Here is a 57,671-nt window from a genome sequence, read left to right as displayed (position 1 = left end):
GTTCGTCAGGTAAGTCTGAAAACAAGTTTTCTTTGGCATAAGCAATGGCATCTTCGGAGTTGAGTTTATTGTCCAATTGATCGGAAACCAATAACAAAAGCTGCTCAGCAAGGAAATTATCCGAGATTTTCATCATCTGTGCATAGATGCTGTCAGTTGGGGCTGTTTGCAGTTTTGTCGGTTCCTCAGAAAGGTATTTTTGATTTGTTATAATTTCTATTTCTTTTCCTATTTCTTCTGACAGCAATTGGGCTGTGAACTCTGCGGAGGTAATAAAGGGAATATCCGTTTCAAAACTTTTGTCTAATGCTTCGCCTGTTAAAAAATAAGTAAACTTGTTTTCTTTATAATCCCTTCGAAAGCTTGAGGAGACATTGCCTATGGGTTCGGCGAGTTTCATGGATGCACCAAAGCGAGTAGGATAGATGGAGAAAGTAGAATCTCCTTCTTTTTTTGCGAAGCGAACGATGTCTCCATATATGGGCATTGAAGATCTTTCTGCCGCATAGTAGGCATTGTACCAGTCCCATGACCAGCCCGAACCGAAAGCACTTACCTGATCAAAATTGTCCAGCAGATACAGTTTTTTATCCTGTTTTTTCAGGAACTCTATTACTTTCGTGTTTTTCAAATCAGGGTGAAGCAAACTCGGGTCACCTGTACCCCAGAAAATAAGGGAATCTTCTTTTTCCAGATAGTTTAGCCCGTTTACCAGACTATCTCCGAGTACTGTATAGGAAGTATAAAAAGTGAATAGTTTGGTGTTGGAGGCAGGTATAAAGTACTTGTCAGAATTGATGTCTACCAAAACCTTGTCCTTGTCTGGATCGAGCAGCATAAACCCCAGATGACCTTTGTCAAAGACATCGGATTTTGTAAGAGATTTATTGATACGCTGGACAGTGCAGGAACTAAAGGCAATCAAACAGGCAAAGAGAATTTTTTTCATGGTGGATGTTTTACTCAATTTAAACAAAAAAGTCTCCTGCTGTTAAACAGGAGACTTTTGTAGTATAAACTTTTAATCAATCCACATCCCACCAAACTTTGCCATACAGGCTTTCTGCTCCTCCGAATTGTCTTTGGATGGCTTCATTGTAGTTTTCTGTATTGTTAAACTGTTCAGTTTCAATGTACATCTGCCTATTTGGAACTTCAGCTCCATCGGGTGCCGACATGTTGTTTGGGTATCCAGTTCTACGATATTCGGCCCATCCTTCATAACCATGCATAAATAAGTGAACCCAACGCTGCGTAGCGATCTGTTCTAGTGCGGTGTCGGAATTGTAGGCAATCTCAGGTTGGCTCATAAATTCATCCAACGTACTTATGTCAGCTCCCCATTGATCCATTGAAGCTTCTATGGCCATGGTGTAGTTTTCTTCAGCAGTAGCATCTCCACCTGCTATCCAGCCTAGTTTGGCAGCTTCAGCTTCAGCGAATAACACCTGAGCATAGGTCACTAGGTAAACTGGCGCATCCTGCGCCGTAATGGCATCGCCTAGAAGTGAATATTTCTCTGTATCAATATTCACAGTCTCTCCAAAAACAAGGCCAGTGTAATCCCCATCAGTTCGATTGGGATTGCCATAAACCATCAGTCTAGGATCTCCTACAGGTTTAATTTTGTCCATGAGGGTAGTGCTGATCGCCCACCATTCTCTACCCTGATTCAGTTGACCGAACCAGTAATTCTGGTTGTTGGCATCCGCTAAATGTTTGAAAACAAGGTTGTCGTCATTTGATTCTAAAACTCCTGCTTGCATGGCAGCGGCAAATTTTTCCTTGCCTAAGGTTGGGTTAACTTCAGAAAGTCTTAGTGCCATAAGCATTTTAAGCGTGTTGGCTAGCTTAAACCATTTGTTCATATCTCCACCGTAGATGATATCGTTGGTAATGTTCCCGGTGACAATCTGACTGCTTGCCTCATCCAAAACATTAAATAGATCAGTGTAGATAAATTCCTGAGTGTCATAAGCTGGAGTAAAGTTGTCTGAACCCATCAAGGCTTCAGTATAAGGAATGTCTCCCCATCTATCAGTCAGACTCCAGATATAATATGATTTTAGGATTTTTGCAACAGCCAGCTGGTTTGGTACAGGTCCTTCATTTCCGCTAAGTTCATCAGCCGAATTGAGGACAGTTTGCAGGTTCATTAGAGGTCCCTGATACCAGCCATAGAAACTAGTAGAGGATTGCGGATAAAGTGATGCATTTACGTATTGCGTCTCACTCAGATATTGGGACATAAATTCTCCTTGTGGCGAAGAGCTGAGTCCTGGTAGTGATAGCATCGCATTTGCAATCAATTGGGTGCCCGAGGCCACACTAGGCCTGTTGGGATTTATGTTGATATCGTCCTCAAAATTGTTACAGCCAACCAAAAGAAGCGCTGAAACGATCATTATATTAAGCTTTTTCATGATGTCTGTAATTAGAATGTAACGTTAAGATTGAAACCAAACGAACGTACACTTGGCAATTGACCTGATTCGTACCAGCCAATAGCTTGTGAACCAGTAGAGAGCTCAGCGGGATTGATGCCTTTAGGAGCATTTTGGAATAGCATGGCTAGATTTCTTCCTACCAACGCAACCCTTACATTTTCAACAGGAAGTTTAGCATACTGACCTTTGTTGAAGTTATAGCTCAAGCTTACTTCTCTTAATCTGATGAAGGAAGCGTCGTATAGCCAGTCTTCATAGATCCTTCTTGCCACTACGCCATAGTATGCTTTGGCATCTACGAAAGCAGTGATTTCTTCCCCCGTCTCTGCAGAGATACCTTCTACTTTTACTCCTCCACCATCTTCTAATGGATCTCTGACATTCATCCCATTTTCATTGGTAGTAGCTGAAAGTGGATCAAGACCGGTTCTTACTGCCAGCATTTTAGATCTTGAGAAAAATTGACCTCCTGCTTGGAAGTCAATCATTGCAGCGAGTTGGAAGTTTTTGTAATTCAATACGTTTTGGAAACCGCCATTAAAATCTGGCAAAACTGTGCCAAAGTCGTGGGTAGCATCTGTATAAAGCGGCAAATTATTGCTTCCAAGAAGTATTTTTCCAGTAGCCTCGTCTCTCTGATATGCTTGACCTACTAAGCTACCGAAGGGCTTACCTACATAAGAATTCAAATAGCTTGAAGTAGAAGAATAAGTAGTGCTTCCGTACTGATACACATCTATGCCTGGATATAACTCTACTACTTCATTTCTATTTCTACTTACATTGAATGATATATCCCAATTAAATCTATCTGACTGAAATGGTGTGGCAGTTATTGCCAGTTCAAGACCTTTGTTTACAATTTCGCCGGCATTGATTGTCGCAGAACCGTAACCACTTGCTCCTGATACATCCAAATTCAGAATTTGATTTTCATTTCTTTGATTGTAGTAGGTAAAGGATAGTCCAACCCGTCCTTCATAAAACTTAAAATCAACCCCAGCTTCATAAGAGTGAGCGAATGAAGGTTTGATATTGGGATTATTCAAATTGGCAGGTACTGAAAGTGTGTTTACAGTGGATGATCCAGCATAGGTGCTACCTACATTAAAGAAAGAAGTGGTACTGTAAGGGCTTAAGTCCGAACCTGCCTGTGCGTAACTCAGTCTTAGTTTACCAAGTGTCATGACATCAGATTTGATCCACTCACTGAACACCAATGAGGTAGAAATAGAAGGATACCAGTAGGAGTTATTGTCCACAGGTAGTGTACTTGAGTTGTCATTTCTTAGAGAAGCATCTACAAAGTAAGTATTGTTGTATCCCAGTGAAACCATAGCATACGCACTTTTGATTTGTTTTCTTAGTAGATAAGAATTAGTGATAGGTCTGTCTATTGAGGCATCGATATTATAGAAACCGGGTGAGGAAAGTCCTCCAACTGTTGCCATTGATAAGTAAGTATAGTTTCTATCATATATGTTTCCACCTACGTTAGCATCTAGGGATAATTTATTCCAAGTTTTGGTGTATTGAGCTAAGATCTCATAGTTCATTTCAGTGTTCTGATATTTACCAACAGAATACCCTGGAACTCCAGTCCCTCCAAATGAAGCTCTTGAATTGATGTTCTGAGTGTACATATCTGATCTTACAAAACCGCTTACTTTAAGCTCGGGGGAAATTTGGTAGGATAATCCTACATCCCCGAAGAACCTGTCCCTGTTGTCATCGCTATAGTTTTCATAGGCAAGAAAATAGGGGTTTGCCCAGTAGAGCGGATTAAAATTTGTCACTTCACCGGTAGTGGCACTCGGTCTTCTTAAATTCCAGTTAAGAAAGGTTCCGTCTTCATACTTGTAATCCTTTAGTCTATTCATATCCATAGATCGTTGGAACCACTGTCCCAAATATCTTGAACCATCCTCTGAGCCTTGGCCCGGTCTACGCCCTTCGTTTGCCGCATAGTTGACATTAGTGGTTACCTTCAGTTTTTTAGTCAAATCAATGCCCAGACTTACCCCGAGGTTGTTTCGTTTAAGTGAAGTATTGGGCTCTATACCCTGAATTCTCGTATCGTTTGCACTTATCCTAAAATTGGAGTTAGCTCCTCCTCCCGTGATGGTAACGCCATTGTTTACATTTGTTCCGGTTTGATAATAGTCTTTGATGTTATCCGGATGTGCTACGAAGGGAGTCAATTGTCCATAGGTAGGATCTTGCGGATAGAAACTCATGACATGACGAGCTAAAGTGCCATCCATTTTTGGTCCCCAGCTTTCATCTACTGACATATCTACATATTTATCACCGTTAGGGAGGGTTCTCCACGTCTGGCTGGCACCACCACCGTAGAGGTTCTGGTATGGCATTAGGTTAAATACCTTGTCCACAAAAATGGCTGAATTCAATTCCACTTTTACATCGGATCCTTTCTTGCCTTTTTTGGTAGTGATCATAATCACCCCGTATTGACCTCTGATTCCATAAAGGGCAGAAGCTGCTGGACCTTTCAATACGTTAATTGTCTCTATGTCTTCCGGGTTGACATCCTGGCCTAAATTACCGTAATCCTGCCCTGAAGCACCTGAGAAATTTGAGTTGGAAATAGGAGTACCATCTATAACCATTAAAGGCTCTCCGCCTCCTGAAATGGAGTTTACCCCTCTGATTTTTATTTTCTGGGTTCCGCCCATACTTGCTCCAGATGAGCCGGTCACTTGCACACCGGCTATTTTTCCTGAAAGCGAACCTAGTACGTTTTGTTCTTTAGTATAAGTAAGATTTTCACCTGTTACTTCCTGAGTTGAATAACCGATTGATCGCTCGTCTCTGGTGATTCCAAGGGCAGTGACTACTACCTCCCCAAGTTGGGATATGTCTTCTGATAAGGATATGTTGATTTCGGAAGAATTGCCTACAATCTTTTGTTGGGTGGTATATCCAATAAAAGAGAATACCAAAACAGATTCGGAATTGGGAACAGAGATCGAGTAGTTGCCCTCCAAGTCGGTCACGGCACCTGTATTGGTGCCTTGAACCACGATGCTCACCCCAGGAAGTGGCATGCCATCTTCTTGGGCTGTTACTTTTCCTTTGACCGTCTGCTGTGCGTAGAGTGGTATACTAGCCAGAAACCCCAAAAGAAAAAGCAAGGTCATTGCGTAGCTTTTCTTCATGTGTTTTTTTGTTTTAAAGTGTATAAATTGGTTTATCAGTTTTTTAAATGATATCTGGCAAATCCCTGCATCTTTATCCTGTTTCTAAAATTATAAAACGGGTAAAAACAGGTAGCCTCCCAGATACTTTAGAAAAGGCCATCCTTTTCTATAAGCATCTATTCAGTATAAACTGCTTCTCAATCGGCCATAAATCTTTCAAAAAACAGAAATTAGATGAAAACTGATGCCTATTTCTATCATTATCCCATAAATTAAGAATAATGTGGTGGTTATTTCAATTTTTTCACATTGATTTTTAACGAAATGTTACTATTTAATTTCAAGTCAAATAATATTTGTAATTGCTGCTTTTTGCCGTATTATATTTTGAATAGGAGTAATATTAAGCTAACTGATTGTAGGCAAGGACAAAAAAAAGACTGCCTTGAGCCAGGCAGTCTGTTTGGTAAGGCACAAGAGTGTTCCTAATTAATTCACTTTCTTGATTTCTGATATCACTTTAGGTAGGGTTTCTTTCCCGTTATCATAATTGATCTCCTTTTTGATTCTGTATTTTTCTGCCACAGCGTCGGGATGTGGACTTTGACTGATATGAGGTGCGATGATCAAAGCAACGATAGACATCAATTTGATAAGGATATTCATTGATGGTCCTGAAGTGTCTTTAAAGGGATCACCTACGGTATCGCCTGTCACAGAAGCTTTGTGCGGCTCGGATTTTTTGTAATACATCTCACCATCAATCTCTACACCTTTTTCAAAGGATTTCTTTGCATTGTCCCAGGCTCCACCTGCATTGGATTGGAACATTCCCATTAAAACTCCGGAGACTGTCACTCCGGCGAGTAACCCCCCCAGCATTTCGGCAGAAGAGACTTGCTCAAATACATCCTGAAAGCCAAAACCAATCAGCAGAGGAGTAATGAGGGCAATAGCTCCCGGCAGTAGCATTTCACGAAGAGAAGCTTTGGTAGAGATTTCTACACATTTTTCGTATTCCGGTTTGGCTTTATATTCCATAATTCCCGGGATTTCCCTGAACTGCCGTCTTACTTCATTCACCATATCCATTGCAGCCCTGCCTACTGCAGCGATTGCAAGAGAAGAGAATATAAAAGGAATCATTCCTCCAACAAACAGTGCCGCTAATACAGGTGCTTTGAAAATATCTATAGCATCTATTCCGGCTACTCCCACAAAAGCAGCAAACAAGGCAAGAGAAGTCAAAGCGGCGGAGGCTATTGCAAATCCTTTGCCCGAAGCGGCTGTAGTGTTTCCAACAGCGTCAAGAATGTCGGTTCGGTGCCTTACTTCTTCAGGTAATTGGCTCATTTCGGCGATTCCTCCCGCATTATCGGCTATAGGCCCAAAAGCATCAATTGCAAGCTGCATGGCAGTAGTAGCCATCATTCCTGCAGCCGCTATGGCTACTCCATAAAGCCCCGCAAAAGCATAGGATCCCATGATACCGCCTGCGAGCACAAGTATAGGAAGGACTGTGGATTCCATTCCTACTGCAAGACCTGCAATGATATTGGTGGCGTGCCCGGTCGCTGATTGCTGTATGATTGATTTTACGGGGCGTTTGCCCATTGCTGTGTAATATTCTGTGATGATACTCATTAGAGTTCCTACTATCAACCCAAGGATAATAGCATAGAACACATCCATATTGGTAAAGTCATAGCCTCGGATAGAAAGCGTCTCCGGGAGCATATACTTCACCACAAAAAATGAAGCAATTCCTGTAAAGACAATGGATGACCAGTTTCCCATATTCAGGGCATGCTGCACATCTCCTTTATCATTTTTGATGGTAACAAAGAACATCCCCATGATGGAGAATACGATGCCTAATCCCGCCAAGATCATAGGGAGTAGGATAGGGGCAATTCCTCCGAAATTATCCATTGATACTATCTCGCGTCCCAAAACCATCGTAGCGAGGATGGTGGCTACATAGGAGCCAAATAAATCAGCCCCCATCCCTGCCACATCTCCTACATTATCACCTACGTTATCAGCAATTGTTGCAGGATTTCTTACGTCATCCTCAGGTATTCCAGCTTCCACTTTTCCTACCAAGTCAGCGCCTACATCGGCTGCTTTGGTATAAATACCTCCTCCCACACGCGCAAAAAGTGCAATAGATTCAGCACCTAGGGAGAAGCCCGCAAGAACTTCAAGTGCCTTTTCCATCTCTACACCATTTACACCTGCACCTACGCTTTGCACGTACATATGGTAAAACAGGATAAATAATGAGCCAAGACCTAAAACGGCCAATCCTGCTACCCCAAGCCCCATGACGGAGCCTCCCGTAAAGGAGACTTTAAGGGCATGTTTCAAGCTTGTCCTTGCTGCCTGAGTGGTTCGGACATTGGCTTTGGTAGCGATATTCATACCTATATATCCAGCGAAAGCTGAAAATACGGCTCCTATTAGAAAGGAAATGGCAATTACAGGGCTGGAAGTCTCCACCGACATTCCTGACCATGCCAGAAGTATCACGGCGATGACTGCAAAATAGGAAAGCACTTTCCACTCAGCCTTTAAAAAAGCCATGGCCCCATCGGCTATATAGCCGGCGAGTTCCATCATGTTTTTATCGCCGGTTTGCTGCCGGGTTACCCAGGCAGATTTAATGGCCATTACAATCAGGCCAACCAGCCCCAATGCAGGGACGACATAAATCAAAGCTTGTTCCATAAGGTGTATCTTACTGTTAATTTTGGGTTTGTTAATTGAGCAAATATATAACTTCTCATTTACCGACCAATTGCAGATTATAATAGCTTAAATTCCTGTTTTTGAAGAATTTATTGACGATTGTGCAACAAAATCATCGTTTAGTTTAAGCCTATTGTTAGAATGCTTAAGATTTATTGAAATTTGGCAAAAAGAAAAAATGAAAGGATTGTCCAAACCGATTATATTTTTTAAAAATCCCATCTGTTTAAAGCTGCAGTGCTCTGAGAATCAAATGAGTATTATTGAACTTAGACTTACGATTCTAGTTATTTGTAAATAGTTAAATGTCAGAACTTTATATCGATTGTAGGAAGATACCTGCGGTCAAATAGTTATAAATAGTCTCAAAATCAAATTACTCTAAATTACGTTGAATTAAGCTGTCAGGAATTTTATAAGAAGGTCTAGACGAGGAATATGCGCCCAGTGTAGCCAATCAAAGCCATGTGAGGTCAGCTTTTTTAGTTAGCGTCATCCTAAATGTACAGTCACTAAACAAACATACCTAAACATATAATTTTAATAAAAAAAGGCTTTAAGGATTAATCTTTTTGACGGTAAGCACGCTTATTTTGTTGGTTTATGACCTCTTCTTGGCGAGCTCTTGAAGAGCTTTAGAGCAAGGGCGATTTTCCTGGCTTTAATATGCGAGTCCTTCAAGGTATTTTTCTATCCCTTCTGGTTGCGTATAGGGGTGATTTGGGTTGAAATGATTCCAAATCAGATTGGAGATCTTTCTAGTCAGTACCCAGGATTCATTGTCAAAATCCCAGCTTTGATCTACATTGTTCTTGGTGAAAATGGCGCAGACATAACTCCCCTCAGGGGAATTCACCAAAAACACCTCAGAACGGGATGCATTTACCATTCCCTGTTTACTTGCTACATTAATTCCCGGCGGGATACCCGAAACAGCATAATCGGTATAAAAAGTATTGGACAGTAATCTATACATCTGTTCGGAGGCAGCCTGACTGATTAAGTCCCCGTTGTTTAGGTGTACCAGAATATCAGCCATCTCCTTTGGAGTAGTCTGACCCCAGCCATATTTTTCCCAGATGAGTTCTCTCCCGGGTGTGCGGCTGTTTACCCGCGTTTCAGTGTATCCCAGTTGATCCATTACATTATTAATTTGAGTGCCGCCGCCGGCAAGTGCCTGATTCCAAAGAGAGGTGGTATTGTCTGAGTAGCTGAGCATCAGGGCAATCAAAGTACTTAAATCAGTCAACGTAGAGTCTTTGAAAAATTGCATGATGCCTGAGCCGCCATATTTGATAGAATCACGATAAACCAAAGGCTCTCTATAGTGCAGTTCTCCTTTTTCTATTTTGTCAAAGATGCCTAAGAGAATGGGGATTTTGACAATGCTCGCAGTGGGAAATAGTGTGTCGGCATTGATTTCCACAGTAGCGTCGGTCTTTAGATTTTTAATGTAAATCCCGATATTTCCTTGAAAGGACTCCGTCAACTCTTGGATAGAGGTTTCCAAATGGTAATCAGTTCCTGACTGGGCCAAAAGCCCAATCGACAAGGTAAAAGTCAAAAATAAAGTAATCAAAGATCTATATATGGTCATACGGGGGTAAGTTGAAGCATTAAAGCGATTATGCTTAATCCAACATGGCTCGTGGAATGTAGCAAAAAAGTCACGGAAGAGTAAAGGATTTATACAGGAGCTTCTTTTCTTTGGGAAGATAAAAAGATAAAAAATGGCGATAGACGATAAAACCATTGAAGAATTTCTGAAATCAGAAGTTAAGATCAACGATTACAACCCTATGCTGAAGGCACTTTGGTATGATGGGAACGGAAATTGGGTAAAAGCGCATGATCAGGTGGACAGCTTGGAAGGAAAGGAAGCTGCCAGAATCCACGCTTATTTGCATAGAAAGGAAGGAGATCTTTGGAATGCCGATTATTGGTATAGGAGATCAGGTGAGAGCAGGCCGGAGTTGAGCCTGGAGGAGGAATGGAGGGAGTTGCTGCTTAGGTACATGCAGTAGTGTCATTTTATCACAGGCTGATACAGGACCTAATGCGTGATTCCATCTGACTTTTGCTGCTGCTAGCTACCCTACGTTACATTTGTCAATGTCTGGGATTTAGGTTAAAATGCTGTTTTTCAGTAGTGCCGGGGATGAACTGAAATTTGTGTTGATAAAACCTGTTTCATAAGTCAAACAGCTATTTATCAATCAGAAAAGGGGGGTAAAATCATAGGAAGTAGATAGGAATTTGGATTTAGGGCTTAAAAATACCCTATATAGGGTATGTTTTCATCAGACATAGATGGGTACTTTTGAGCTATTAACTCATTAGCCTAATTTTATGAAATTCTTTTACCTGTCTTCCAACCCAAATGAGAAGGGATTGTATGAAATACACGACCGTGATTGCGAACATATCCCCAATTCTTATGAACGGGATTACCTAGGGCCATATAATACAGGAAAAGAAGCAATAAGGAAAGCCTTGACTATTAGAAAGGAAGTGACGCTGTGCAAGAATTGCTGCAAGATCACAGTCCATTCTATTTATTTCTGATTAGAATGGTGAACGGGTAAGAAATTGTCAGCCTTAGATAATGGAGGATTTCTGAACTTTTAAGTTTTATATTAATATGCCTGCAGTCCAGCAGTAGCTACAATTCCGTCCTGAGCTGAAGTGGCCCCGGAGATGCCGATCGCACCTACGATTATACCATCCTTGAAAATAGGCAGGCCGCCTTCAATTGCGACGACGTTTGGTAGGGTGGCAATTCGCGATCCACCTTCACCTTTCATCATATCTTCAAAGGCTTTAGTAGGACGTTTGAAATAAACGGAAGTTTTCGCTTTGCCCAAGGCAACCTCTATGCTCCCAATTTGTACTCCGTCCATTTTGCGAAGTGATATTATATGCCCACCTGCATCCAGTACCACTATTACCATGTTCCATCCTTCTGCCGTGGATTTAGCTTGTGCAGCATCAGAGATCCTGATCGCATCATCCAGTGTCAGGTAGGGTTGAAGCTGATTTTGAGCCTGGGTGAAAAATGGGATAAGCAGTAAAATAATAATTGCTAGTTTTTTCATGTTGACGTTATCTTGATAAGAGTGTATTTGCACAGTTGAATTTAATATTTTTTTGGAGGTATAAATGAAAACTGTATCTTGATAGATGTATAAATTATCAAACCCTTAACCTAAAACCTATGAATGTTATCACAAGAAGAACCACTTTGAAATCTATCGCTCTTGGAGCGGGTGCAAGCCTGATATCTCCCTTTAGTGTGCTGGCCTCGTCTAAGCTACGCAAAGATAAGCTTGGGGTGGCACTGGTTGGATTAGGATATTACAGTACTGACTTATTGGCTCCCGCACTGGAGAAAACAGAAAATTGTTACTTGGCAGGAATAGTGACGGGAACTCCTTCCAAGGCAGCGGTATGGAAAACTAAGTATAAAATCCCTCAGGAGAATATTTACAATTATGACACATTCGATTCTATAGCCGAGAATCCGAACATAGATGTGATATATATAGTTTTGCCTCCTTCTATGCATAAGGAATATGTGATTCGGGCCGCTAAAGCCGGAAAGCATGTCTGGTGTGAGAAGCCTATGGCAATGACGGTCGGGGAGTGCCAAGCTATGATTGATGCCTGCAAGGCAGCAAATGTTTCTCTATCTATTGGTTACAGGTGCCAGCATGAGCCAAACACGCAGGCGTTTCAGAAAATTGTAGCCGAGCAAAGCCTAGGGAAAGTATCAGGACTTGATTGTGCAGCAGGGTACAGAGAAAACCGTACTGATCACTGGAAACAAAAGCGAGAAATGGGTGGAGGAGTTATCTATGATATGGGGGTTTATTCAATTCAAGGGGCTAGGCTGGGATCAGGTATGGAACCTCTAGCGGTGAATTCGGCTAAAATATGGACTGAACGCCCTGATATTTACAAAGATGGACTAGGAGAGATTGTAGAAGCTGAGTTGGAATTTCCGGGAGGAGTGATCGGCACTATCAAGACTTCCTTTGCAGAAAATATAAACTTCCTGAATATCACATGTGAACAAGGAACTATTGAGATGGCACCGTTTTCAGCATATGCAGGCAACAAGGGGAGTAGTCCTTTAGGCGAAATTAACTTCCCGTTTCAGCAGCCGATGGAACAGGTATGGCAGATGGATAACGATGCCCAAACTATACTCCAAGGAAAACCACAAGCAGTACCTGGGGAGGAAGGACTTCGCGACATTCGTATAGTTCAAGCAATACTTGAATCTGCAGACAAAGGCGAAAAAGTTATGATTTAAATGAAGAGGAATCTTTTCTGGGCAATCAATAAGCCAATTTGGGGAGAGTAGAAGCGTTTTGGCAGAATTTTAAAATCAATTTTTGGAGGGAAATGTTGCTAAAAATTTAATAAAACGAGCATTTTGATGAAAACATCATTTTTCTGCACTAAAAATTAAAAATAAACGCCAAAAGACTTCTAATGGCACTATAAATGATGTTTATTGTACTCAAGTATAATTTATAACCAACCAATAAAACGATTATGAGCAGACACCAAGAAGTTAAAGATTTGGTCGATTCTTTAGAAGCAGACTTTGCAAAATTCTACGAAAACGGTAACAAAGCAGCTGGTACTAGAGTGAGAACAGGTATGCAAGCCATCAAAAATCTTGCACAGGAAATCAGAGCTGAAGTTACAGCAAAGAAAAATGAGGCTAAATAATTTTCCTTAGCCAATTTTAATCAATAAAAAAGCCTTCCGTATTTATTACGGAAGGCTTTTTTTTTATTGATTAAATGACTGTCTTAATGGATATCGGCTTCTCTACGGTATAAAACCATATCAGCAGAAATCTCGGTAAAACGCTAGCGCAGGCACTATTAAAGTCTGCCGTCATCCCCGCCTGTCAATATTCTATTCAGTAAAACAAAGAAAATATGACTACTAGCATTAGCATCATTGCAATCATATTTTCTTAGCTTAATCTAATCTTTGTGAAGCTCTTTTGTGATTTCTTCATATTTCTTTTTGGATTCATCTCCCAGCTTATCGAAGTTTTTTTCCAGCCAAGTAAGACTTTCTTGGGTAGCCTCTTCGATGTCTTCAGAGGTGTTTTTTGCACCCTTTTCTACGTTAGCTGTAGTTTTGTCCCACCAGGATTCTACATTATCCATGTGCATTTTTGCTGTCCGTTCAAAATTCTCGGATTCTGCCTTGGCGTTCTTAACGACAGTCTCATAGCGCTCTTCAATCATCTCAAGATTTTCATCCTCCACTTTCAAGTCATTGTAAACTTTCTCAGCTCTGGAATCCAAACTATCGTATCGTTCCTCAATTACACTCCAGTTGTGAACAGGAACGATTTTAACAGCACTTTCTACGCTGTCCACATAATTCTTCAGATTTTCAGTTACCTGTATTCTATCTTCTTCTGTGTAGTTTTTGGTATCACAAGAATACATTGCGACTACTGCTGCTCCGATAATTAAAGTTACTTTAGTTTTCATTTTTTAGATTGGTTTAGTTTCAAAAAGGTTTTGATGGTTATTTCTTACTTATCCCATGCAATACTCTTTCCAAGCTGTCGTTTTCACACAGCAGGTGGCTTCAATATGCTTTTATTGCCTGTAGCCACTATTTCTGATGAGTTTCTCCACTATTTTCGGGTATAGTATATTCCCCGGGTTGGTATAATTGTTACCCAATATTTCCACAAGCTGTTCATTAGGGCACAAGGCAGTAGAGGTTTGGGCCGTGTAAGTTGAGATGATTTGGCTAAAAGGGAACGTGTTTAGTCTTCAATATCTGTGTGTGAGTAAATGATCTTTGGTAACTTGTGACATGATTAAATTGATAGAATGTCCGAGGGATGCAATGCAGGGAATTCCGGAGTTTATTGATACCGCAATCAAAGCCGCATACATCAATCAACTGCTGGAAGTTGGCTTTGATACAATTGATTTTGGAAGTTTTGTGAGCCCGAAGACTATTCCCCAAATGCGTGATACCGCTGAAGTTCTCAGTTTATTGGATTTGCATCATTCCAAAAGTAAGCTGTTGGCGATAGTAGCCAATGTGCGTGGAGCTAATGATGCGATGGATTTCCCCGAGATTGATTACTTGGGTTTTCCGCTTTCTGTGTCCGAGACTTTTCAGAAGAGAAACACTAATGCGGGTATTGCCCATGCATTGCTGATGGTGGAAGAGATTCAGAATCTTTGTGAAGTAAATGGAAAAACATTGGTCACTTATCTGAGCATGGGCTTCGGTAATCCCTATGGAGATCCCTATTCACCGGAATTAGTAGCTGGATTTGTTGAGAAACTTGACCGGTTGGGTGTTAAAATAATCTCGTTATCAGATACTATTGGAGCGGCAGACGCCGAGCTGATTGGGAGTTTGCTGAGCTTACAGATCTCTGCCTTTCCACATATAGAGTTTGGCGCACATCTTCATAGTAGACCTTCCGAAGTCGCTGAAAAGGTGAGGGCAGGGGTAAAAGTAGGTTGCAGAAGATTTGACGGAGCACTTAAAGGATTTGGCGGTTGCCCAATGGCAGATGATGAACTGGTAGGCAATATAGCCACTGAGGTGATGATTGAAACCCTGGAGTCTTCTGGATTTAATTTGAAACTAAATAAAGCTGAGTTTGCTGAGGCTATGAAGCTTGCGGATTTTGTGTTTAATCCCGTAGAATAATAAAGTTGCTAGACAAGAAGTTTATATTTTTTTCCCGGAAGTGATTTTATTATTCCTTCAAACTCCAATGCCAGCAGTTTAGAGGAAAGCAGTCCGAGGGGGATCTCTGTGGCGATACTTAACGAATCAACCTCTACTTCATCTTTTTCCATCAGAATCCGAAGTATAGCCTGATCTTCGTTGTCTCGATTGTTTAGATCAACTCCTGGTCTTATCACTTTTGTTTCTCCGGGTTTACTCCAAAAAAGTGCTTCAGCTACGTCGTTTGGGCCGGTGTAAATATTTGCCTTCATTTTCTTGATGAGCAAATTGCACCCTTCACTGTATTGGGATTGTAGATTGCCAGGTACGGCAAATACATCTTTATCGTAACTGTAGGCTATTTCAGCGGTAATCAATGCACCTCCTTTTTCAGCAGCTTCCACCACGATTAAAGCATCCGACAGACTGGCTATGATTCTATTTCGTGCAGGGAAATTCCCGGGTACCATCGTACTTTCAGGTGGATATTCACTTATCAGGGCTCCCGTTTCCATGATTGATTCGGCTGTTTTCTTATGTACAGCCGGATAAATACGGCCAATAGGCGATCCCATCACCGCAATAGTGGGCAGCCCGCAGGCTAAGGCTGCCCTGTGTGCTTCTATGTCTATGCCATAGGCTAACCCGGAAATAATTGCAGGTTGATAGATGGCTAGGTCTTCTATTATCTTTCGGGTTACGGATTTTCCATAAGTAGTGGCACTTCGGGTTCCTACAATCCCTACTGTACGGTCAAGGTTCAATTTGTTTTTTCCCTGAGTGAAAATTACCACAGGGCTGTCTTCCTGCATGTTGAATCGCAGGGGGAAATCCGGGTGGAGTGAAGTCAGTATTTGAAAATGTTCTTTTTCGCAGACATTGATTAGCTCGTCTGCTTTTCGAAGCAATTCTGATTCTTGATTCCGAAGTGCAAGTAATTTCTCTCCGACTTTTGGTGTCTTGGCTACTTTACCTTTAGGAAGCTTAAAAAAATTATACGCAGATCCTGAATAGGCAATAATGGCTTTGAATATTCCAGATCCAATTTTCGGAGCCAGATGTAGTGCTAAATGATACCGTAAATCTTCATGAGCTTGATTTTGCATTGAATTCATCGCGGATATTGATTAAAAAATCTTTGATTTCCTGAAGCTTTTGCACCGCCTGCACCTTGTCAAAACCCTGTTCCTTTCCGGATTTGATCACTTCCTGAGCTCCTTGTAGTGTATATCCCTTTTCCTTTACCAGATGGTAGATGTATCTGATTTTCTGGATATCCAACTTGGTATAGCGTCGATTGCCTTTTCTGTCTTTCTTTGGGCGGATAATGTCAAATTCACCCTCCCAATACCGAATCAATGATGGTGCTACTTTGAATATCTGCGCTACTTCCCCAATGGAATAATACTTCTTTTCTATTTCTCGCTCTTTGTATGGCACGGTAAAAATTGTCTTTGACTCTAAATTAATGAAAATGCAATAGTTTTTTCAACAAGAACTTTAACTCATTACGAAAAAAACGATTATTTTATCGGTTTAGTGTTTGTAGTATCTGGACTGTGGCTAGTCCCGCTGTTTCTGTTCTTAGTCTTGCTTTTCCCAATGACACGGGTTTGAAACCCGCCTGCAATGCTTTTTTGATTTCAACGGGATCAAAATCACCCTCCGGACCAATTAGAACTAGGTATTTTCCTCTAGGGTCAGCACTATCAAACAAATGGTGATCATGATGCTCATCCACATAAGCAATGAACTTCTGATAATCTTCAAATTCACCAGAATCCAGAATTTCATCCAATTTTGAAATCGGATGAAGAATAGGAATTCGGTATTTGAGACTTTGCTTACAGGCAGAAATTATTTTTTTCTCCAGGCGATCAGTTTTAAGGTAACTTCTCTCCGAATTCATGGTTTGTAGAAGTGTAAGTTCATGAAAGCCGATTTCAGTGATTTTCTCCACCATCCACTCCATTCGATCGGGGCTTTTGGTAGGGGCGATGACAAGGTGAATGTGAAAGGATTCTTCTTCCACCTCGGTGGTGTGCACGACCTTCAGACTTGTTTTTCGGGGATTGGCTTCTAGGATCACGCATTCAAAGAGAAGTCCTGCTCCATTTGTTACAAAAACATGATCGCCTTGTTTTTTGCGAAGCACTTTATAGAGATGCCTGGATTCATCCTGATCTAACGAAATAAGAGGAGGGGTGATGTTTTCTTGAAAAAAGAGCTGCATAGGTAAATACTAAGACACAAAAAAAGCACATTTCAATGAAGAAATGTGCTTTAAACCATATAAACCTTAAAATCTATTAACCTTTAGAAACCTCCATGCTGACACTCTTGCCTTTGATGGTGTTGTTTTTCATTCCTTGGATCACCTGATCAGCGTCTTTGGAAGGAACATCCACAAAAGAGAAGTTGTCATAGATATCGATGCCGCCGATGCTGCGTCCCGGTACGCCGGTTTCGCCTGCAATCGCACCTACAATATCATTTGGACGGATTCTGTCTTTTGCACCAAGATTCAAAAATAGACGTGTCATGTTTGCTTCACGAGCTCTTTCAGGTCTTTTACCACCATCTCTTGATCCACCTTCACGGTTTCCGAATTCTCTTCTTCTCTCACCGCCTCTTTCGTTTCTTCCGCCTCTGTCGCCACGTTCTCCGCGTCCACCTCTTTCGAATCTTCCGCCGTCACGTCCACCTTCTCTTCTTCTGTCTCCACCGGATGCGTCTATACTAAAGTTCTGCTCGCTCATTTCTTTCACTGAGTCGCCCATCACAAGTTTCATCAAACCTACAGCAACCTGATCGATCGTAAGACCTTCTGCTAGCATTTGTCCGATAGTAGCTTCGAATAGCTGGTTGTCTTCTGATTTTTCAATTTGTTCTGTTACACTTTTTACGAACTGAGCTTTTTTCAATTCGATCAAATCTGCAGCAGAAGGAGGGGACATCTTCGTAATAGTAGCTTTGGTATATCTTTCCAAATCTCTCATCTTAAAGTTGTCTCTTCTTCCGGTCACAAAATTAATTGCTTTACCGTTTTTGCCTGCACGGCCGGTACGTCCGATTCTATGTACGTAATATTCTTCGTCCAAAGGAAGGTCAAAGTTGAATACAGCTTCCACATTGTCCACGTCAATACCTCTTGCAGCCACATCTGTAGCTACCAGTACCTTGCAATGTCCTTTACGGAATTTGCCCATTACTTTGTCACGTTGAGCTTGGGATAAGTCTCCGTGAAGCGCATCTGCGGCGATTCCTCTTGCTACTAATCCTTCAGTAACTTCATCTACCATTCTCTTGGTATTACAGAATACCACGCTTAGGTTGATGTTGTGAACATTCATTAAACGGGCCATCAATTCCAGTTTCAATGGATTTTTGACTTCGTAATAGGTTTGCTCAATATTGGAGACCGTCAGTTCCTTTTTGTCTATTTTGACAATTTCAGGATTCGTCTGATATTTTCTGGTCAAATCCATGATAGGCTTCGCCATGGTAGCAGAGAAGAAGACAGTCTGTCTTTCATCCGGCATTTCCTGAAGGATCGCTTCGATGTCATCCCTGAAGCCCATGTCCAGCATCTCATCAGCCTCATCCAAAACAAGGATGCCAACTGAATCCAGCTTCAATGTACCACGGTTGATGTGATCTTGCACACGTCCCGGAGTACCTACAACGATCTGAACTCCTCTACGGAGAACTCTGATTTGACGATCGATGGATTCACCACCGTAGATAGCTACAGAATTAATCGCTCTGTGGTATTTAGCAAGTTTTTGGATTTCGCCTTCTACTTGAACTGCAAGTTCACGGGTAGGGCAAAGAATAATTGCTTGCGGCTTGTTGAGATCTGCATCGACCAAATCGATGATCGGAATAGCAAAAGCTGCTGTTTTACCCGTACCTGTTTGAGCTTGTCCGATGACATCTCTTCCTTGCAGGATAAATGGGATAGATTGAGTTTGAATTGGGGAAGGTTGGGTATAGCCCATCTCTTCCACTGACTTAAGAATTTCTGAAGAAATTCCCAAGTCTGAGAACTTGAGTGTTTGATCCATGATGTTTCCTTAATTTCCCTGCCATTCGGTCCTAATAAATATCCCGACAAGCGACAGTAAGGAATTCACGGCACGAAAAATTGTTTTTTGTCTTATTGACGGTGCAAAAGTATGATTAATATTTTGGAATGCCAAACCATCTTCAAAAATATTTAGAATAATTGTAAAAAAATGACGGGTTAAGGAGTGAAATATTTGGTTGGAGTGATGAGAGGTTGTGCTTACAGAGGATTGTATTGAATATTAAGATAGCAGATCAATTATTTTTCCTACAATTTTCAAATGCATAGCGGAGCTAATTACAGCCTGTTTTATAAAGTAGTACTCGTTGATCTGCTGTGAATATCCGGATTGGTCTTACGTTACTTGATTTAGAAAGAAATCTTTTAATAATTTGATTTTCGGCTACTTGTACTGTGTACTTGTCTCTGATAGATTTTGAGGTGATTTGACAACGTAAGTAATCTCTATTTTCAACATTAACCAACACTAGAGAGCGGGCCGTCTTTTTGAAGCGCTCAAATCTAGAATCACAAAAAGGCCTTATTCTCACTAGCTTCTTCGATCATTTCGGCAGCCAGCTCTTTGCCCAGGTATCGGTCAATGATTCCATGACCTAGGTAAAGTAAAGGAGTAAGTACAATGGCAACGACCATTTTGTAGAGGTAATTCATTATTCCTACTGCGATGATCTGGTCTAAACTCCAGTTTCCAAACACATAAAAAGCAATTCCCAAGACGACAAATGAATCGATAAACTGGCTTACCAACGTAGAACCTGTGGCTCTCAGCCAGATTTTGCTTTCACCAGTGATAGATCTCAGCTTTTGAAAAACATACACATCGATCAATTGACCGAGTAGGAATGCAGTAAGTGAACCTATGATGATTCCGAGGCCTTGTCGGAAAATTGTGTTGAATGCATAACTTATATTAAAACTATCACCTTCAGGAGTAGTAGCATTTACCTCGAGCCAGAAATCTGCCGGTGTCAAAGCTGTAACAACACTGATGACCACAAATGCATAAGCAATCAATCCGGCAGTCAAGAATGAGATTTTCTTCACCCCTTTTTTTCCAAAATATTCATTGATAATATCGGTAGTAATAAAGACTACCGGCCATATTATGGCACCTGCGGTAAGATTGAAATCCAATAAATATTCTCCGAAAAAAGTCCAGTTTACGGGATCAAATCCCAGCGTCTTCTCTGCGGAAAAAATCTTAACACCGATGATCTCTGCCAGAATTGCATTGGTCAGAAAGATGCTTCCCAGAATGATAAAAAGATTGGTTTTGCGGGAGTTTTGTACCTTGTTCATATGGCATAAGTCTGACCTTCCTCACTTAAAACACTAGGGACAAATACACTTTTTGCTTCATCCAACATAAGTTCCAGCTCTATATATCGTGAAGAGAAATGACCCAGAAGCAATTTTTTTACACAGCTCATTTTTGCGATTTCTGCGGCTTGCTTTGCGGTACTGTGAAATGTTGCCGCAGCCCGTTCTAAATTGTCTTCCATAAAGGTGGATTCATGGTAAAGCAGATCTGCATTCTCAATGTATTGTTTCAATTCCGGATTAAAAATTGTGTCTGAGCAATACGCATAGGAGCGAAGTGGAGGCAAAGGATGCGTATAGACGTTGACTTTGTACACTTTGCCATTTTCATCTTTGTAATCTATTCCCTTGCGAAGGGATTGGATAGCAGCAAAAGAAAGGTGGCTTTGTTGCAATTTTTCCTTGACCATACTCCTGAGCCCATGTTTTTCCTTGATCAGAAAACCAGTCGTCGGTAACCTGTGTTTTAAAGGGAAACTATACACTTGATAGTTAGGGGAATCCAGAAGCAAGTTTAGCCCATCATCATGGGTTTGTACAAAAGTGAGGGGATAACTCAGTTTGGTATTGCTCCAACGGAAATGCGTAGTGATGATCTCGTCTAGGCCTTGTGGACCGTAGATGGTTAGCGGACTTGTTCTTTTGGCTAAGTGATAGCTCGAAAGAAGTCCAACCAGACCCAAATAGTGATCTCCATGAAGATGAGAAATGAAAATAGTATTGATTTTGGAGACTTTGACCTTGAAGGCACGAGCTTGCAGCTGCATGGCCTCTCCACAGTCAAGCAGTAAAAAATCCTGCCCAAATCTCACGACTTGGGCAGTATGATGCCTTCCATGAACCGGAATGGAAGACGTGTTTCCTAATATGGTGACTTCAAACTCCGGTATCAACCTTCCTCCTCCTCTTCTCCGTTTTCGATTGCATGCATAAAGATTGCTTCACTTGCTTCTTCAAGAGAGCTCACCAGATTTAATTTCTTGTCCAGCATGGAAATCTTCAACAATTTCATCACATGATCCTGAACTCCGGAAATGATGAAAACACCACCGTTTTTACCAAATTCTCTATCTCCAACCAGCAAAGCACTTAGTCCTGAAGAATCCACATATTTAACTTCGCTCATGTCCAAAACCAGATTTTCGAAGCCTTCAGCATGAATCGTCAATAATTCGGATTTCAAAACAGGAGCAAGCAATGAATCCAATTTCTCTTCCTGTGGGGTGAAGATGACGTACTGTTCTTTTTTATCTATTGAATATTTCATATGATTATAATTGTTTTTCAGTGGCCATATGGAATCTCACATGCTGATAATCATCCCAGTGTGTGACTTTTGAGTCATGCTCGATTTCATAATATAAGTTAGTTGGTCTTTTAGCCTAGGTGTGAAAGAATTGCTTTTTCGATTCTAGACTCGATTTCTGTTGTGTTAGCTTTTTGGAATTTTTCCCCTGTTATTTTTTCGAAGAGCTCAATATAGCGATCAGAGATGCTTTCTACAATTTCGTCAGTCATTTCAGGCACAGATTGTCCATCCTTGCCCTGAAAACCATTCGAAATTAACCATTGTCTCACAAATTCTTTGGAAAGTTGCTTTTGAGCGATTCCCTTGGCCTGATTTTCTTCATATCCATCTGCATAGAAATAGCGGGAAGAATCAGGCGTATGGATTTCGTCAATCAGGAGGATTTTATCGCCTACCTTTCCGAATTCATATTTGGTATCGACCAAGATTAGTCCCATTTCATTGGCCATTTCCTGACCGCGCCGGAACAATGCTCTGGTGTACTTTTCCAGTTGCCCGTAATCTGCAGCACTAACAATTCCCTGCTTCAGAATTTCTTCTCTGGAAATATCTTCATCGTGTCCTTCGTCAGCCTTAGTAGTAGGTGTAATGATTGGCTCAGGGAAAGGGTCATTTTCACGCATATGTTCAGGCATCGCTACTCCACAGATAGTACGTTTTCCTGCTTTATACTCTCTGGCTGCATGGCCTGACATATATCCCCGGATCACCATTTCTACTTTGAAAGGTTCGCACCGAATGCCTATCGTTACATTGGGATCGGGGGTGGAAGTGACCCAGTTGGGTACGATATCGGATGTGGCAGCCAAGAATTTGGCGGCGATCTGATTCAGTACCTGCCCCTTGTAAGGAATCGGCTTGGGCAAAACCACGTCAAAAGCGGAAATTCTGTCGGATGCTACCACAACCAATTCTTTGTCAAACATATAGACATCACGGACTTTACCTTTGTAAAATCCCTGTTGTCCCGGGAATTGAAAATGGGTTTCTTTGATAGCGTTACTCATCCTTCTTATAGTTTGGGCAAAAATAGAAAAGCTTTTTCTTTCCTCTCTAGCCGGATCTATTATTTATTGATTTTATTACCCATTTCATAGATCTCTGTAGCGATAAGTGTTTCTTTTTCATCAAAAAAATCCTGATTTCCATCGAGTTTACCGCCCTTATATCTTTTGATTTCATCAAGCGAACCGTCTTTTCTGTATATTCTTACTTCTCCCTCTGGCTGACGGTTTAGATAGTTGACAGCAAAATTTACTTGACCGTTTTCAAAGTAATTGATTTCCAAGACAGGGTTGCCCAGCTTGTCAAAGCTCTTTCTTTGCTCAATTGCGCCGGAAGGGTAATATTTTTCGGCAGGCTGGATCGGTATTCCCTTTTTGAAATTTGCTTTTTCTTTTATTTCTCCATTTTGGTAATAGGAGACCAATTCTCCTTCCTCATATCCTTTCTTATAGCTCCCTCTGCGTTTCGGTGATCCATCGGGATAATTGAGCTCATAGCTTCCATCCAAAAGTCCTTTTGAGAAGTCAATCACGGAAAGTACCTGCCCATCTTCATAGAATTGAGTTTCTCTGCCATCTAGTTCTCCGTCTGAATAGATTGCAGAAATCAGAATTTGTCCGCTTTCTGTAAATTCTTCGAAAAGTCCGTTGTATCGACCCTCTGAAAAGTTCACTCTGGAAGCTTGTTTTCCCGATTCATAGAATGTTTCGCTGAGACCATCCGGCTTGTTGTTTTTGAAGTTGGTTTTATCGTGAATCTGACCGGATTCATAATAGGTGATCACTTCGCCCTCGATCCCGTTAGCTACATAAATGGAGGTCTGCTTTAGTTTTCCGCCGGGAAAATAGCTTTTGGATTCTCCCGAACGGATATTGTTTACAAAGGGAATTGATCTCAGGGTATCGCCTGTTTCGGGATTCAAATCTATAAACAACCCGTTTCTTTGGTCATCTTTCAGTTGACCGATCAGGACGAGGTTTCCGGCCCCATCAAACCGCCTGATTTCACCGTTCGCTTTTCCGTCCACCATAAAATACAACTCCTTGAGCATAGTCTCCTCCTCATCATAATAGGTTCGGATAGTGTCCTGAGCGTAGGAATACTGAGCTAGAATTGTCAAAAGGATAAAGGCAATTGTTTTTCTCACAGTTTTTGGGTTTTGGGACGAAGAGCTTGACAAGTTGTCAAATCTCTGGTAAATATTCCATTCATTGGTAAGCGTGCAATAAAATCTTATTCGTGATTGTTAATTTTTTAAAATTGGTGGATTCTATTTAAGGATTAATAGAAATGTCCGGTTTACTTTTTTTCGTGTATCCCATTTTCCATTGGTAAAAGAAAAATAAGGAATCATCAATGAGTCTGAGGTATACCAAGGATCCTGTATTATCATGCAGGCAAATCAGATGTATATACACTAAATTATAAGTGGCACCTAAGTCACCCGTCTGGTTAGCGTAATACATTTGCTGGTATGAATAGCTTTTTTAAGCCTTGCAAGCGCAATAAACCCACTATGTTTTGAAATCTAAAGATTTTAAAATTCATGTAATTAACTTATTTCTAGAGGTTTGATTTAGAAAGAGTGCTTGATCAGAATGTGTCCAATCGAATCACTTTTGAAAAATAAGACATGGAGTTTGTGAAGAATGCTTGACTGGCTATGGCCATTAGATGAATAAAATTGGGTTTATGAATAAATTTAAAAGTGGGTTTTTGTGCGTTTTACTGCTGCTCATATCCGTAGGCGGTGTCTGTGCTCAGGAGATGCTCACAATCAAAGAGGCCGTAGATATAGCGGTAACCAATTATGGAGCCATTCAGGCGAAGGGGTATTATGCAGCATCTTCCGTCGCTCTGGCAGACAAGGCGAAACGGGAATATCTTCCTGATTTTACACTTTCGGCCCAGCAGGATTATGGAACTGTGAATGGGATAATCAGTCCATTATGGGGATTTGGGGGCTATGGAGTAGCTTCTTCCGGTCTTCCCCGAAGTGAGCAAAACTGGGATGCGGCATTTGGCGCTTCCTATGTGGCCAACATCAACTGGGAGGTTTTTTCGTTTGGAAGGGCTTCCAGAAGAATACTAACTGCTGAGGCGGTTGCTGATCAGGATCAAAAAGACCTGACACAAGAAATATTCCAGCATCAAGTAAAAGTAGCTAGTGCCTATCTAGATGGAGTAGCTGCACATAAACTCACGGTTACTTTTGAGAAAAACATGGAAAGAGCAGCTACTTTCCAGCAGATAGTAAAGGCTAAAGCCAGAAACGGTTTGATCGCGGGAGTGGATTCTTCTCAGGCCGATGCGGAGTTTTCCAATGCTAAAATCGCTTACCTGAAGTCCCTGGATAGGGAATTGGAAGCTCAAAATACCCTGATGAACCTGATCGGTGTCGAGAGCCGGGAATACACACTGGACACCCTGTTTCTCTCTCGGGTACCTCAAGAATTTGTAGCCGACACGGTCATTTCGGATCACCCGCTATTGGAATGGTACCGGGCTAGAGTCAATGTGAATGAGCAGCAGACTGCCTATTTCCGCACCTTCAATTATCCTTCAATTGCCCTGATAGGAATTATGCAAACGCGTGCATCAGGCTTCGGGCCTACCTATAATTTGGATAATACGGACTTTTCGCATTCCTACTGGGATGGTATCAATCCTACCAGATCAAACTATCTAGTAGGAGTAGGGCTCACGTGGAATCTTTCCCGGATTCTAAGGACTTCCAAGCAGGTTCAGTCACAGAAATTCGTCAATGCCGCGCTGTTGGAAGAATACCGTCAAGCAGAGCTTCAGATTCGTTTACAGGGAGATTTGTCAGATAAAAAGCTACAAAATGCTTTGGAAAGTGTAAATGAGGCACCCATTCAGGTAGCTGCTGCTTCACAGGCCTACCAGAGGCAGCTTGCCTTGTATGAAAACGGGCTGACTGATTTGGTTAATGTCACCCAAACCCTTTATCTCTTGATCAGGGCTGAAACTGATATGGCCATTGCCAATAACAATGTGTGGCAAGCCTTGCTCTTTAAGGCAGCCGCAGCCGGAGATTACAGCTTATTCGAAGACCAACTTTAAACCACAGCGATTGAAATGGAATTGATACGTTTTGCATTAAGAAAACCAATTACAATTTTAGTGTTGGTAGTTGGTCTTTTGTTCTTTGGGATAAAGGCTGTGGATACCATCAAAATTGACATTTTTCCCCAATTAGACCTTCCTGTACTTTACTTGTCTCATCCACACGGAGGTTACATGCCTGAGCAGATGGAAGCATTCTATGGGAAAACTTATGTCAATATTTTTCTCTTTGTCAATGGAATAAAGCAAATTTCCACGAAAAATATTCAAGGCTTGACCTTGATGAAAATTGAGTTTTATCCAGGTACAGACATGGCTCAGGCAGCTGCGGAGATCAGTGCCTTTTCCAATAGGATTCAGGCTGCATTTCCACCGGGCTCAAATCCACCCTTTATAATCCGCTTTGATGCATCTACATTGCCGGTAGGACAATTGGTTTTAAGCTCGGATACCAGAGCGAATAACGAGCTGCTCGACATTGCAAATATAAATGTACGCTCGACCTTTACTTCAATTCCCGGATTGGTTTCCTCGCCTCCTTTTGGCGGGAGTTCCAGAACGGTAGTGATCAAAGTGGATCCGAAAAAACTCCGTGACCACAATCTTACCCCGGATCAGCTCGTAGAGGCCATGCGGGTCAATAACATCACCACGCCTTCTGGCAATGTGAGGATCGGAGATGTAAACTATTTAACTCCCGCAAATACGATTTTAAATACAGTTCAGGAGTTTGAAGATATTCCGCTTTTCAAAGAGGATGTCCATAATCTCTATATGAAGGATGTGGCCACTGTGGTAGACGGGTCGGACATTGCATCAGGTTATGCCTTGGTGAATGGTAGGAGATCAGTTTATTTAAGTATTGCCAAAAGTGCGGATGCATCCACATGGGAAGTAGTTCAAAACCTGAAGAAATCCATTCCCGATATTCAAAACCAATTGCCGGAGGATGTCAAACTCACCTTTGAGTTTGACCAGTCCCAGTACGTGATTAATTCAGTGGACAGCTTGATGCATGAGGGGATTATTGGTGCCGTTCTTACCGGTCTCATGGTTTTACTCTTTTTGGGAGATGCCCGCGGAGCTTTGATTGTCATTTTGACTATTCCTGCTTCAATTATTACGTCTGTTCTATTCTTGAATTTGTTTGGTCAGACAATAAACATTATGACACTGAGCGGTTTGGCTTTAGCAATCGGTATTCTGGTGGATGAGAGCACGGTGACCATAGAAAATATCCACCAGCATTTTGATATGGGCAAGCCCAAAGCATTGGCGATCTGGCATGCCTGTTCTGAAATCGCCTATCCCAAGTTACTTATCTTGCTCTGTATTTTGGCAGTGTTTGCTCCGGCATTTACTATGGGAGGGATTCCAGGGTCGCTTTTTCTTCCTTTGGCACTTGCGATCGGTTTCAGTATGGTTGCTTCCTATTTTCTTTCCCAAACCTTTGTCCCGGTTCTGGCAAACTGGTTGATGAAAGTAAAGCATCACGTGAAGACCGACGGTCGCCAGATGAATGAGCAGGAAGAGCGGAGGTTGGCGGGTATAGATAGTTCTTTAGAAAGTAGCCACGGACAAAAAGTAGTATTGGCACAGCGGGTCGATATCAACAGGGATGGTGAAATCAGTCTGTTTGAACGATTCCGTAGACGCTATCTAAACTTGATAGAATCGCTGCTTCCCTACAGTAAACCGGTGCTGATCATCTACTTGATCGTCACTGTAGGGCTGGTGGCGTTGATGGTGAACGGGATCGGCAGAGATGTCTTACCCCGGGTAGATGGTAGACAGTTTCAGTTGAGGATGAAATTACCGGACGGTACCAGGATGGAAACGACCGAGTCGGAAACTATTAAACTGTTGGCCGGAATTGATGAGATCGTAGGAAAGGAGAATATCTCCGTGACCTCTGCTTATGTAGGGTTGCATCCCCAGCTTTATTCCATCAATCCGGTTTTTCTTTGGATGTCCGGTCCGCATGAGGCAGTGCTTCAGGTTGCTTTGAACAGGGATTACGAGGTGAATTTGGATGAACTCAAAGATGCCATCCGTGAGAAAGCCGTCCTAATCAATCCTAAGATGAGTTTGTCCTTCGAACCTATAGAACTGACCGATAAAATTCTCAGTCAAGGTTCTCCTACACCGATTGAAGTTCGTTTTGTGGGCCGTAATAAAGCGTTGAATAGAGAATACGCAAGGAAACTGATCGATAAACTGAAAACGATTGATTACCTCAGAGATATACAGATAGGACAATCTGTGAATTATCCGACCATAAATATTTCCATCGACCGACTCAGAGCTGCGCAGCTTGGGGTGGATATCAGTGACGTGTCCCGTTCTCTTATAGCATCCACCTCTTCCTCCAGATTTACCGAGAAAAATGTCTGGGTAGACAGAACTAGCAGTAACAGCTATAATGTGCAGATCCAAGTACCGGAAGGGCAGATGAACAGTATCGAGGAGATTGGACAGATTCCTATTAAAAGGAATTCTGCAAGGCCGGTGCTTAGCGATATAGCAACGTTTGAAGAGGGCAGGACTGAAGGCGAGATTGATAACTTGGGTGCAAATCCGATGCAAACCGTCACAGCGAATCTAAATGATATGGACTTGGCGACTGCTGCAGCTGATGTAAATGCTGCTATAGCTTCACTTGGAGAACTGCCCAGGGGATTGAAAGTAGAGCTCATAGGCATGAGTGCCACACTTATCGAAACGCTGGATAGCCTAGAGGGTGGCCTATTGGTCGCGATAGTGGTGATTTTTCTGATGCTTGCGGCAAACTTCCAATCGTTCAAAGTATCGGGTGTGGTATTGGTGACCGTACCTGCCGTCTTGATGGGATCATTGTTGTTACTGATTGTGAGTGGATCTACACTTAATCTTCAATCTTACATGGGAATCATCATGTCAGTAGGTGTTTCAATTTCCAATGCGGTTCTACTCATTACCAATGCCGAAGAACTCCGCTTGAAAAATGGAGATTCAACCAAATCTGCGATAGAAGCTGCTTCTCTACGGGTAAGGCCGATTGTGATGACTGCGATGGCCATGGTGGTGGGGATGATTCCCATTGCAATCGGAATGGGAGAAGGCTCCGGGCAAACATCCCCACTGGGAAGAGCCGTTATAGGAGGGTTGATTGCCTCGACTATTGCCGCGCTTATCATTCTTCCCATAGCATTCTCTTGGGCTCAGGCCAAAACTACCACGCAAAGCGTCTCTCTTGATCCGGAAGATGAACATAGCATCCACTATATCCCCCAATCCAATTAAGCTGTTTCCCCCATTGATTATGAGTGATTACCTAACTAGGCAAAAAATGAAAATCAGAGAATATTCAAAGTTTACAATACCTCTTTGTATTGTGGTTGGAATGGCTTTTCAAAGTTGTAAATCTGAAGGAAAGAAGTTCCCGGATGCCACAGCGGAACCTGTGGTGTTGACCCACGAAGGCTTTCGATTGACGAAAGGAGCCGTGTCATCCTCTTTCAGGATTCCGGGAGAACTTATTGCAAATCAGCAGGTGGATATCTATGCCAAGGTGAGCAGTTTTGTGCAGAAACTGCTCGTAGATGTGGGATCGGAAGTGAAGCAGGGGCAATTACTGGTCAGGCTGGAAGCTCCGGAAATCAGTTCCCAACTGGCAGGAGCTGAATCTAGACTCAAGTCTTTTGAAGCGGTATATTTGGCAAGTAAATCACGCTATGATCGGATTTTGAAAACCAGTGAAACGCCGGGTACCATCTCTCAAAATGATTTGGATATGGCTTTTGCAGCTCAGCAGTCAGATCTTGCCAAATGGGAATCTGCCAAAGCAGCCTATCGGGAAGTAATGGACGCTAAGAATTACCTGGAAATAAGTGCTCCTTTTTCGGGAGTAATCACTTCGCGAAATGTGAGTACGGGAGCCTATGTAGGGCCCTCCGGAAGAGGATCAGAGCAACCGCTCTTCACATTGCAGGAGCAGAAGAATCTCAGACTTGTGGTTAACGTGCCTGAATTGTATGCGTATACGATGAAGAAAGGTAATGTAGTGGAATTTACCGTCCGTTCATTTCCCGGGAAAATATTCAAGGCAGAGGTTTCCCGGCTGGCAGGAGCGCTCGATGATCGCTTGCGGGCGGAGCGGGTGGAGATGGATGTGACTAATCCTACCGGTGAATTACTCCCCAAAATGATAGCGGAAGTGACGATTCCGATCAATACTGATGGCAACAGTTATGCAATACCCCAATCAGCAATCCTGACTTCGACCTTGGGCACATTTGTCATCAAGATGGAAAACGACAGTACGCTTTGGGTTCCTGTCAATGTGGGAAGGAGTGGTGGAGACATTATTGAAGTTTTCGGAGATCTGAATGATAGCGATATTTTGCTGAAAAGTGTGTCTGAAGAAATAAGAGACAAGTCTCCTGTAAAAGTAGAAATCACCGGATAGCTAGCCAGTGATTTCTGCTTATTTTAAAATTTGATTCTAATCACATCTTCTCAATAACTATCGCCGAGGCGCCACCACCTCCATTGCAAATGCCTGCAACGCCAATTTTACCGTTCTTCTGATGAAGTACAGAGTTCAAGGTGCTGATGATTCTGGCACCCGAAGCTCCAAGAGGATGTCCCAAAGAAACAGCTCCTCCAAAGACATTGATTTTGTCATTGTCCAGATTCAATTCTTTTTGATTGGCTAATGCTACAGCTGAAAATGCTTCATTGATTTCGTAGAAATCAATGTCTTCTGCAGTTAATCCCGCATGTTTTATTGCTTTGGGAATGGCTAGGGCAGGGGCAGTGGTAAACCATAGCGGATCGGTAGCGGCATCGGCAAATCCCCTGATTTTTGCCAGAGGTTTTAATCCCAATTCCTCCGCTTTTTCTTTACTGACCAACACCAACGCAGAAGCTCCATCATTCATGGTGGAGGCATTGGCTGCAGTGACAGTTCCTTCTTTGTCAAAAACCGGTCGAAGTGAAGGGATTTTGTCAAACATCACATTCTTATATTCCTCATCCTCGTCGATGAGGATAGTTTCGCCTTTTCTGCCTTTGATTTCCACGGGAACGACTTCATCTTTGAAGTATCCCTTTGCCCAAGAATCGGCTGAGCGCCGGTAGGATTGGATGGCATAGGCATCCTGAGCTTCCCTGGAAATATTCATTTCTTTGGCCGTATTATCCGCACAGTTCCCCATCGGGAATTTGTAATACACTTCGAAAAGCCCATCTTTTGCCAAGCCATCAATGAATTCGGCATTGCCATACTTGTAGCCAAATCTTGCTTTAGGCACATAGAAAGGAACGTTTGACATACTTTCCATACCGCCGGCGACTACCACGTCATTGATGCCAAGCATGATAGACTGGGCACCAAACATCACTGCTTTCATCCCTGAAGCGCAGACTTTGTTGACGGTGGTACAAGGAACATTGTAGCCGATTCCTGCACCTATGGCTGCCTGACGGGCAGGGGCTTGTCCAAGGTTGGCGGAAATCACATTTCCCATAAAAACTTCCTGAACTGATTCTGATTGGACACCTGCCTTGGCTAAGGCTCCCTTAATGGCTGTACTGCCAAGTTCTATTGCTGTAAGTCCGGCTAATTTTCCTCCAAAACTCCCCAAAGGAGTCCTTACGGCAGAGACGATATATACTTCTTTGATCATGGTTAGTTGGGTTTAATTAAGATGTTAGATTCTAGACGTTAGACACTAGATGTTAGAATTAAGAAATTAAAGTGAAGAATCTAGAGCTATGAATCATTAACAATTCAAAGAAATTTTTTTAGGACTCCTGCATATTAATCGTTCCAGATCCCCAAGTCTTGAATCTAATATCTTGAATCTAAAATCTATCTTTTACCAATCAGGAATCCCTCTCTTAGGTCGTTCAGTAGCTTTTTTCTTGTTTTGCTGAATGTGACGTAACTCTGCCGCATTCATGCTTTCGAGTATTTGTGCAGCTTGCTCGGGGGTTAGGTTCATTGCTTTTAGCTTTTCCTTAAACTCCTCCATAGTTTTTTGTTTGTCAGCTAGATTGGCATCCATCTGATCATTGGCATTTTCGCCCGGTTTGTCGTCGCTTTGTTCTGATGGATCGCCTGCTTGGGATTCTTTGGCTTTATCTTCGTCGGTTTTATCACCATCTTCTTTTTGTTCTTGCTGGTTGCCATCTTCACCTTGGCTGGAGTTGTCTTGCTGCTGCTCTTTTTGCTCCTGATTTTGCTGGTCTTGATTTTGTTGGTTTTGCTGATCCTGCTTGTCCTGTTCTTCCTGTTCTTTCTCCAGTTTTTCTTTCAAAGCTTGAAGTTTTGCATCGGTGGGATACTTGGACAAACCGTCGTTTACCGTAGCCAAAGCCTGTTCTTTTTCTGTTTTGACATAAGAGCGGGCGGCGCGGTTAAAGTATTCTCCCGAAGTTTGCGCATTACCCGTAGCTATGCTAAGTGTGAAAGTTAATCCCAGAAGTATTAGAATTTTATTTTTCATCGATCTCTGTGATTTCTTGAAGACTGCTGATAAACTGCTGATAAGCCGCAACGGTTTCATCTTGTTGCAAAGCTTCATTCATAAGGTTAAACGCATCCTTGAAGCGGAATTGTTCCACCATTCTATCTGCCTCGGCTTTTTTACGCTTGGCAAACTCTGACGGATCGGGTTTGTTTTGATCTTCATTTTTGCGTTCCTCATCCCGTTGCAACCACCGAGCCAACAATTCATAATTGTGTCTAGCTACCTCATTGTTGGGATCTTGGATCAAAGCAGATTTAAATTTGCTCAAAGCCGCCTCATATTCTTTTTTATTTCCAAGAAGTATTCCCCCCTGATTGAAGGCAAAGGAGGCGAGTACCTTATTTGGAGTGACTGAAGTTTTATCATAAAATGCACTGGCCTCTTCTAGTTTCTCTGCATATTGATTACTTAGTCCCAGATTATAATCTAGTTCAGGGGAAGAATATGCGAACTCATCGATTAGGATCTGATGGTTTGTGATAGACTGCTCGTATTCAGCTTTAGCATAGCTTTCTCCTGCCAAATCAATTGCGGAATTTAATCTGGAAACCCGAGTCCAAGAGGCGGGAATCAGTAGAAAAACAGCCAATATTAGCTTACTCCAATTCATTTATAATTTGATAGTTTTGATTGGTAACATCATATCCAGCAAAGAAAGTACTAAACCGGCCAAGAGGAAATAAAAGTACTTATTTGCGGAAGCTTCCACAATTCTAGATCCGGTCACTCCACCTTCCAGCCGTTCCAGGGCGGCAGTCAAGTCTCCAATTTCCTGAACTTCATCAGAAATTTCAAAGTATTGCCCGTTAGTCTCTGCTGCAATTTGTTGGAGAGGTGAGCGGTCAAGAGCAGTTTGTGCCGGTTTGCCCGTTTTGGGATCTATCACCAGGCCGTTTCCTCTGGGTATGCTACTTCCACCTGTAGTTCCAATCCCCAGAGAGAATACTTTTATTCCTTCATTGTTCAACCGGGAACCAATTTCCTCCAGATCATCCCCGAAATTTTCTCCGTCAGATATGAGGATAATTGATTTGGATTTCACTTCCTGACTTTCGTCACTGAGAAATCTGTCTTCAGCCATTCTCAGTGGTCCGTTGAGGTCTGTACCGAAATTGGGAACCAGTCCCGTATTCAGACCGTCGATATACAATTGCAGCACACTTTGATCAAAGGTAAGGGGGCATTGGAGAAACGCCTCTGAACTGAAAATAATCAGCCCGATTCTATCTGAGGGAAAACTTTTTGTCAAGTTTTTCAACTCAAACTTAATGCGCTGAAGACGGCTTGGACCTATGTCGGTGGCATTCATGGACTGGGATAGATCTACCGCAATAAAGATGTCCTTTCCCTCTTCCTGTATTTCTTTTAGCGAAGTCCCTATGGAAGGTCCTGCAAATGCAATGAGAAACAGCACAAAATAGATTGTTCTGATGACTACTTTGGTGAACAGTCTGCGCTTCTGTACTACGAGCTTACGGTTGATCTTCCAGTAGCGAAATAGATAAACAAAATACAGCAAGCCGAAAATGCCGGCTAGCAAGAGGGTGAGTTTTACGTCCGGATATGCCCAAATCATGACCTGAAATTATAAAATAAAGATTACTTTAAAAGGAGGAATGCTGCAAGTGGTGGACATAAATTCAAATGTTCTTAATAATTAACAAACATTAATTTTTTTGAATCGTGTAGCTTTGAATAGAGTTTCTAATTAAAGCAGCATGAAGGCAACTGCCAAACGGAGTAAATTAATTTTCTTTTTCATTTTCATTTTATCTTTTTTCGAGAGTATCGCTCAGGAAACAGTGTTTTTTACCGCTGAGGTGATTGATGCAAGTAATTCATCCCCGCTTCCCGGTGCAAGCGTTTACTGGGAAGGAGATGTGTCCTCCGGAGTAGTTGCTGATTTGGATGGGGCTTTTCGCATACAAGTCAAATCCCTTCCTGCCCGCTTGGTGGTTTCCTTTGTTGGGTTTGAAAGTTCTACCCGGGTAATTACCGCAAAAGACCTTGATAAAGCACAACGTTTTTTCTTAAAAGCGGAAGAAATGTCCCTCGATGAGATTATTATCCAGGAGAGAAGACCGGATGAGCAAGTCAGAAATATGGAAACGGGGAAAGCTACCATCCCCATTGCCACCATTAAAAATATTCCTGCACTGTTTGGCGAGGTAGATCTGCTCAGAAGTTTGCAGCTGCTTCCGGGAGTTCAGACAGCGGGAGAGGGAACCACCGGACTTTTTGTCCGTGGGGGTTCCGCTGATCAGAATTTGGTGCAGCTGGACGGTGCGCCCGTTTACAATCCTTCGCATTTCTTTGGGTTTTTCTCTGTTTTCAATCCAGATGCACTCGATCAGGTAGAGCTCTATAAGGGAAATATGCCGGCGTCTTATGGAGGAAGACTATCGTCTTTGATTGATGTTTCACTTCGGGAAGGCAATAATCAACAGGTTCATGGAGAAGGGGGTATAGGGACCATTTCTTCCAGATTGACTTTAGACGGACCACTGTTTTCTGAGAAATCAACTTTTGTGATTTCAGGTAGAAGAACTTATGCAGACCTTTTTTTGAAGCTTTCCAACGATACTGATATCAATAATAACAAGCTGAATTTTCATGATCTTAGCGGGAAACTGTCCTTTATTCTGAGCGAAAAAGATAAGCTCACTGTTTCGAGTTATCAAGGAAGTGATTTTCTTGGTCTTGATGACCAATTTGGATTAGGCTGGACCAATTGGGTGTCTTCTGTTCAGTGGAATAGAAATATTTCCGATAACCTGTTCTTTGATCTGCAAGGATATCATTCCAGGTATAATTACAGCGTGGAGCTGGACGATCCGAGTACCGGTTTTGAGTGGAAAAACAATCTTTCAGAGTCGGGTATAAAGGGCATTTGGACTTTCCTGAAAGGAGAGTCTCTTCAGACTTATTGGGGCTTTCACAGCCAGTTTTACCATTTTGCACCTATAGCTCTAAATCCTACAGGTGATAGTAGTATTGAACCATTCGATACCAATGCAAAAAATGGCTTGCTTAATAATTTATTTGCAGGCCTGACGTATGAAATCACTTCAAAATTAAGCGCGGAGGCAGGGCTTAGATGGGGTTTTTATAATCAAGTAGGCAAAGGAGTGGATTATTTCTATGAAGGAGACATTCCAACTCCGAATGCTCCGATTATGGATACATTGAATTACAGGACGTTAGAAAAGATCAAATTTTATCAGGGATTAGAACCCAGAGTTGCATTTAGATATTTGATTAATGATGAGTTTTCTCTTAAAACAGCCTATAACCGAAATTTTCAATATGTTCAGATCGCTTCCAATAGCTCTGCAGGATTGCCTATAGATAGGTGGATTTTGGCAGGAACTTATGTCCCTCCAATAAGGTCAGATCAGGTTTCGCTCGGCTTATTCCGGAATTTTGATAATAACAGATGGGAATTTTCTGTAGAAGGATATTATAAGGATTTCAAGAACATCATTGATTTGAGAAATGGTGCTCAAATACTTTTTACCGATCAAGTGGAGACGGAAATACTTACCGGAAATGGCTGGGCGTATGGAGCTGAGTTCCTGCTGAGAAAGAATGTGGGGAAAACCACCGGCTGGTTGGCATATACTTGGTCCCGGTCTTGGCGTAAGACTCCAGGAGTCTCCGAAGGATTGAAATATAATCCCCGCTATGATCGACCCCATGATATCACGCTGGTTTTGAATCATGAGTTTTCACCATCATGGTCAGCGGGATTGACATTTATCTACACCACAGGGCAGGCTGTCTCATTTCCAGTGGGGCTTTATTCTGTGGATTTGCAGCCTGTTCCTCTTTATTCTAAGTATAGAAATCAGGACAGGTTTCCTGATTACCATAGAATGGATGCGTCAGTCACTTGGAGAAATGCCGATAAGGGAAGGAAATGGAGAGGAAGCTGGAATTTTAGCATTTACAACCTGTATGGACGGAAAAATCCTTTCTCTTATGAGTTCAGGGAGATCTATAACGATGATATCAGATATAGCAAAGAAGATGATGGTCCTATAGAATCAGTGAGGCAAGGAATTGTGATGACTTACCTATTTACATTTTTGCCCTCAGTTACCTATAATTTTGAATTTTAACATGAAAAGAATAAGTATCATATTTCTGGCAATGCTGGCATTTTCTTGTCAAGAGGAAGTGGAACTTCCTCTGCGTTCAGCCGATTCTCAGTTTCCTGTGATTGAAGCAATATGGTCTGACAGGCCTTTTTATAATGAAGTGAAGGTGACCTTGGCACAAAGCTATTTTGACAGCACAGAGATGGATGTGGTAGGGAGTGCCCAGGTTTATATCCTCAACTCAGGCAATAAAGAGGTTATCCCCTTTTCTTACGACCATCAAACATCCAGTTATAGGCCTAATTCGCCCGGAAAAATAGCCCAAATCGGTGAAACCTATCAGTTGTTTGTGAAATGGGAGGGCAACGAATACACTGCAGAAGGAGTGATGCTGGAACCTCCTATTGTCGACAGTGTCACTTATAACTTTGAAAAAGAAAGGCTATTCCGGGATGAAGGCTACTATATCAAAGTATTTGGTAGAATCCCTTTTGAAGAAGATAATTATTATCGAATCCGTGTAATTGAGAATGATACGCTAAAGAATGACCGTGATGATTACTTGCTTTTTGATGACACTTTTGGTTTAACTGTTTTTGAAAAGGGGCTTGAACTGGACTATGACTTTGAAGTGGGCGATAAAGTAAGGTTGGAGCTCTATAGATTAAATAAACAGCCTTACGATTACTTAGTCCAGCTGGTCAATCTTCTTTACAATGATGGTGGATTATTCAGTCCTCCTCCCCAAAATCCCGACACCAATATCAAAGTGATAGAAGGAAGCCAGGATGTCTTGGGCTATTTCAGTGTAACCCCGATCTTAACGGCTTCAGTAGACATCGAACCGGAGGACGAATGAAAGCGGTTGGCCAATTAGCTTTATTCTAAGCCAGTCCAGGCATTGATTAAATTTAAATGTACTTAATCAGAAGAGTTGAACTTTCTTTCCGCTAATTCTTATGGTATCCAGATTTTTTTTGAAAGACTGATAATTAGTTATATAGAAGCATCTATGTGTATGCTTTAATATTCTCTGGTGCATTCTTTTCGTTGTTTTACGAAAAAATCGTAGGATTATTAAAAATTCGTTTTTAGCTTAGGGCTATGAACGAATTGAATAGCAACGAAGAAAGGATAATGCGGATTTTTTGGAGACTCGAAAAAGCGCTTGTCCGGGATGTACTTGAAGAGCTTCCAGAACCAAAGCCGCCCTATACCACCTTGGCATCTTCTATCAAGCTACTTGAGAAGAAAGGTTATCTGGATCACAAAGCTTACGGCACCACGCACCTTTATTTCCCTCTGATCACACAGGCTGACTACAGCAAAAAAAGTGTGAATCAATTGGTGAAGCATTATTTTGAAGGTTCGGTGGGTAATTTCCTCTCCTTTATGGTGAAGGAAAATAAGATTTCGGACAAGGAAATCGAAGATCTACAGAAGATGATCGATGATATGGACAAACCTACTGAGCCATGAATGCAATCCTAATCTATCTAGCCGAAGCGAGTATCTGTGTTGGCATCACCGTGCTTTTCTATCGATTTGTCTTGAGTGAGTTGACATTTTTCACGCTGAACCGTGTGATTTTGATCAGTATGTTGATGCTGTCGTTTGTGATTCCCATGCTGTCTTTTAATCTGGGGATGGCATCAATCGGGACTGCTGAAATTTTACTTCCTGAATTTTTGGTAGGTAAGGAAGTGGCATCAGGGACAGTAAACTTCTCTTGGCAGGAAATTGTTTTTTACACTTACTTAGTCGGTGTGGTTGTGATGACAGTTCACTTGATCTTGGGTTTTTTCACCTCACAGCGTTTGCTTGGAAAATCGAGGTTAATGTATTACCGGAATTACTGGATAGCGGTGCATCCCGAGTTTATTCCGGCTTCTTTTTTCAGCTATATACTGCTTCCGGATTTTGATCCTAACAGATCCGAGCAGAAGCAGATCGTATTGCATGAATCAGTTCATGTGCGTCTGAAGCATAGTTGGGATTTGCTGCTGGTACAGTTCGCCAAAATCATCTTCTGGTTTAATCCGTTGATCTACCAGTTTGAAAAATCACTGCGTGAAGTGCATGAATATCAGGCTGATCAGGGAGTGACTTTAACTTATTCCAAGAAAGAGTATTCAGGGCTTCTGCTACAGATGATCACCGGGGGACAAGGCTGGCACTTTATGAACAACTTCAATCAATTTCAAACCAAAAAAAGAATTATTATGATGAGTAAACCACAATCCCAAAAGAAGGAAATGCGCAGATTTCTGCTTGCAATTCCCGTATTAGCAGCTTTGTTTTTCGTGTTTTCTTGCGAAATGACGCCTGAAGAGGATATAGAAGGTCCGACTATGGCAGGTGAAATAAAAGAAGTGAAGATAGGGCCTTCTGATTTGGAAGCGAGGAAGCTTGCAAAGGATGGAGAAGAAATTTTTGATGTAGTGGAAAATCAACCCAATCCTCAAGGAGGTATGGCGGGTTGGAATAACTATCTGAGTAATAATTTGACCTACCCTGCTCAAGCCAGAAGAATGGGGATCGAAGGCACTGTGATTGTGGTTTTTGTGGTCAATGCTGATGGAAGTCTTTCAGATGTGAATGTTCTCAGAGGTGTTGGGGGCGGTGCTGATGAAGAAGCAATCCGCGTTGTAAAAAACTCTCCTGACTGGACACCGGGATCACAAAGTGGTGTGGCGGTTAATACCAGAATGAGACTCCCGATACGATTTAAGCTTGGTTGAAATCAAGAAGAAGTATAAAAGCCAATGTTTCGGTAGCGGGTGATTTTCCCGAAACCATTGAAATTCGGGTTTACAACCAAACCAAGTATCTAAAAATACCCATTGAAGATAATCATTACGAATTAACCAATACCAAAACCATGAAACTAACAATCCAAAATTCTCCCATAAAAGCAGCTTCACTTCTTCTGATGGCTATGTTTTTAGTTTTTATTCTTCCTGAGCAATCGGCTTTTGCCCAAATAGAATCTGAGAAAGTTTATAAAGAAGTAGATGAAATGCCGTCACCTTCAGGAGGAATTGATGGGTGGAATGACTACTTGGCCAAGAACATGACGTACCCAAAGGCTGCAAGAAAAGCAAATGTAGAGGGAATGGTAATGGTCTCGTTTGTAGTACAGGAAACCGGTGATGTTTCCGCTGTGGAAATTGTCAGAGGTATAGGAGGAGGCTGTGATGAGGAAGTCCTGCGGTTGGTGAAAGAGTCTCCCAAGTGGAATCCGGGAAAAAAGGACGGGAAAATTGTCAAAACGCAGATGATGCTCCCTGTGAATTTTAAGCTTTAGTTAAGTTTTAATTACCTGAAAACACCCGGAGATTCTTCAGGTGTTTTTTTTGTTAAAATTTACGAACAAAACGTAATATTACGAGTTGTTCGTAGGTTTTTCTAGATTCATTTTCTACATTAATATCATGGAAGAGTTGACCACGTACGAAGAACAGATTATGAAGATATTTTGGAAGCTTAATCGGGCAATTGTCCGGGATGTATTGCATGAGCTTCCTGATCCCAAGCCACCTTATACTACGCTAGCTTCCACTGTCAAAGTTTTAGAGAAAAAGGGCTATCTCGGACATAAATCTTATGGCAAAACCAATGAATACCATACTATAATTGCAGAAAGTGATTACCGAAAGAAAAGTTTTAATCACTTGGTGAAGACTTTTTTTGGAGGATCTATGGAGAATGTGTTGTCGTTTATGGTGAAGGAAAATAGAGTGTCTGAAAAAGAAATTCAGGAAATGCAGAAATTGATAGACAGCTACGAAAAAAAGAACAAATCATGAATAGTTTGATCAATTACTTATTTGAAGGGAGTTTGGTGTTAGGACTTGGATTGGTCTTTTACATAGTACTATTTGAACGCTTGACGTTTTTTCAAGGCAATCGTGCTGTTTTACTGGGTATAATGATCCTTGCTATGCTTTTGCCTTTGATTTCATTTGATTTTAGTTTTTTAAACGCTACTTCAGTGGATACTTTAAATAGTTCATTGCAGTGGGCAGAGGCCAAATTCGCTACAACTAATCAGGCATCCGAAGGAATTACATTTTCTTGGCTGGCAGTCCTGATGTTTGCGTATTTTTTTGGAGTAGTATTTATTTCCGTCAGACTTGTATGGGGAGTAGTAAAGACGATGATATTAATTCGTAGTTCCTCTAAGATCCAATATGCAGAAAGAACTGTTGTAGTAAATCCAAAGTTTGTTCCATCTTCTTTTTTCAAACATATTTTGCTACCATCTTTTGATCCTGAAAATAGCGAGTATCAGCAAATTGTCCTGCATGAATCAGTTCATGTGGATCAGTGCCATTCTATAGACATTATGTTGATTCAGGTGGTAAAAGTGGTTTATTGGTTCAACCCGTTAGTTTATGTGTTGGAAAAGTACTTGCGTGAAATCCACGAGTTTCAAGCTGATCAGTTTGTCACCCGGTTCTATTCTCCCATTGCCTATTCGAGACTACTATTGAAGCAACTCAGTGCTGACTGTGGGCTTCAATTCATGAATAATTTCAATCAATTTCAAACCAAAAAAAGAATAATTATGATGAACAAACCAAAATCAAACCGTATGCTCAAAAGTAGATTTCTACTAACAGTACCACTGGTGGCGCTTATGATTGGGCTCTTCTCTTGTGATATGGCTGGGAAAGACAAAAAGATTATTGGTACGTGGATGGGCAAAGATTTCTCCTTTGTGCAAACACAGGGGCCAGAGATAACGACAATGATCGAAGGGGGTAAACAACTTCACTTGGAAGGCAGATTGATTGTCAGAGAAAATGGGACTTATCAAATAGTTGTTGACCAAGACGATATGAATGGAAGCGGTGTGTGGAAAGTAGAGGGAGATAGCTTTATTACTACTGATACCAGAGAAAATGTTGTTGTCTATAAGATTAAGGAATTAAGTGATAATACCCTGGTTACAGCACAGGAAGTAAAGATGGATACTCCGCAGGGAACTGTTGCCGGTAAAATTACACTTACCTACAAACGTTAAAAAAAAATTAACAAAATCTACGACATTCTCGTAGATTGTTTGTTTCTGAAAAGGAAGTTTATTGATGAAAGGCCGCTGAGATTTTCAGTGGCTTTTACTTTAAGCAGTACTGTAGGGGAATTACTTTCGAATTGATCTTGATTTTAGCATTATCGAAAGCTGTATGGATAATCCTAGTAATTTCGAGTAACATCCAATTCTAAAAACAATCCTATCGATGAATAAAACCAAACCAAATGCTAGTATGATTAAGGGTAAAATTTTTTCCGGCATTCCATTACTTATTTTATTACTAAGTATTATGTCCTGCTCTAGTAGTCTTGAGAAAAAGCTAATAGGCACTTGGAAAGGAAGTGATTTTTTCTTTATCAGGAAAGAAGGTCCCGACCTTGTTGTTACAGTCAATGGAGGAATTCAGCAACATCTCAACAGTAAACTGATTTTAAACGAAGATGGAACTTATGGGAAGCTTGTAGGTGAGTATGATAATGGGAAAGGCACGTGGAAGGTGGAAGACGATCAATTGATCACGCAGGTAGAGGATGGTAATGTGGTGGTATACAAACTGCTGAAAATCACAGACAGGGAGTTGATCATTCGGGAAAATGTCACCTTAGAAACACCAAAAGGAGAGTTGGTTGGTGAAATTACTTTATCCTATTCCAGGTAAAATCCACCAATGGTTTTTTGATTGAGGTCAAATTGAAGTAATTTCCCCCTTAGTTCTTTTCCCTAAATAATCTAATCTATGAAAAAGAGAATATTCACACTTGCTGTTGTGGCAAGTGCATTGACTTTGAGTTCCGCGGCGTTCGCCCAAGAAAAAACTCCTCCGGCAATGAAGCCTGAAGCGACTGAGTTCTATACTCCGGTTCCTCCAAAAGTTACTCCCGGAGCAAATAATACCGCTCCTCCTTCTGACGCTATTGTACTTTTTGACGGGTCTAGCCTGAATGGATTTGTCAGTGCAAAAGACGGTTCAAGTCCCGCAGAATGGACTATAGAAAATGGTGAATTGGTAGTGACAAAGGGAAAGGGAGATATACAGTCCAAACTTCCTTTTGGAGATGCACAATATCACGTAGAATGGTCTGCACCTACCGAAATCGTGGGTGAAGGACAAGGTAGAGGTAACTCCGGATTCTTCTTGATGGGCATGTATGAAGTGCAGGTTTTGGATAGCTACGAGAGCAAAACGTACACAAATGGACAAGCCGGAAGTATATACAAGCAGTTTCCTCCATTAGCGATGGCACTAAGACCTGCAGGTGAATGGAATTACTACGATATTATCTTCAAGGCTCCGCGCTTCAACAAGGATGGTATTTTGACTTCCCCTGCTACTGTTACTGTATTGATGAATGGCGTGTTGGTTCAAAATCATGTAATCCTAAAAGGTCCAACAGAGTATATCGGTATACCAAATTATAAGGCACATCCTGAGAAATTGCCAATCAAACTTCAAGACCACGGAAATCCGGTAAGATTCAGAAATATCTGGGTGAGAGAGCTTTGATTGAAAAATCAATAACAAAAAAAATAGGCTTGGAAAAATTCCAAGCCTATTTTTTTTGACAGCATGTTTTATTCTAGAGCGCCGATGAGGTATGTCCTAGTTTACTTTTCAGTGGATAATGTAATTTCTTTAAACTGAAAAAGGAATCCAATTAAAAATAGAGAAAAGCAAACAAAAATTCTGATATGGCAGCCGTCCGGGCAATCGAATGCTCTATAGGATCTAATTGCATGAAGTAATTAGACTACGGGTTGAAGCAATCGGTTAACGTTCTTCGGGAAATTAGATATTTCCACTTTTCTTGATTGAAGGGCTGGTTTTAGGGCTCTATAAGCCAAGCAGTTAGGGAGTTGGCAGAAATGCGACTGACCATACTAGTTTTTGCTGGCAAAACACTGTACTCCCATAAGATAGGGGACATTGTGGGATTCGCGGTTGCTGTACACCTGAGACCCGCATCCCAATTGCTCGAAGTTTGGATTTAGAATGCTCTTTCTATGTGAAGGTGAATCCATCCAAAGCCGTACCACTTCTCTTGCATAACTTAAATAGGTGTGGGGAAGGATGACTTCGCGCCGATCATTGGCGTAGGTGTACATTCCTCCGCTATTGGGGACATTTATTTTTCTACCGCTCTGATATTGTAATCCTATGGAGGAGCTGATATTTTCCCCTATAAACATTCGCTTAGTTCCCTCACGGGCGAAGCGGTCACCTATGGTTTTTTTTCCTTTCACCCTACTTACATGGGAGTAGAAATTATAATTGACCATGTCACTTGCATGGTCGGAAGCCACTTTTTCGATGAGATCAGAATGCTCGAAAGGTGGCAATCCGTATTTGATTCGCTCCTCATTGGTCGCATAGAACATAGCAGCCTGTAGCAGGGCTCTGTCTATATTTTTGAAGTTGATGGTTTGGTTTACCGCATCAAGTTGGAAAAACTGAGCAGATGTGAAGCGATTGTAGTCTGAGGAGATCCAAGTTTGGGCGAGCGAAGCTTGGTAGAATAGAAAAAAGGTGGCTGAGAGAAATCGTAAAGTCAAGTTGATACTATCTTTAAAAGAGTTTTGGGATTGAATCTTTTCTCAAGACGAAAAACCCACAAAAATATTATATTTCCGAGATTGATTTGTGTGATATCGAACAGAAATACTGTACGAATATGAGACAGTATGATTTGGTGGTTATTTTTTAGCATACTTACAATCAATCACTTAAATTGATTAGTCATTAGATGGTACTGTTTTTTCTGTACACAGATTAAGACTGAATTCCATCCATCAATTCTTTAGCAAATATCTCTGTGCTTTTACAGACTTTAGGCAGGGATTTTAATACATTTTAAACCAGAATATTGAATCCAATTAATTACGTATTATGAGAAAATTCATTTTAGGCTTGTCTATATTGACGGTCCCATTGCTTAGCCAAGCGCAGACTGATGCGAGGCTGATGCAGCTGCCTGATGTGTCGGACACACAGATTACTTTTACATTTGGCGATGATATTTGGGTTGTGCCAAAGCATGGAGGTGTTGCCCAGCGCCTGACTTCTCCTGCAGGCCCGGAAATGTATCCGAGATTTTCTCCCGATGGAAAGCAGATCGCTTTTTCTGCCAATTACAATGGTAATTACGATGTGTATGTAATGCCCACTGAGGGGGGAGTTCCTACCAGATTGACCTATCATGGTATGCCGGATTATGTGCAGGGTTGGACACCGGATGGAAAATCTGTGCTGTTTACCTCAGGTAGGGAAAGTGGCAAAGAGCGCTTTTCCCAGTTTTATACTATCCCTGCTACAGGTGGGCTTCCTGCCAAATTACCAGTGCCTTATGGAGAGTTTGCTTCCTACTCTCCGGATGGGAAAACGTTTGCGTATACCGACAGAAGTAGAGTAAACCGGAACTGGAAAAGATATAGAGGCGGCACAGCCCCTGATATTTTACTCTTTAATCTGGCTGACTTCAAGACCGAAAATATTACCAACAATGACGCCAATGACGAACTTCCGATGTGGATCGGCGAGGCGGTATATTACATGTCGGATAATGGCCCCGAGAAACGCAATAACCTCTGGAAATATGACCTAAAAACTAAACAGAACACGCAGCTGACGGAATTCAAAGACTTTGACATCACCTTTCCTTCCAACAGCGATAAAGAAATAGTCTTCGAAGCCGGAGGAAGTTTATACCTATATGAAATAGTATCCGGTGAGACAAAGCGGGTGGAAATTCAGATTATTTCTGACCAAAAGACGATGATTCCCAAAATCGTAAAAACTGAATCCGACATGATGTCCGCAAGTATTTCTCCTGATGGAAGTCGTGTGATGGCAAATGCTCGGGGAGAGATTTTCAATTTGCCTGCGAAGGAAGGTTTTGTGTCAAATATGACCAATACTTCAGGAGTGGCAGAGCGTTACCCAGAATTCGCCCCTGATGGAAAAAAAATAGCCTATTGGTCAGATGAAACGGGAGAATACCAACTCACCATCAAATCCTTGGGATCTACTCCCCAAACTAATACACTCACCAAATTTGAGAACGGATTTGGCTACAATATCTTTTGGTCTCCTGACAGCAAATACCTTGTGAGTGTGAATCAGGCAATGGACGTAATGCTGATAAATGCTGCCTCAGGTGAAGTAAAGATTATTGACAAGGGTAAGTACATGTTTGAAGGCAATTTGCAGGGATTTGCGGTAAGTTGGTCTCCTGATAGCAGGTACATTTCATACAGCCTCTCTAAGAATAACCGCGCGACCTCAGCACTCTATGTGTATGATACCAAGTCAAGCAAGTCATCGCAAATCACCTCTGGTTTTTATGCTGATCAAAGTCCGACTTTCAGCGAAGACGGAAAATATCTCTTCTTTACAACGAATCGGAATTTTGATCCCCAGTATTCCGACATTGATAACACCTTCATCTATTCCAATACTACCGGTGTAGCGGTAGGGACACTCAATCAATCTATTCCTTCACTTATTTCACTGAAAAATGATGAGATAAAAGTAGAAGAGGAGAAGTCAGAGAAGGAAGATGATAAAAAGGACGATAAGAAGGAAGAACCAAAGGGAGTGGATTTTGAGATTTCATCTTTTGAAAACAGAATTGAAATGCTTGACATTTCAAACGGAAATATAGGAGGACTGGCTTCTGTGGAAGGAAAGCTGTTATACGTTCGCCATCCAAATACAGGAGCAGGTGATGATTCCAAGAGTAGTTTGGAATTGTTTGATTTTGAGGAGAAAGAATCCAAGACAGTGATCGAAGGAGTAGGCGGTTTTTCACTTTCTGCCAATCGCAAAAAAGTAATGGTTTTCTCTAACGGAAAACTAGCTGTAGTTGACCCTTCTCCTGGACAGAAAATCGAAGAAACTGTCCCGCTGGGGGATATGCAGATGACAGTGGTGCCCGCTGAAGAGTGGAAACAGATCTTCAACGATGTATGGAGATTTGAACGTGATTATTTCTACGATCCCAATATGCATGGGGTAGACTGGGATCTGATGCGTACCCGTTATGGAGATTTGGTTGCTCAGGCTGGGTCTAGGCGGGATGTGAACATCATCATAGGAGATCTAATTGCGGAGTTAAATGCTTCTCACACGTACAATGGCGGAGGGGATCTGGAGTCAGGGCCTACTATATCTGTAGGGTATTTGGGAGCAAATTTCAAACTGGAAAATGGTGCCTATAAAATTGAAAAAATAATTCAGGGAGCCCCTTGGGATGTGGAAGTCCGATCTCCATTGCTTAAGACGGGTGTGGAAGTGAAAGAAGGGGATTATATTCTGGCTATCAATGGTCAAGCGATTGATACGGACAAATCTATTTATGCGGCTCTTCAGGGACTGGCAGGAAAGACAGTTCAGCTTACTGTAAACAGTTCAGCTTCGATGGCAGGTGCCAAAACTGTCTTGGTGGAACCTCTTGGGTCAGAAGCCAGATTAAGAAATCTCGCCTGGATAAATGAATTCCGCAAAAGAGTGGAGGAAGCTACAGACGGAAGAATAGGATACATTTTTGTGCCGAGTACAGGAGTAGATGGGCAAAATGAGCTTTTTCGTCAGTTCTACGGGCAGATGGAAAAAGAAGGGATGATTATCGATGAGCGCTTTAACAATGGCGGACAGATTCCCGATCGATTTGTAGAATTGTTGGACCGTAAACCTTTGGCATTCTGGGCAGTCCGGGATGGACAGGATTGGGCTTGGCCTCCTTCAGGCAATTTTGGCCCTAAAGTGATGCTGATCAACGGCTTCTCAGGCTCAGGCGGGGATGCTTTTCCTGATTACTTCCGCAAGCGGCAGGTGGGTCCGCTGATCGGTACACGTACCTGGGGAGGTTTGATTGGCATTTCCGGTGCACCTTCTCTGATAGATGGCGGTTCTGTGACGGTACCGACTTTTAGAATGTATGATCCTGATGGGACTTGGTTCAAGGAAGGATATGGTGTGGATCCTGACATCGAAGTAGTGGAAGACTTCGAAAGTCTTGCTAAAGGTACTGATGCTCAATTGGAGGCAGCTATCAAGGAAGTGATGCGCCTACTCAATAGTAGCGATAAATTCAATGCTCCTGCACGTCCTGCTTATGAGAATAGGTATTAGCAGGCTGCTTTAAGCAGACTCTTGCATAGGACTGATATTTTACTAGCACCGGGGTTTATTTCCGGTGCTATTTTCATTTATAACAGCAATAGTTTTAACCCGAAAAGGCAGGGCTGTAAGTTGAACTTTTGAAAGGGAGAATCAACGTAGGATTTCAACTATCATTAATTAATGTCTATGTGTCAGATTTTATGATGTTTATGATTTTTTTTCTACATTAAGTCCTTATTTGTATAGAGTTTCCAGATTGAGCAGGGATGAATATTTTCTCCGGTTCTCAATCCGTTTCTGAGAATACCAAGATGATTTTTTCATCTTTTGCATCCTAATTAAGCCAATTATTTGCCAAGTGTTGACTTCCATTGTTGAAAGGAAATTTTAGTGTTAATCTCTTAATTTTTACCTATGGCTATTTTAAAAATCAAACTTAAGGGACAGGATCATTTACCCTTTGTTTCCGGAGAGGATCGGGGGTTTGATCTGTATCAGCTGAACAAGGCTTATACTGTAGTGAGTCCAACTCGGGGAGACGTGCCTGAGCAAACCATTGAAGTTGATGACTTGACTGTCATCGAATTTGAGTTTGAAGACAATACCGTCTGGCTTGGAGATAACGAGTCCCTTCGCATACTTTTTCCCAAGAAATTAAAAAGATCTGAAGCGGGCGATGAACTTTACCTTCCTGATGAACTGGAGTCGGATCAACAGGATAGGGGGATTTTTAAGAAAGTTGCCATTAAGTTGGTCAAATTTTTTGTCAAGAAAAAGATCATTCAGCCCAAAATGCGGGACATGGCCGCCAATCTTGAAAATAAACAGTTGGCTTTTCCAGGTGAGCCCTACAAGGATGTAAAGTTTGGGGTTTTGGCAAAGTGCTCTACAAATATAGAGCTAAGCCCGCTGGAATGCGATGAATCCTCAGTTGCCAAAATCCCGGTTGACTCTCCCTATTTACTTTTACTGCACGGGACAGCGTCATCCACCCAGAAGTCCTTTGGCGATCTGAAGGAGTCGGATAAATGGAAAGATCTTTTTGATGAAGCAAGCAGTACGAATAAATATAAGGAAGGGAATATTCTGGCTTTCCAGCATAGATCTCTGACAGCAAGTCCTCTGGAAAATATTTTGGATCTGGTAAAAAGCCTGCCGGCAAACATTGAATTGGATCTTTTAAGCCAATCAAGAGGTGGGCTTTTGGCTGAACTTCTTGTAAGGTTTTGCGCTAATCCCACAGGTTTTGATGCTACCGAAAAGGCTCTTTTACTAAAATCCGGACGGGATCGTGATTTGGAAGTAATTACACAGATAAGAACCGAAGTAGAGAAGAAAAAAATTACAGTCAGATCAATGGTACGTGTAGCCGGTCCGGCAAACGGCACAACGTTGGCATCTAGCCGATTGAATTTTTATTTGAACGTCACGTTTAATTTGATCGGTTTGGCGGTCGGGCATGTGGGAAATCCGATTTATGTTGCTTTCAAAGAATTCATCATGGAGGCTGTGGCCTGCAAAGATGATGTAAACGTGTTGCCGGGTTTGGAAGCTATGAATCCTAAGTCGCCTTTCATCAAGACTCTAAATAATCAAGGATCAGAGATAGAAATTAAATTTCCCCTGCTTGTAGTAGCTGGAAGTGCCGAATTGAGTGTAAGTTTTAAGACACTTGTGGTGATACTGGGCAAGATTTTCTTTAGGGGAAAAAATGATCTGGTAGTTGACACCGAAAGTATGAAGTGGGGGGCACGTCGAGATTCAGACCAAGTAGGGATTTACATTGAGCAAAGTGGTAAAATTGATCACTTCAAATATTTTTCGAATGAAGATACTTTAAACGCTGTCATAGCCGGGTTGTCTGCCAACCCAAACACAATTCCTGCTTTATTTACTTTGCGTAGCAAATCCAAGAAACGTGGAATTATCGGTATCGAACATGGAACTTATGTGGAAGATAATGTCAGCGGCAAGAAGCCTATCCTGATTCTAATTCCGGGAATAATGGGTTCGAATATTGGCAAGCAAGCACCGGGGGGGCCGGAGAAGTCGGAGGAGCTGGTGTGGATAAACTACTTAGGGTTTTTCAAAGGAAAATTGGCGGAATTGGAACTCGCCCCAGAGACCGATGACAAATTATCCGCCCTTTCGTTGATCAAAACTTCTTATAAAAATTTGGGTGAAAGACTTTCCGGTACCTATGATGTAGTGACCTTTTATTTTGATTGGAGAAAACCTTTGAAAGATGCGGCAGCAACTTTTGAGATGAAGATTCGGAAGCTTTTGGCCAAAAACCAACCCATCAAAATCGTGGCACATAGCATGGGGGGAGTTTTGGTACGGGATTTTATGGTGTATCATGATACCACCTGGCAAAAGCTGAATAAATCAGTTGGTTTCCGCGGTATCTTTTTGGGATCTCCTTTGGGGGGGTCTTTCCGGATTCCGTATGTGCTTTTCGGTAAAGACAGTATTATAAAACTGCTGGGAAAAATTGACATCAAGCACTCTACGAAGGAATTGCTACAGATTTTCTGCAATTTCCCGGGTATTTTGAATTTGCTTCCTATTGATAATGGGGGCAAGTATGATTTCGCAGACAGGAAACTCTGGGAGAGAATGAGAACGGCCTTTGGCGATGAGGATTGGCCAATTCCTTCTAAAGAAATACTGGAGGAATTCGGTTCTCATCGACAAAGAATATGGGATGGTTTCAGATCCATTGATTTTTCAAATTTCACTTATATCGCAGGACAAAGTGGGAAAAAAAGCTTTACCATTTCCAACATGGAAATAGAGAATGGAGAACTGGTTTTCTATGCAACCAATCAGGGTGATGAAAGTGTGACCTGGGCATCAGGTATTCCGAAAACGATGGAGGACCGGAATCAGGTATATTATGCCAATGTCACCCATGGAAGCCTGTCCAAGGAAAAGGATCTCTTCACCGCAATGGAAGAATTGCTGATCTATGGAAGTACGAAGAGGCTGCAAAACAGTCTACCCAAAACTCGGGGAGATGAGAAGGAATTTGAACCGGTAGAGGTTGAAATCTTCGATATCAGTGAGGAAAATCTGCTCACTACGCTTTTGGGAATTGATGAACAGGAGGAAGTATGGCATAACGAAACACCTATCAGCGTGGTGGTGACTCATGGGGATTTGAAATATGCCAAATATCCGGTGCTGGCAGGGCATTTTGAGCAAGATGTTATTTTGAATGCCGAGGCTGCCATAGACAGACAATTGGGAGGAGAATTGAGCAGATTGTATTCGCTTGGATTGTATCCGGGCAAGATAGGCTCCAACCAGATTGTGCTGAATGAATCAAACTCTAATTCATCCTTCAAGGGAGGGATTATTGTAGGCTTGGGTGTACAGGGTGAGTTGTCCGGTTATTATCTGATCAATTCGGTGGAAAAAGGAGTCGCACGCTACCTGACCATCAAAAAAGAGAATGGATCGGGAACAGCTTCCCATGGGGAGTTTTTACTTAATGGTATTTCTGTCATTGCAATAGCCAATAATTATGGTGGGCTTTCTACAGATAACTCTATTCGGGCTATCATTGCAGGAGTGCAACGTGCTAATAGAAAGGTACAGCTCACTTACGAGGGGGCGATCCGGGGAATCCAGGAAATAGAAATCATTGAAATCTACAATGACCGGGCACTTTCTATATTGAAAACTATCCAGCGTCTGAATTCGGATAGCCAGAAGGATTTTAATATCCATTTCCAAGGAAACGGGTTGAGATATTGTTTGGGTAAACTTAAAAGGGTTCCGTTTGATTTTTCATCCGATTGGTGGACTAGAATCAATGTTACTCAGCGTATTGACTATGCAGAAGAAGAGACTATTGAACTGATCCGCATGTCTATTACCACCACAGGAGCCAGTGAGAAAGTGGAAACAATTCCTTCAAGTGACAGGACTTTGGATATACTTCTTCGGCAAATGACAGTCAATAATCAGTTCTCTCCGGAAATTGCCACAGCGATGTTTGAGTTATTGATTCCTTTCCGGTTCAAAGAAGAGATCAAGCGCCTGAATAATATCAATTGGGTCTTGGATATTTCCTCCGCGGCATATCCTTGGGAGATGCTGTTGGATAGTGTGAATTCTGATCCGCTATGCGTTAACATAGGTATGGTTAGGCAGCTGGCTACCGGTGACTCCAGAGGGGAAATTGCCAAAGTCACTGAAAGCACCGCTTTGATAATAGGAGATCCTATGTTGGAAGAATACATGCCTCAATTGCCCGGAGCAAAACAAGAAGCATTGGCTGTGGAGAATTTACTTAGAGGAGAAGATTATCAGGTAGTCAGTCTGATTAACTCCAGTGCGACGGATATTATTTTGGCCATGTTTTCCGGAAACCATAAAATAATTCACCTTGCCGGACATGGGGTATTCAGGCATGGGGCTAACAAGGCTACAGGCATGGTGATCGGCAGCAATACTTTCCTGACTCCCGGACAAATCGCAGGAATGAGTTCTTCTGCAGAATTGATTTTTGTGAATTGTTGCTATCTGGGGCAGATGGACAATGCCGCTGAGCTTGTGAGTCAGCAGAGTAATAAGTTTGCAGCGAATATTGGAACTCAACTTATCAATAACGGTGCAAGAGCCGTGGTTGTGGCCGGCTGGGCAGTGGATGATGCGGCTGCTTTGGAATTTTCCAGAGAATTTTATAAAAATATGTTCTCAGGTTTTGGCTTTGGAGAAGCTGTGAAACGGGCCAGAAACACGATTTATAGAACGTCTGGAAAAAAGACCAACACATGGGGAGCTTTCCAATGTTATGGAGACCCGTATTACAAACTCACCGATATAGGGAAAGGATCTTATGAGGATGCTGATCTCAGTATCGAGGAAATAGAGATAGAGCTGGATAACATTCGTGAAATGATGTCTGCCAATGAATTTGATTTCGATTATGTCAGTGGAAGGGTAGAAGTTATTCAGAAGATCTCGGAAGAGAAAGCGAGAAGCAATTGCCGCATTCTTGAATTGATAGCAGGGATTTATGGAGGATTGCAATATTTTGAAAAGGCATGCGCGAGCTATCAGAAACTGTTTGAATCAGAAAAATCTGCCTACTCCATCAGCGCATTTGAGCAATACTGCAATCTTCGGATAAGACATTGCGTACATGAATTCCTTCTGGGAAAATTGGATCTGATGCCTGCCCAAAATAAGCTGGATGAGGTGGTCAAAGATCTGCAGGATATGAACAGGCTACTTGGTGAAACCGTCGAACGTCTTTCTCTGCTGGGGAGTGCTTATGAAAGTAAACTGCAGCTATCCTTGGCTAGCAAACTTCCAGACCTTGATTCTCTGGAGAATGCAGTGAGTTCTTATCAACTAGCCAGTGAAAGAAGTAATAATTCGGATCCATTGGTGCTGACCAAGTGGCTTGGATTGCTTCAGATGAAGCGCTGGCTGGAGGGAAAAACTTACCTGTCTAAAAGTCAAAAAGCGGCAATTGTTTCTTTGGGTAAGTTGTATGAAAATTACGGTAAAGATGTAATCGGTTTTGATGGATATGCGCTCATTTTACCCGTTGCCAGGATGGCTTTAACATCCTATTTAATCGAGAGTTCAACTTTTGATCCCGATAAAGTACAAGAAGCGTATGGTGTGCTTTGGAATAAAACAGTTCAAAAAAGCCGTAAAGTAGCGGAGCTGGAACATCTCAATTTGTTGAGTTCAATTCTAGGGCATATAGATAGAGAGAAATTGAACCCTGTAAAAACGAAAATCACAGAATTAATAAAGAAACTGGATCTTGTCTCCTAGACCAATTGTGTTGTAAAGACCTTCAGAATATTCGTTCCTGCAACAATTATATCCTATTTCTGTTGCAGGAACGTTATGTCATGAAGATTGTTTAGCAATTTTGCGTTAAGCTTGGCTCTGAAGGAGAATATCAAGGATCATTTAAGGCTTTTCCTAAGGATCTGAATTCCACGATATTTAGGAAGGAGCTTTTTGTAATCTAAATGATAAGTAAATAGCCACTCAAAGCCCACTTTTCTGTAGAAGCGTTGTGCTTGCAATTGAGTATCCATTACTTCAAGCCACATGTAGTTTAAGCCTCTTTCTCTCGCAGTTGACTCTACCATTTTCATGAGTTGGGCAGCTATTCCTTTACCTTGATATTCCTTGCTGATATATATCCTGTGGAGGTGCAGTGAGTTTGGAAAATCAATTAAATCAGGTGATTCTGGATAGCTATATTTCAAAATACCTATTTTCCATCCATCATAAAGGACAAAATAGTAATGGCTTTTGGGATTGTCCAGATCTTTTTGAAATCTATCAGGATTGTACATTTGATCCAAATACCATTCTCCTGAGTCAGACCAAATGTGCTTGTAAGAGGGGATATAGATTTCCCGCATCAAATCAATAAGCTCTGGCTGGTCTTCGGCGGTGAGCTTTTGTATACTTAAATCTTCCGAAATTCTAATCATTGAGATAGGCGAGAGGAGGGTTTGTCAGAATGACCTTCAATTTTGGATGGTTGATTTTGGTTGATTTTTATTATGTGTATCCGCTTTTCTGCCAGTAAAGAGACTAAAGCATTATAGGATTTGGAAAACACTAGCGCCGAGGCTACTTCGGTCTTTTGTCATCGGTCTTCCTGCCGTTACACCAAAGAAAATGAGGCTACTGGCATCATTGCGGATAATCATAATTCTTATTCAAAGAAATGTAATTAGATGGTCTTGCCAAAATAAATGCGAAGAGAATTCGTTGCAATGTCTAAAGAAATTAAAAACCACAGCTCTACTTGAAGCTGTGGTTTGTTAAGAGTAATCCGCATTTAGCGAAGCAGAATTTAAGAAATGCTTATTTTCTAGCCAACACTTTTTTGGCTGCAACTACAATATTGGCTGCGTTTAACCCATATTTCTCAAGCAATTGAGTAGGTGTGCCGGATTCGCCAAAGCTGTCGTTTACACCTACATATTCCATTGGAGCTGGATTGTTTCTTGCCAGAGTCTGCGCTACACTATCGCCTAAGCCACCGTTGTATTGGTGTTCTTCTGCAGCTACTGCACATCCCGTTTTTGCTATAGAATCCAGTATTGCTTCTTCGTCCAAAGGCTTAATGGTATGGATGTTAATCACCTCGGCAGAAATCCCTTCGCTTCTAAGAATAGCTTCAGCCACTACTGCTTCCCATACCAAATGCCCGGTAGCAAAGATAGTCACGTCAGTTCCTTCGATCATTTTCCAGGCTTTGCCGATTTCAAATTTTTGGGATGAATCAGTGAATATCGGCCAGGACGGACGTCCAAATCTAAGATATACTGGCCCTTCATACTCAGCAATAGCCATTGTAGCTGCTTTTGTCTGATTGTAATCGCAAGGATTGATCACAGTCATGTGGGGAAGCATTTTCATCATGCCAAGGTCTTCTAGGATCTGGTGAGTAGCCCCATCTTCTCCAAGTGTCAGGCCAGCGTGAGAAGCACAGATTTTCACATTCTTGCCAGAATAAGCAATTGACTGACGGATCTGATCATATACACGCCCGGTAGAGAAATTGGCAAATGTACCTGTAAAAGGGATTTTACCATTGATAGTCATGCCTGCAGCGATGCCCATCATATTTGCTTCGGCGATACCTACCTGGAAGAAACGCTCAGGAAATTCCTTCTGGAATGCTCCCATTTTCAATGAACCGATCAAATCGGCACAAAGTCCTACCACATTAGGGTTTTTGCGACCTGCTTCTAATAAGCCATCGCCAAAACCTGAACGTGTATCTTTTTTTTCTGTATAGTTGAATTTTAAATCCAAGTCTTTTTCCATGATTTCTTTTTGTTGAATGGTCTAAAAATAGCCTGATTAATAATCACCTAGGGTTACCGGTAATTGTTTTAAGGCATCTTCCAATTGCTCGTCACTAGGAGCTACGCCGTGCCATTTATGCGTGCCTACCATGAAATCAACTCCATATCCCATTTCAGTATGAAGCAGGTTAAGCACCGGCTTTCCTTGACGGCTCAGTGTTTTGGCTGTTTCCAGGCCATCAATGACGGCTTTCATATCATTTCCCTGAAAAATATCGTTCACTACCCATCCAAAGGATTCATATTTGGCACGGAGATCAATCAGATTCATGATGTCTTTTGTCGCACCATCGATTTGCTGTCTGTTGAGATCAATCGTGGCGATTAGGTTATCCACTTTCCAGTGAGCAGCATACATTGCCGCCTCCCATACTTGACCTTCTTCCTGCTCGCCGTCACCCATGAGTACATAGACCGTGCTGTCATCTCCATCGATTTTCTTTGCCTGCGCAGCGCCGATGGCTACGGACATTCCTTGTCCTAGCGAGCCGGAGGCTATGCGGATGCCCGGAAGTCCTTCTTCGGTCGCCGGGTGGCCCTGAAGTCTGGAGTTCAGCTTTCTGAATGTATCCATTTCCTCAGGTGCAAAATATCCTGATCTAGCTAGTACACTGTACCAAACGGGTGAAATATGACCATTGGACAGGAAAAACAGGTCTTCGCCTTTCCCTTCCATTTTAAAATTAGGATCGTGATTTAGCTGGTCGAAGTACAGGGCTACAAAGAATTCTGTACAACCCAAGGATGCTCCGGGATGACCGGATTGAACACCATGAACCATGCGTAGACAATCTCTTCGTACCTGTACTGCGGTACGCTCGAGTTGTTCGATTGTTTGTTTTTCCATTAGGATATAGGTTTAATTTAGGATTTGTGCTGTGTGATCTTTGGTGTTTACTTTTTCGATGATTTCGGCAATTTTTCCCTCTTCGTCGATTATGAACGTTGTTCTGACCGTTCCCATATAGGTTTTGCCAAATGTATTCTTTTCTTGCCAAGTGCCATAAGCTTCATGAACTTTCAGATCTGTGTCGGCAATCAATGAAAAAGGAAGTGATTGTTTCTCTTTGAACTTTACGTGTGATTTTTCTGCATCTGAACTGATCCCAAAAACTACGTATCCTGCTTTTTGTAGTGCTTCGTAATTATCTCTCAAATTGCACGCTTGGGCGGTACATCCGGGAGTAGCATCCTTAGGATAAAAATAGAGCACAACCTTTTTCCCGCGATAGTCAGAAAGCTTGATTATTTCTCCTGTTTCAATTTTCGCTTCAAAATCTGGGGCCATTTGACCTTCTTCTAATATCATATTATTATAATTTGATTTTCATTGGCCACACGGAATCTTTGACGATTAATCCGCCGGCTGGCGGAGCCTTGTGTGTTTTAATGATGATTTTAATCGTGTCGATTTCAAATTCTCTTGTTTAAGGCTCCTAATTTAACCAATCGTTCCTTTCCATTCAGCAGTATTGCCGGCTTTATCGGTAACTTTTAGTAAAACTTCTCCTTTGAACGGTTCATTTGATAGTTTTTCGGACCAAATTACGGCTTGTTTGTGTTCATATCTCATTAGCACCCATTTGCCATTGACATAGGCTTCATAGCTGTCAATCCCTGACAAAGCATCCCTGATTACAAAGCGCATTTCCGATGAATTGACCCGAACCACGCTGATGGTAGGCTTGACATTGTCTTGCAAGATGGTGATTTCGCCTAAGTATCTTGAACCGAAAGTCAACGTATCCCCATCCCAAGTTCCTCCCAAAAATGATTTGGCGCCACCTGATGTATAATATGCATGAGAGCGGCTTTTATTTCCTGAATAGTTCGGAACAGACCAAAGAATATTGACCGGATTCCAAAGGTACTCGCGGCTACTGTTCACTAGCAAGCGGGGAGATGTAGAAGACGCAGACTGAGAAACTCTCAAAAACAAATCATCAAGAACAGTTTTCTTATTGAAATTCATCTGAACGTTTTTATCGGAATAAGAAATCTCTTTTCCTGCAGGAATCAATGCGTTGATTCCCGGTATCACCACTTCAGAACAGATATCAATTTCTTCCGGTATTCCAAAGTTCATATCCCAGAGATACGTACGGCTGCTAGCATCCTGAT

The 57,671-nt window shown here is 41.8% G+C and carries 45 protein-coding genes (2 of these 45 running past the window's edge); 19 read left to right on the top strand and 26 right to left on the bottom strand.

What is annotated here, in order from left to right:
- From ID165_RS11495 to ID165_RS11475, 5 genes are all read right to left on the bottom strand, one after another.
- On the bottom strand, nt 1-949 hold the 5' portion of the coding sequence (locus ID165_RS11495; protein ID WP_192350697.1) for a D-alanyl-D-alanine carboxypeptidase. 359 nt of this gene lie to the left of the window's left edge; only the first 949 of its 1,308 coding nucleotides appear in the window; its start codon is at nt 947-949; its stop codon lies beyond the left edge, outside the window.
- A gap of 76 nt (nt 950-1,025) precedes the next feature.
- Entirely contained in the window at nt 1,026-2,423 is a 1,398-nt protein-coding gene (locus ID165_RS11490) for a SusD/RagB family nutrient-binding outer membrane lipoprotein (RefSeq protein ID WP_192350695.1), read from the bottom strand.
- A gap of 11 nt (nt 2,424-2,434) precedes the next feature.
- Nucleotides 2,435-5,626: a SusC/RagA family TonB-linked outer membrane protein gene (locus ID165_RS11485; RefSeq protein WP_192350693.1), complete on the bottom strand. Its 3,192-nt coding sequence runs from the start codon at nt 5,624-5,626 to the stop codon at nt 2,435-2,437.
- A 471-nt stretch (nt 5,627-6,097) separates the two neighbouring features.
- Nucleotides 6,098-8,338 carry a sodium-translocating pyrophosphatase gene (locus ID165_RS11480; protein WP_192350691.1) on the bottom strand — a complete coding sequence of 747 codons (2,241 nt, stop codon included), beginning with the start codon at nt 8,336-8,338 and terminating at the stop codon, nt 6,098-6,100.
- A 682-nt stretch (nt 8,339-9,020) separates the two neighbouring features.
- Nucleotides 9,021-9,956 (bottom strand): serine hydrolase, encoded by a 936-nt coding sequence (locus ID165_RS11475; protein WP_192350689.1) that lies wholly within the window; start codon nt 9,954-9,956, stop codon nt 9,021-9,023.
- Between the two features lie 133 nt (nt 9,957-10,089).
- On the opposite strand from ID165_RS11475, the gene ID165_RS11470 reads away from it, so the two are divergent.
- Nucleotides 10,090-10,383, top strand: a complete 294-nt coding sequence (locus ID165_RS11470; protein ID WP_225587092.1) for a hypothetical protein — start codon at nt 10,090-10,092, stop codon at nt 10,381-10,383.
- Nucleotides 10,384-10,708: 325 nt separating this feature from the next.
- Nucleotides 10,709-10,924: a hypothetical protein gene (locus tag ID165_RS11465; RefSeq protein WP_192350687.1), complete on the top strand. Its 216-nt coding sequence runs from the start codon at nt 10,709-10,711 to the stop codon at nt 10,922-10,924.
- Nucleotides 10,925-10,995: 71 nt separating this feature from the next.
- Here ID165_RS11465 and ID165_RS11460 read toward each other — a convergent pair whose 3' ends face one another.
- The gene (locus tag ID165_RS11460) at nt 10,996-11,454 is read right to left on the bottom strand and encodes a heme-binding protein (protein ID WP_192350685.1); all 459 of its coding nucleotides are present in this window, start codon (nt 11,452-11,454) and stop codon (nt 10,996-10,998) included.
- 119 nt (nt 11,455-11,573) lie between these two features.
- On the opposite strand from ID165_RS11460, the gene ID165_RS11455 reads away from it, so the two are divergent.
- A complete protein-coding gene (locus tag ID165_RS11455; RefSeq protein ID WP_192350683.1) occupies nt 11,574-12,674 on the top strand; it encodes a Gfo/Idh/MocA family protein in 1,101 nt (366 codons plus the stop codon).
- 245 nt (nt 12,675-12,919) lie between these two features.
- Nucleotides 12,920-13,099 (top strand): histone H1, encoded by a 180-nt coding sequence (locus ID165_RS11450; RefSeq protein WP_192350681.1) that lies wholly within the window; start codon nt 12,920-12,922, stop codon nt 13,097-13,099.
- Nucleotides 13,100-13,362: 263 nt separating this feature from the next.
- Here the strand turns inward: ID165_RS11450 and ID165_RS11445 are convergent, their stop codons facing one another.
- Nucleotides 13,363-13,884 carry a hypothetical protein gene (locus ID165_RS11445; RefSeq protein WP_192350679.1) on the bottom strand — a complete coding sequence of 174 codons (522 nt, stop codon included), beginning with the start codon at nt 13,882-13,884 and terminating at the stop codon, nt 13,363-13,365.
- 334 nt (nt 13,885-14,218) lie between these two features.
- On the opposite strand from ID165_RS11445, the gene ID165_RS11440 reads away from it, so the two are divergent.
- The gene (locus ID165_RS11440; protein WP_192350677.1) at nt 14,219-15,076 is read left to right on the top strand and encodes a hydroxymethylglutaryl-CoA lyase; all 858 of its coding nucleotides are present in this window, start codon (nt 14,219-14,221) and stop codon (nt 15,074-15,076) included.
- Nucleotides 15,077-15,084: 8 nt separating this feature from the next.
- On the opposite strand, the gene dprA is transcribed toward ID165_RS11440, so the two are convergent.
- The 9 genes from dprA to ID165_RS11395 all read right to left on the bottom strand — a co-directional run bounded on the left by dprA (nt 15,085) and on the right by ID165_RS11395 (nt 23,968).
- Entirely contained in the window at nt 15,085-16,212 is a 1,128-nt protein-coding gene (dprA, locus tag ID165_RS11435; protein WP_370539747.1) for a DNA-processing protein DprA, read from the bottom strand.
- On the bottom strand, nt 16,184-16,537 hold the full coding sequence (locus ID165_RS11430) for a MerR family transcriptional regulator (RefSeq protein ID WP_192350675.1): 354 nt from the start codon (nt 16,535-16,537) through the stop codon (nt 16,184-16,186). Before ID165_RS11430 ends, dprA begins: the two co-directional genes overlap by 29 nt.
- 88 nt (nt 16,538-16,625) lie before the next feature.
- Nucleotides 16,626-17,330, bottom strand: coding sequence for a 16S rRNA (uracil(1498)-N(3))-methyltransferase (locus tag ID165_RS11425; protein ID WP_192350674.1), 705 nt, complete (start codon nt 17,328-17,330; stop codon nt 16,626-16,628).
- Between the two features lie 76 nt (nt 17,331-17,406).
- Complete coding sequence (locus ID165_RS11420) at nt 17,407-19,164, bottom strand: DEAD/DEAH box helicase (RefSeq protein ID WP_192350672.1); 1,758 nt, start codon at nt 19,162-19,164, stop codon at nt 17,407-17,409.
- Between the two features lie 530 nt (nt 19,165-19,694).
- Complete coding sequence (locus ID165_RS11415) at nt 19,695-20,486, bottom strand: queuosine precursor transporter (RefSeq protein ID WP_192350670.1); 792 nt, start codon at nt 20,484-20,486, stop codon at nt 19,695-19,697.
- Nucleotides 20,483-21,400, bottom strand: a complete 918-nt coding sequence (locus tag ID165_RS11410; protein WP_192350668.1) for a ribonuclease Z — start codon at nt 21,398-21,400, stop codon at nt 20,483-20,485. The genes ID165_RS11415 and ID165_RS11410 overlap by 4 nt, the downstream gene beginning before the upstream one ends.
- Nucleotides 21,397-21,774, bottom strand: coding sequence for an STAS domain-containing protein (locus ID165_RS11405; RefSeq protein ID WP_192350666.1), 378 nt, complete (start codon nt 21,772-21,774; stop codon nt 21,397-21,399). The genes ID165_RS11410 and ID165_RS11405 overlap by 4 nt, the downstream gene beginning before the upstream one ends.
- A 110-nt stretch (nt 21,775-21,884) precedes the next feature.
- A complete protein-coding gene (locus ID165_RS11400; protein WP_192350664.1) occupies nt 21,885-22,823 on the bottom strand; it encodes a phosphoribosylaminoimidazolesuccinocarboxamide synthase in 939 nt (312 codons plus the stop codon).
- Nucleotides 22,824-22,882: 59 nt separating this feature from the next.
- Nucleotides 22,883-23,968: a toxin-antitoxin system YwqK family antitoxin gene (locus tag ID165_RS11395; RefSeq protein ID WP_192350662.1), complete on the bottom strand. Its 1,086-nt coding sequence runs from the start codon at nt 23,966-23,968 to the stop codon at nt 22,883-22,885.
- A 545-nt stretch (nt 23,969-24,513) separates the two neighbouring features.
- On the opposite strand from ID165_RS11395, the gene ID165_RS11390 reads away from it, so the two are divergent.
- The 3 genes from ID165_RS11390 to ID165_RS11380 are packed head-to-tail and all read left to right on the top strand — an operon-like array spanning nt 24,514 to nt 30,355.
- Nucleotides 24,514-25,905, top strand: coding sequence for a TolC family protein (locus tag ID165_RS11390; RefSeq protein WP_192350660.1), 1,392 nt, complete (start codon nt 24,514-24,516; stop codon nt 25,903-25,905).
- A 15-nt stretch (nt 25,906-25,920) separates the two neighbouring features.
- Nucleotides 25,921-29,190 carry an efflux RND transporter permease subunit gene (locus ID165_RS11385; protein ID WP_192350658.1) on the top strand — a complete coding sequence of 1,090 codons (3,270 nt, stop codon included), beginning with the start codon at nt 25,921-25,923 and terminating at the stop codon, nt 29,188-29,190.
- Nucleotides 29,191-29,236: 46 nt separating this feature from the next.
- Nucleotides 29,237-30,355, top strand: coding sequence for an efflux RND transporter periplasmic adaptor subunit (locus ID165_RS11380; protein ID WP_192350656.1), 1,119 nt, complete (start codon nt 29,237-29,239; stop codon nt 30,353-30,355).
- A 40-nt stretch (nt 30,356-30,395) separates the two neighbouring features.
- Here the strand turns inward: ID165_RS11380 and ID165_RS11375 are convergent, their stop codons facing one another.
- From ID165_RS11375 to ID165_RS11360, 4 genes are all read right to left on the bottom strand, one after another.
- Nucleotides 30,396-31,574, bottom strand: a complete 1,179-nt coding sequence (locus ID165_RS11375) for an acetyl-CoA C-acyltransferase (RefSeq protein ID WP_192351461.1) — start codon at nt 31,572-31,574, stop codon at nt 30,396-30,398.
- A 195-nt stretch (nt 31,575-31,769) separates the two neighbouring features.
- Nucleotides 31,770-32,399 carry a hypothetical protein gene (locus tag ID165_RS11370; RefSeq protein WP_192350654.1) on the bottom strand — a complete coding sequence of 210 codons (630 nt, stop codon included), beginning with the start codon at nt 32,397-32,399 and terminating at the stop codon, nt 31,770-31,772.
- On the bottom strand, nt 32,389-33,033 hold the full coding sequence (locus ID165_RS11365; RefSeq protein WP_192350652.1) for a hypothetical protein: 645 nt from the start codon (nt 33,031-33,033) through the stop codon (nt 32,389-32,391). Before ID165_RS11365 ends, ID165_RS11370 begins: the two co-directional genes overlap by 11 nt.
- Nucleotides 33,034-33,999, bottom strand: coding sequence for a VWA domain-containing protein (locus ID165_RS11360; protein ID WP_192350650.1), 966 nt, complete (start codon nt 33,997-33,999; stop codon nt 33,034-33,036).
- A gap of 142 nt (nt 34,000-34,141) precedes the next feature.
- Between ID165_RS11360 and ID165_RS11355 the strand changes: the two genes are divergently transcribed.
- The 9 genes from ID165_RS11355 to ID165_RS11315 all read left to right on the top strand — a co-directional run bounded on the left by ID165_RS11355 (nt 34,142) and on the right by ID165_RS11315 (nt 43,068).
- Nucleotides 34,142-36,544 carry a TonB-dependent receptor gene (locus ID165_RS11355; protein ID WP_192350648.1) on the top strand — a complete coding sequence of 801 codons (2,403 nt, stop codon included), beginning with the start codon at nt 34,142-34,144 and terminating at the stop codon, nt 36,542-36,544.
- 1 nt (nt 36,545) lies between these two features.
- Nucleotides 36,546-37,382: a DUF4249 family protein gene (locus ID165_RS11350; protein WP_192350646.1), complete on the top strand. Its 837-nt coding sequence runs from the start codon at nt 36,546-36,548 to the stop codon at nt 37,380-37,382.
- Between the two features lie 245 nt (nt 37,383-37,627).
- Nucleotides 37,628-38,002 carry a BlaI/MecI/CopY family transcriptional regulator gene (locus tag ID165_RS11345; protein ID WP_192350644.1) on the top strand — a complete coding sequence of 125 codons (375 nt, stop codon included), beginning with the start codon at nt 37,628-37,630 and terminating at the stop codon, nt 38,000-38,002.
- The gene (locus ID165_RS26720) at nt 37,999-39,264 is read left to right on the top strand and encodes a TonB family protein (RefSeq protein ID WP_225587091.1); all 1,266 of its coding nucleotides are present in this window, start codon (nt 37,999-38,001) and stop codon (nt 39,262-39,264) included. The genes ID165_RS11345 and ID165_RS26720 overlap by 4 nt, the downstream gene beginning before the upstream one ends.
- A complete protein-coding gene (locus tag ID165_RS11335) occupies nt 39,261-39,830 on the top strand; it encodes an energy transducer TonB (RefSeq protein ID WP_225587090.1) in 570 nt (189 codons plus the stop codon). The genes ID165_RS26720 and ID165_RS11335 overlap by 4 nt, the downstream gene beginning before the upstream one ends.
- A gap of 127 nt (nt 39,831-39,957) precedes the next feature.
- Nucleotides 39,958-40,332, top strand: coding sequence for a BlaI/MecI/CopY family transcriptional regulator (locus tag ID165_RS11330; RefSeq protein ID WP_192350642.1), 375 nt, complete (start codon nt 39,958-39,960; stop codon nt 40,330-40,332).
- Nucleotides 40,329-41,552 (top strand): M56 family metallopeptidase, encoded by a 1,224-nt coding sequence (locus ID165_RS11325; RefSeq protein ID WP_192350640.1) that lies wholly within the window; start codon nt 40,329-40,331, stop codon nt 41,550-41,552. Before ID165_RS11330 ends, ID165_RS11325 begins: the two co-directional genes overlap by 4 nt.
- A 244-nt stretch (nt 41,553-41,796) precedes the next feature.
- Complete coding sequence (locus ID165_RS11320) at nt 41,797-42,222, top strand: hypothetical protein (protein ID WP_192350638.1); 426 nt, start codon at nt 41,797-41,799, stop codon at nt 42,220-42,222.
- Nucleotides 42,223-42,300: 78 nt separating this feature from the next.
- Nucleotides 42,301-43,068: a DUF1080 domain-containing protein gene (locus ID165_RS11315; protein ID WP_192350636.1), complete on the top strand. Its 768-nt coding sequence runs from the start codon at nt 42,301-42,303 to the stop codon at nt 43,066-43,068.
- Between the two features lie 374 nt (nt 43,069-43,442).
- Here ID165_RS11315 and ID165_RS11310 read toward each other — a convergent pair whose 3' ends face one another.
- Entirely contained in the window at nt 43,443-44,114 is a 672-nt protein-coding gene (locus tag ID165_RS11310) for a CAP domain-containing protein (protein ID WP_192350634.1), read from the bottom strand.
- A 334-nt stretch (nt 44,115-44,448) separates the two neighbouring features.
- Here ID165_RS11310 and ID165_RS11305 point away from each other — a divergent pair, with 334 nt between their 5' ends.
- A complete protein-coding gene (locus tag ID165_RS11305) occupies nt 44,449-47,691 on the top strand; it encodes a S41 family peptidase (RefSeq protein ID WP_192350632.1) in 3,243 nt (1,080 codons plus the stop codon).
- 405 nt (nt 47,692-48,096) lie between these two features.
- Nucleotides 48,097-53,484 carry a CHAT domain-containing protein gene (locus ID165_RS11300; protein WP_192350630.1) on the top strand — a complete coding sequence of 1,796 codons (5,388 nt, stop codon included), beginning with the start codon at nt 48,097-48,099 and terminating at the stop codon, nt 53,482-53,484.
- Nucleotides 53,485-53,621: 137 nt separating this feature from the next.
- On the opposite strand, the gene ID165_RS11295 is transcribed toward ID165_RS11300, so the two are convergent.
- The 5 genes from ID165_RS11295 to ID165_RS11275 form a co-directional block, all read right to left on the bottom strand.
- Nucleotides 53,622-54,161, bottom strand: coding sequence for a GNAT family N-acetyltransferase (locus ID165_RS11295; protein ID WP_192350628.1), 540 nt, complete (start codon nt 54,159-54,161; stop codon nt 53,622-53,624).
- Nucleotides 54,162-54,540: 379 nt separating this feature from the next.
- Complete coding sequence (locus ID165_RS11290) at nt 54,541-55,509, bottom strand: transketolase family protein (protein WP_192350626.1); 969 nt, start codon at nt 55,507-55,509, stop codon at nt 54,541-54,543.
- A gap of 36 nt (nt 55,510-55,545) precedes the next feature.
- Nucleotides 55,546-56,397, bottom strand: a complete 852-nt coding sequence (locus tag ID165_RS11285; protein WP_192350624.1) for a transketolase — start codon at nt 56,395-56,397, stop codon at nt 55,546-55,548.
- A gap of 12 nt (nt 56,398-56,409) precedes the next feature.
- Nucleotides 56,410-56,859: a thioredoxin-dependent thiol peroxidase gene (bcp, locus tag ID165_RS11280; protein WP_192350622.1), complete on the bottom strand. Its 450-nt coding sequence runs from the start codon at nt 56,857-56,859 to the stop codon at nt 56,410-56,412.
- A 132-nt stretch (nt 56,860-56,991) separates the two neighbouring features.
- Nucleotides 56,992-57,671, bottom strand: the end of a protein-coding gene (locus ID165_RS11275; protein ID WP_225587089.1) for a M23 family metallopeptidase. The gene runs 1,195 nt beyond the window's last position; 680 of the gene's 1,875 nt are visible here — the last part of the coding sequence; its start codon lies off the right edge, out of view; the stop codon is at nt 56,992-56,994.

This window comes from Algoriphagus sp. Y33 (assembly GCF_014838715.1).
GTDB lineage: Bacteria > Bacteroidota > Bacteroidia > Cytophagales > Cyclobacteriaceae > Algoriphagus.
Note: the sequence above shows the minus strand (reverse complement) of the source record. Positions and strands in the feature narration are given on the sequence as shown.

Excerpts from the sequence above, each read along its gene's own strand:
- ID165_RS11490 (WP_192350695.1), bottom strand. The coding sequence starts at position 2,423 with ATGAAAAAGCTTAATATAATGATCGTTTCAGCGCTTCTTTTGGTTGGC.
- ID165_RS11485 (WP_192350693.1), bottom strand. The coding sequence starts at position 5,626 with ATGAAGAAAAGCTACGCAATGACCTTGCTTTTTCTTTTGGGGTTTCTG.
- ID165_RS11480 (WP_192350691.1), bottom strand. The coding sequence starts at position 8,338 with ATGGAACAAGCTTTGATTTATGTCGTCCCTGCATTGGGGCTGGTTGGC.
- ID165_RS11475 (WP_192350689.1), bottom strand. The coding sequence starts at position 9,956 with ATGACCATATATAGATCTTTGATTACTTTATTTTTGACTTTTACCTTG.
- ID165_RS11470 (WP_225587092.1), top strand. The coding sequence starts at position 10,090 with ATGGCGATAGACGATAAAACCATTGAAGAATTTCTGAAATCAGAAGTT.
- ID165_RS11465 (WP_192350687.1), top strand. The coding sequence starts at position 10,709 with ATGAAATTCTTTTACCTGTCTTCCAACCCAAATGAGAAGGGATTGTAT.
- ID165_RS11460 (WP_192350685.1), bottom strand. The coding sequence starts at position 11,454 with ATGAAAAAACTAGCAATTATTATTTTACTGCTTATCCCATTTTTCACC.
- ID165_RS11455 (WP_192350683.1), top strand. The coding sequence starts at position 11,574 with ATGAATGTTATCACAAGAAGAACCACTTTGAAATCTATCGCTCTTGGA.
- ID165_RS11450 (WP_192350681.1), top strand. The coding sequence starts at position 12,920 with ATGAGCAGACACCAAGAAGTTAAAGATTTGGTCGATTCTTTAGAAGCA.
- ID165_RS11445 (WP_192350679.1), bottom strand. The coding sequence starts at position 13,884 with ATGAAAACTAAAGTAACTTTAATTATCGGAGCAGCAGTAGTCGCAATG.
- ID165_RS11440 (WP_192350677.1), top strand. The coding sequence starts at position 14,219 with ATGATTAAATTGATAGAATGTCCGAGGGATGCAATGCAGGGAATTCCG.
- dprA (WP_370539747.1), bottom strand. The coding sequence starts at position 16,212 with ATGAATTCAATGCAAAATCAAGCTCATGAAGATTTACGGTATCATTTA.
- ID165_RS11425 (WP_192350674.1), bottom strand. The coding sequence starts at position 17,330 with ATGCAGCTCTTTTTTCAAGAAAACATCACCCCTCCTCTTATTTCGTTA.
- ID165_RS11420 (WP_192350672.1), bottom strand. The coding sequence starts at position 19,164 with ATGGATCAAACACTCAAGTTCTCAGACTTGGGAATTTCTTCAGAAATT.
- ID165_RS11415 (WP_192350670.1), bottom strand. The coding sequence starts at position 20,486 with ATGAACAAGGTACAAAACTCCCGCAAAACCAATCTTTTTATCATTCTG.
- ID165_RS11405 (WP_192350666.1), bottom strand. The coding sequence starts at position 21,774 with ATGAAATATTCAATAGATAAAAAAGAACAGTACGTCATCTTCACCCCA.
- ID165_RS11400 (WP_192350664.1), bottom strand. The coding sequence starts at position 22,823 with ATGAGTAACGCTATCAAAGAAACCCATTTTCAATTCCCGGGACAACAG.
- ID165_RS11390 (WP_192350660.1), top strand. The coding sequence starts at position 24,514 with ATGAATAAATTTAAAAGTGGGTTTTTGTGCGTTTTACTGCTGCTCATA.
- ID165_RS11385 (WP_192350658.1), top strand. The coding sequence starts at position 25,921 with ATGGAATTGATACGTTTTGCATTAAGAAAACCAATTACAATTTTAGTG.
- ID165_RS11380 (WP_192350656.1), top strand. The coding sequence starts at position 29,237 with ATGAAAATCAGAGAATATTCAAAGTTTACAATACCTCTTTGTATTGTG.
- ID165_RS11370 (WP_192350654.1), bottom strand. The coding sequence starts at position 32,399 with ATGAAAAATAAAATTCTAATACTTCTGGGATTAACTTTCACACTTAGC.
- ID165_RS11365 (WP_192350652.1), bottom strand. The coding sequence starts at position 33,033 with ATGAATTGGAGTAAGCTAATATTGGCTGTTTTTCTACTGATTCCCGCC.
- ID165_RS11360 (WP_192350650.1), bottom strand. The coding sequence starts at position 33,999 with ATGATTTGGGCATATCCGGACGTAAAACTCACCCTCTTGCTAGCCGGC.
- ID165_RS11355 (WP_192350648.1), top strand. The coding sequence starts at position 34,142 with ATGAAGGCAACTGCCAAACGGAGTAAATTAATTTTCTTTTTCATTTTC.
- ID165_RS11350 (WP_192350646.1), top strand. The coding sequence starts at position 36,546 with ATGAAAAGAATAAGTATCATATTTCTGGCAATGCTGGCATTTTCTTGT.
- ID165_RS11345 (WP_192350644.1), top strand. The coding sequence starts at position 37,628 with ATGAACGAATTGAATAGCAACGAAGAAAGGATAATGCGGATTTTTTGG.
- ID165_RS26720 (WP_225587091.1), top strand. The coding sequence starts at position 37,999 with ATGAATGCAATCCTAATCTATCTAGCCGAAGCGAGTATCTGTGTTGGC.
- ID165_RS11330 (WP_192350642.1), top strand. The coding sequence starts at position 39,958 with ATGGAAGAGTTGACCACGTACGAAGAACAGATTATGAAGATATTTTGG.
- ID165_RS11325 (WP_192350640.1), top strand. The coding sequence starts at position 40,329 with ATGAATAGTTTGATCAATTACTTATTTGAAGGGAGTTTGGTGTTAGGA.
- ID165_RS11320 (WP_192350638.1), top strand. The coding sequence starts at position 41,797 with ATGATTAAGGGTAAAATTTTTTCCGGCATTCCATTACTTATTTTATTA.
- ID165_RS11315 (WP_192350636.1), top strand. The coding sequence starts at position 42,301 with ATGAAAAAGAGAATATTCACACTTGCTGTTGTGGCAAGTGCATTGACT.
- ID165_RS11305 (WP_192350632.1), top strand. The coding sequence starts at position 44,449 with ATGAGAAAATTCATTTTAGGCTTGTCTATATTGACGGTCCCATTGCTT.
- ID165_RS11300 (WP_192350630.1), top strand. The coding sequence starts at position 48,097 with ATGGCTATTTTAAAAATCAAACTTAAGGGACAGGATCATTTACCCTTT.
- ID165_RS11295 (WP_192350628.1), bottom strand. The coding sequence starts at position 54,161 with ATGATTAGAATTTCGGAAGATTTAAGTATACAAAAGCTCACCGCCGAA.
- ID165_RS11290 (WP_192350626.1), bottom strand. The coding sequence starts at position 55,509 with ATGGAAAAAGACTTGGATTTAAAATTCAACTATACAGAAAAAAAAGAT.
- ID165_RS11285 (WP_192350624.1), bottom strand. The coding sequence starts at position 56,397 with ATGGAAAAACAAACAATCGAACAACTCGAGCGTACCGCAGTACAGGTA.
- bcp (WP_192350622.1), bottom strand. The coding sequence starts at position 56,859 with ATGATATTAGAAGAAGGTCAAATGGCCCCAGATTTTGAAGCGAAAATT.